A 57671-nucleotide genomic window follows, 5' to 3' on the forward strand; every position below is an offset into this window, starting at 1 on the left:
TGGTGGTAGCAATGGTCTAACCTATAACGGTTCTATCGGGTATTTAAGTAATGAAGGTGTTATGGGAATTGAAAAATTTGAACGTTACAACTTAAGCACTGCTATTACAAAAAAAGTGTCAGATAAGTTTACGGCAGGTTTAAAAGCCTATTTATCATTATCTGAAAGAGAAACCGGAAGTAACGAGCTATTTAGAAGTACACTTCGGTTAGCACCAACGGTTAATCCAAGAGATCCAGATGGAAACTTAATTTTATTTCCAGACGATCAAGATGGTAGGTTTACAAACCCATACTACGAAGCATATGAAGATGCTTGGTTAAATAATACCAGAGCTTTAGATGTTATAGCAAACGTATTTTTAAATTATACCCCTACAAAGTGGTTGAGTTTTAAAACGCAATTTGCACCAAATTTACGAACTACACGTCATGGGCAACAATTTGGTTTATTAACAAAATCTGCAAGAAATGACGAAACCCGAACACGTGCGTATTACGATGCTTTTTTCGATACCTCTTATACATGGGATAATATTGTAGATATGAATTTTGATGTTGCTGAGGGACACAATTTAAAAACCACTTTAATATCCTCTGTTTATTACAGACAGGATGAATACAGTAATATTGAAACCAGGAATTTCGACACCGATATTTATCAATATTACAATACTGCTGCTGGTTTAGATGTTAGAACATACGCAACAGACTACGAAAAAGAAACCTTGTCTTCTTTTGCAGGTAGATTAAACTATAGCTTAAACGATAAATATCTGTTCACTTTTACAGGTAGATACGACGGCTCTTCTAAATTAGCTGTTGGTCACGAATGGGCATTTTTCCCTTCGGCAGCATTTGCTTGGAAAGCCAGTGATGAAACATTTTTAAAAAATGTAGATTGGTTAAGTAACTTAAAATTACGTGTTAGTTATGGTGAGTCTGGTAACGATAATGTTATTGGACCATATCAATCTTTTGCATTTTTAAACGGAGCCGATTATGTTTTTGGAGAAGACCACTTAAATGGGGTGCAAGTAGCAGGATTAGCAAACCAAGAATTAACTTGGGAACGCTCTAAAGAAGTTAACGTAGGTATAGATTTAGCCGTAATTCAAAATAGAGTACGTTTAGGATTAGAAGTTTATAATAAGAAAACAGTCGATGCTATTTTAGGTAAAACGCTATCAGCTATTTCGGGTTATGGAACTGCAATTGGTAACTATGGTTCGGTAAGAAACAAAGGTGTTGAAATTACATTAAACACAACTAACGTTCAAACCGAAAATTTTAAATGGACAACCAGCTTAAACTACGCCCGTAATAAAAACGAAATTATTGAATTGGATGGCGATTTAGATAGTTATCCTTACGGAAATCACGGTGTTCGCGAAATAGGGCAACCAGTAGATGCTATTTATAGTTACCAGTTTGATGGTATATGGCAGCTCGATGAGGCTGCAGAAGCACACACCTATGGAGCCTTCCCAGGACAATGGAAATATGTAGACCAAAATGACGATGGTCTGCTTAATCAAGATGATAATGTTGTAATTGGTTCTATATCTCCCGATTGGATTGGAGGTATGACGAATACCTTCTCCTACAAAAACCTCGATTTAACAGTGCAAATGCATGCAAGATTTGGAGCTTATGGGCATTCGGAGTTCTATAACAACTTTGCGCCTTGGCAAAACGATAGAGCTAAGTTTAATAAAGTAGATTTAGATTATTGGTCGCCTAATAATCAAGGTGCCAAATATCCAGCAGCACAGTATGCATCAACAGGAAACGATTATTACGTAGATGTAGATTTTATTAAAATTGGTAATATAGGGTTAGGGTATAATTTTAATCAACCTATGCTAGATAAACTAAAAATGTCAAGTTTAAGGTTAACCTTAGATCTTCAAAATCCATTTACGTTTACAGATTATGCGGGGCCAGATCCAGAAACTGCACTAGGAAATACCTATAACGCAGGTTATATGATGAAAACGGTTTTATTCGGACTTAAGTTAGCTTACTAATTTTTAATTCTTAAACACATGAAAACAAATAAAAATATAAAATCAATAGTTATCATTCTTGCTGTAGCGTTTTGCTTTATTGCTTGCGACGATTTTATTCAAGAAGATGCATATTCAGATATTACGAGTGAAACTTTTATTAACGAAGATAATGCCGACCAACTTGTAATTGGGGTTTATACGGCTACACGAGCGGTTTACAGAAATCATGGCTATAAATTTGCTGGAACAGATATTTTTACCACAAAAAGCGAATTGTTTGCTTTTAGCAGTGCGAACGATTACAATAATTTTATAGCTCCAGAAACCAACGGCGTTTGGAGTGTAAATTATAACGTAATTGCAAAAGCAAATACAGCTATTAACCGTTACGAAAACCAAGTTAATTGGAGCGATACCAATTTAGAAGCAAAAGCCTATGGTATAGCTCAAGCACGAGCTTTAAGAGCATTGGCGTTTTTTAATTTAGTAGTACAATATGGTGGTGTAGTATTAGATCTGGAAGAACCTTTAAGTATTCGAAATGATTACACGCGTTCTACGGAAGAAGAAACGTTTAGCTTAATTATTAGCGAGTTGGAAGCTGCGATTCCAGATTTGGAGGCCGATCCTGAAATTGGTCGCTTATCAATTCGTGCAGCAAAACACTTACTATCTGAGGTGTATTTAACCAGAGCGTATAAAACTTTTGCCGGAACTAACGATTTTCAAACAGCTGCAGATTTAGCTGTAGAAGCTATTGATGGTTATGATATTAGAAACCAAACATTTGCTGAGGTGTTCGATTATGGTAATCAAATAAACGATGAAATTTTATTCGCAGCCCATTGGGAAAATAATGGTTTTGATGAAGATAGAAACAATAACAAGCATTCCTTATTTATGTATAATTTATTTGATTTGCCAGGTGTTAGCAGGTCAAATCAATACGGCGTACAAGGTGATGGCTTAATGATGACGCCATATTTCTATTCTTTATTTGCAGATAACGATACACGAGAAGATGCAACGATTCATCGCGTAATTTATGCCGACGAAGATTCGGCTTGGGAAGACGATATTATTATTCCTGGTGATACGGTTGTTTATTTCCCGAAAGAACCCATAGATATTGCAGAACTCACCGATAAGTTAGACAGATATTGGGTGTTCCAACCCGATGAATACTTGTGGGGAAAACCAGATGATATTCCAGATGTAAATTATACCTATTCTTCAAATCCGTATTTTATAAATTTTCCAATCATGAAAAAGTTTGATGACGAAATTTATAACGATCAAAATGGAGGTGCGAGAGATACTTTTATTTTTAGAATTGCAGAAACACATTTATTGGCTGCTGAAGCCTATTTAGGAGCAGGTAACACCACACAAGCGTTGTTTCATATAAATAGAGTTCGTGAACGCGCCACAGGCGATGTCGATTTTTATTCAACAATAAATTTAGATGTAATTTTAGAAGAACGCGCGCTAGAATTAGCAGGAGAAACCAATAGGTGGGCTTCGCTAAAGCGAATGGGGAAATTAGAAGAACGCATAGAGTTATACAACCCACATGTGGTAGATCATGGTGCTTTTGATGCTTCAAAGCATTTATTAAGACCAATACCAACAAGAGAAATTGCGTTGTCTCCTAATACTATGGATCAAAATCCTAATTATTAATAAAATAGAATTCAAATTTTGATTTTTGAGTTAGTTTTTTTAGTTTTTACAGGCAGACTTATTTGTCTGCCTGTTTTAAAAAAAATTAAGTTGCAATAAAATCAAGTTTCAATAATAAAAGAGTAATACGTTTATGAAGAACCTGTTTATATTTAAAAAAGTTATTCCTGTAATGTGCTTGATTTTTGCTTGGTTTTTGTCTTGCCAAAATACAAAGACAGAACAGGTTCAAAAAACAATCGAAACCGTAGATTATACGGCAAAAGTTTACCCGTGGTTAGACACCGAAAATTCCCGGTGGTTTTTCTTTTCTTCGGCATCCAGACCCTTTGGTATGGTAAATTTAAGCCCAGACACGCAAATTGGTGGTGCTTGGGGTAGTGGTTATCGATATAAAACTGATACTATAAAAGGCTTTAGCCATATTCATGCGTGGCAAATGGCGGGTGTGTCAGTTATGCCTGTTACAATTTCACAAACAGAAAAAAGTAAAATATATCAGGACTTTTATTCAAAATTTAGCCACGAAACCGAAACTGTAAACCCTGGCTTTCATCAAGTGCAATTAAATCGTTATAATATTTCTGCAAAACTAACCAGTACAACTCGGGTTGGTTTGCATGAATATAGTTTTCCAAATACCCAACAATCGGCGATATTATTCAATTTAAATACAAAACTTGGGCCTTGTAAAAACGAAAATGGTGATTTAAAACAAGATTCTGTTCGTGAGCTTTCGGGAAGTGTTACCATGACAAAAACAGGACGAAGGCCTAAACCTATTACTGTATTTTTTAAGGTTAAATTGAATACCGATATTGATGCTATTGAAAAAGATAAAAAAACGGGAAATTATTTAATTACACTCAACGATGTTAGTAAACCAGTGCTTATGAAGCTTGGTATATCTTACACGTCTACAAAAAATGCCGAATTAAACATAAACGAAGAACTTCCAGATTGGGATTTTAATAAGGTTGTTGAGGCCTCTAAAAAACAATGGAACGATTTATTAGGTAGAATTGAAATTCAAGGCGGAACAGATGAAAGCCAATCCCGATTTTATACCGATTTGTGGCATGCGTTACAAGGGCGTCGCATTATTAGCGATGTAAATGGTGCTTATCCGGATTTAACTGGAGAAGATTTTAAAATAGGACAATTACCATTAAACGCCCATGGAAAACCTAAATTTAATCATTATAATTCCGATTCTTTTTGGGGAGCTCAATGGACTTTAAACACGCTTTGGGGCTTAGTTTATCCAGAAATTATGGAAGAATTTGTGCATTCCTTAATGCAATATTATAACGATGGTGGTTTGGTGCCTCGTGGTCCCTCAGGTGGTAATTATACTAATGTTATGACGGGAGCTTCGTCGACACCATTTATAGTTTCAGCCATCCAGAAAGGCATTATAAAAAACGATTTAGAGTTTATTTATCAGGCTTTAAAAAAGAACCATATGTTAGATGGAATTATGGCAAAATCGGGCTATGAACACCATACTTTTGAGGGTGGCGGATTAAAATATTATATAAATCAAGGTTACGTGCCTTACCCGTTGCCCGATGGTAAATTTGGTATACATGAAGATGGTGCTAGCATGACTTTAGAGTATGCATACCAAGACTATACTTTGGCTCAATTAGCTAAAAAGTTGAATCATGAAAGTGATTATAATTATTTTATAAATCGGTCTAAAAATTATAAAAATGTTTTTGATGTTGAAACCGGTTGGGTACGTCCAAAAAATGTAAAAGGCCAATGGAAAAAACATTTCGATCCGTTTCAAGTAGAACATGGCTTTATAGAGTCTAACGCAGCGCAAGCAAGTTGGTTTGTGCCACACGATATTAATGGTTTGGCAGAATTAATGGGAGGTGTTTTTAATGCTTCAGAGAAACTAAACGAACAATTTAAAACGGCCGAAAAACAAAATTTTGCAGCTGGAAATTCGCATGCTCAAGAGTCGCATCCCGAGTATAGTCGTGTGCCCATAAATTTTGGAAATCAGCCATCAATACAAACATCTTTTATATTTAATAAATTAAATCGTCCAGATTTAACGCAGTTCTGGACACGACAGGTTGCTACTAAAACTTTTGGAGGTTTAAGCCCGAAAGTTGGGTATTTTGGCGACGAAGATCAAGGTTTAATGGGAAGTTTAAGTGTGTTGCTTAAAATGGGACTATTTCAGTTAAATGGTGGCACCGAAGAAAACCCAGAGTATCAAATAGGAAGCCCAGTTTTTAACCAAGTTACTATTCATTTAAATTCAAATTACTATAAAGGTGATAAGTTTGTTATTACAAGTGAAAATAACAGTGAGTCAAATGTATATGTAGCTAAAGTAGCGTTAAATGGCACAGAAATAAAAGATTTTTCAATAAAACATAATGATATTGTTAAAGGCGGAAATCTGCATTTAGAAATGACTAACCAATCTAAAAATTTAAGCGAATGAATCGTTCCGGGAAAATTTCAATTTTACTAATAGTTTTAATTGTGTTTTCATCATTTGCACAGCTAAAAAACAAGCCAGAACTCAATGAGAAGTTTATGGACATGGGCTTTGGTATTTTTATTCATTGGAGTATGGATTCCCAGTTAGGAAGTGTTATTAGTCACTCCATGGTTGGTGCTTCCGAAGATTATGTAAATCGGTATATGAACGAATTACCAAAAACATTCTATCCAAATAAATTCGATCCTGATGAATGGGCGCGACTTTTTAAACTCACAGGTGCCGAATATGTAATGTTTACAACTAAGCATCATAACGGATTTTGCATGTGGGATACCAAAACCACCAGTTTTAATATAATGAATACACCTTACGGGAAAGATATTACTGGTATGTTGGTGAAATCGTTACGCAAATTTGGTTTAAAAGTAGGGTTTTACTTTTCTCCAGAAGATTTTAGTTTTATTCATAAACAAGGGCATTTAATTTCAAGAAAAGGCGAGATGACCCAAACCACAGAAAATGAAGCCTTATTTGAATATGATAAAAAACAACTAGACGAATTATTTACAAAATATGGTAAAATAGATTTAGCATTTTTCGATTCGTTTTCAAAGAAAAATATAGTGCAATATGTTCATGAAAAATATCCTGATATTGTTGTAACTCGTGGCGAAATGCAAACGCCTGAGCAAAAAATACCAGATGGCGCTATGGAAGGGCCCTGGGAAACCTGCATGACAATGGGAACCCAATGGCAGTACAAACCAACAAACGAAACCTATAAATCGGGCACCGAATTAATTGAAAAACTAATTGAAATTAGAGCCAAAGGCGGTAACTTTTTACTAAATATTGGACCGAAGCCAAACGGCGAAATTCCTATTGAACAAGAAGAACGATTACGCGAAGTAGCCTTATGGATGTTTGTTAATAACGAAGGCATAAAAAACATTAGGCCAGCGCCACACAAAATTAAAGACGGCGACCTTTGGTTTACACAAAACGAAAAAGAAAATGCGGTTTATGTTTTTATTACCGACCAAAAAGGCGAATGGTTTAAAGGGTTTAGACGAAATTTTTTAATTAAATACTTAAAGGCAACTCCTAAAACTACAATCTCCGTTTTAGGACAAAACGATAAAGTAGTAGAGTATTGGCCAGAAAACAACCCAGAATCGCGGTTTATTCAGCATAATAAAGGTTTAGAAATTTCTATAAGTAGAGCACATCGGGTGTATAATAATAAAATTTGGCCCAATCCAGTTGTTGTAAAACTTACTAATGTGGAATTTACAGAATAATGAAACTGCAAAGTTTGAAGAATATTAAGATCTTAAATTGTAATTATTGAATAAAGTTCTATTTTTAAGTCCACTATTTTAATATTTCATGAAAATTTTACAAAAATGTACCTTTTGGTTAGCCTTAAGTTTAACCGGAATTTTAGTTGCGCAACAAAATAATAAAACGGTAATCGATTTATGGCCAGAATCTGTGCCAGGACAAATCGAAGCAAAACAGCAGTCTGTTGTAAGTGAAAATACATCTGGTAATGTTATGCGATTGGCTAAAGTAACACAGCCAACTTTAACCGTTTTTAAACCCGAAAAACCAAATCAGTCTGGTGCTGCAGTTATTGTTTGTCCTGGAGGTGGTTATGGTATTTTAGCCATAGATAAAGAAGGTTGCGAAATTGCTGAATGGTTAAATCAATTGGGGTATACGGCCTTTGTTTTGCAATATCGAGTGCCAAAAAATAGAGCAGGTGCTATTCAAGATGTGCAACGGGCAATAAAAGTTGTAAGAAGTAAGGCTGAATTATATAAATTAAATACCAATAAAATTGGAGTCTTAGGGTTTTCGGCCGGAGGGCATTTAGCCGCAAGAGCGTCAATTAATTATAATATTGAAACTTACTCTAAAATAGATGAAGTCGATGATTTTTCGCCACGCCCAAACTTTACTATGCTTATTTATCCAGCGTATTTAGATAGCGGAGAGGACAGAACTATTAGTCCTGAATTTCAATTTAACGACTTTACGCCACCTTGTTTTGTATTTGGTACAGTAGATGATCCTTACGGAAATAGCGCATTAGAAATTACCAAAGCACTTCGAGATAAAAAAGTGCCTGTCGAGCTTCATATGTTGGCTAAAGGCGGTCATGGTTACGGATTACGAAAAGGAAATAATGCAGCAAAAACTTGGCCTAAATTGGCTGAGTCTTGGCTTGATAAGCTGGTTAATTCGATGCAAATTGCAAAATACGAGCGGAAATTAAATTTCCCAAAAACCGAAGTAAAAGCAGCTAATTTACCCGAAAAGAAAGATGTTTGGGTGTTTTTTTTAGCAGGACAATCAAACATGGCGGGGCGTGGTTTTATCGAACCAAACGATACCATCCCTAATTCTAGAATTTTAACCATTAATAAATCAAATACCATTGTTTTGGCTAAAGAACCATTACATTTTTATGAGCCAAAAATGGCTGGGTTAGATTGTGGTGTTTCGTTTGCAAGAACTCTTTTAAAAGAAATTCCGGAGCATGTTTCAATATTACTAATACCAACAGCAGTAGGAGGAAGCAGCATATCAAAATGGATAAATGATGAGGAACATAGAACAGTAAAACTCTTCACTAATTTTAAAGCAAACATGGACTTCGCCAAAACATACGGAACGGTAAAAGGTGTATTATGGCATCAAGGTGAAAGCGATGCTAATAAAAATGGTATTAAAAATTATGATAAAAATTTAAATAGACTTTTTAAATCCTTTCGGAAGGCGGCCGGTAATAAAAACCTACCAATTATTTTGGGAGAATTAGGAGGTTTTAGGACAGATAGTGAAACTTGGAAAGCTATGAATATGATAATTCATAATTATGCCGAAAAGCATAAATATACCGAAGCGGTTTCAACGGAAGACCTTACAGATCGAGGCGATAATTTACATTTTAACTCCATAAGTGAGCGTAAATTAGGAGAACGATTCGCAAAAACATTTTTAAATATGCAGCCTAAATGATTTGAAAATTATTACCAACTATGCTAAACCGTTTTCTATTTTATATTTTTTTACTAATTACTTGTTCAATTAATGCTCAGGATATTAAATTCGAGCATTATAACGATAAAGGTGGGCTGTCTCAAAACTCCGTACGCCACATTGTTCAAGATAAACAAGGGTTTTTGTGGATTGGTACTTTCTCTGGATTAAACAGGTTCGATGGCTACGAATTTAAAACCTATTTAAGTAATTCGGGAGACAAAAATAGCATCAATAATAACGATATTACCGCTTTAAAATATGATGAAAACAATAATTGGTTGTGGATTGGAACAAGAAACGGCTTAACACAACTTAATTTAAATACCTATAAATTTACCACATATTTAAATCAACCTGAAGCAGCAAATAGTTTGCCCGATAATGAAATTAGGTCGGTTTATATCGACCGTTTTAATAGAGTTTGGGTTGGAACAAAAGATCATGGTTTATATTGGTTTTATGTTGAAGAAAACCGATTTGAAAAGGTAAACTTGCCGAATTTTAACTATATAAAAGAAATTTTTGAAGACAACGAAGGTAATATTTGGATTGGTAGTTACGGTACAGCTTCTGTTGCTAAAATAGTATTAAATAACAATGGTGAAATTCAGAAAACAGCAACTTATACCATTCAAAACAAAAACACTTCAGAAAACAACCCATATTTAAATTTTATATATCAAGATGAAGCAGCCAATTTATTTGTAGGCACGCGTAACGGGGTTTATAAATTAAGTAAGTCTGAAAATAAATTTGAACATTTAGAAGTTCGAAATAAAGAATTAAGCGAAGCTCTCGGCTCTTATTTTATATCTGTATCGCAAGCCCCAGATGGCAAATATTGGGTTGGTACAATTGGTGGATTATTGGTTTGTGATAAGTTAGAAGATATTCAAGAAGGCCACTTTAAACACTATTTTGCCGATTTAACTAATTACACATCATTGGTAGATAATTTGGTGACCTCATTGTTTTTTGATGCTTCGGGCGTGCTTTGGATTGGTACAGAAAACGGACTCGATAAATACGATCCATTTCAAAACCAGTTTTATTTAAATAAAGATATTTCAAAATACATTGGCAATCAAGTGCCATGGATTCGTGGTTTTTCAAAAACATATAACAACAACTTAATTGTTGCTACAAGGCATAACGGTTTGTTTGTTTTTAGCGATTTCGGGTTTAAACCTTTATATCATGGTAATTATGATATTGCAAGTATTTACACCATTAATGGAACCGTGTTTTTTTGTGGGTTATGGAATGGTAAACTTTTAGTTTATAATTATTTAAATAGTACGGCAAAAGTAGTTGATGTAGGTTTTAATGACACCCCAATTGTGGCGTTCGAACGTTTAGGAAACAACCAACTTATTGTAGGTTCTTTTGGCGAAGGGGCTATTAAAATAAATACTAACAATTTAAAACCTGTTATTAGCGGAGACCACTTGTTGCAAACGGGAGATATTAACGAAATTCTTCTTGGGAAAAACAATGAAGTTTGGTTTGCTACCGAAGGTGGATTAATAAAGTACAATCTAAAAACAAAAACTCAAGAGCATTTTTTGGCTGCAACAGATCAAAAATCAGGGTTGCCACACGTTAATGTAAGTGATATTATTTTCGATAAAAACGATGTGCTTTGGGTGGCAACTAGGCAAGGACTTTGTTATTTCGATAAAACTAAAAACAAGTTTGTTCAACCAGAAGAACCTGCTGCTTTAACCGAAAATTGGATTACAGATTTATTAGTCGATTCTAATAATAATTTATGGTTAAATGTTAACAATAATAGTGTAGCGCGTTATAATTTTAAAGCAAATAGTTACAATGCATATCGGGTTGATAGTGGTAATCGATTAGATTATTATAGTCCCAAAGGTTTTTTTAGTAAAGGTGCTTCAAATATTTATTTGGGTGGTAAAAACGGCGTTATTCATTTTTCTCCAGAAGCCTTAAATATTAATAAACTGGCACCTAAACCAATAATAACCGAAATAAAAGTACAAAACGAAATTGTAATTCCTGGTAAAGAAATAAACGGTAAAATTCCATTAGAAAAAGATTTTAACGAAACTCAAATTTTGGAGTTAGATTATAATATTCGAAACTTTTCTTTTCAATTTTCTACACCGTCATACACTAACCAATTACTAAATCAATTTCAATACAAATTAAATGGTTTCGATAAAGATTGGGTAACCACAACCAGTAATTCGCGTACTATTCAATACACCAATTTATTTCCTGGTGAGTATCAATTTCAGTTAAAAGCAAGTAATAGCGATGGTGTTTGGAGCGCGATAAAATCATATCAAATAAAAATTAATAAGCCCTTTTGGTTAACATATAAAGCCTTAGTGTTGTTTTTATTATTAATTGGGCTAATTACTTATTTTATTAGGCGCGAGGTTAAAAATAGAATGCGACTAAAACAGGAGTTAGTAACCGAAAAAGTAAATCGGGAGCGCGACGTTAAATTAAACAACGAAAAATTAAGGTTTTTCACTAATATTTCGCACGAGTTACGCACACCATTAACCTTAATTTTAGGGCCGGCTAAACAGCTGTTAGAAGATAAAGAAATTAATAGCACAAGCTACCAAAAAAGTCGTTTCCAACTTATACATCAAAATGCAAGCAGATTGTTAAATTTGGTTAATCAAGTGCTCGATTTTAGAAAAGCACAAACTGGAGAACTAAAATTGAAAGTAACAAAAACCAATGTTATTCAATTTACTCAAAACACCTTCGATTCCTTTAAAGAATTCGCATATAATAAAAATATTCATTTTAATTTTAATACCGAAATTGATGCGATTTCGGGTTGGTTAGATAAAGATAAGTGCGATAAAATTCTATATAATTTATTATCGAATGCCATAAAGTTTACTCAAAAATATGGCCATGTCGATTTGTTTGTAGGTTTTAAAAATAACGATAAAACGCATTTAATTATAGAAGTTTCCGATGATGGTATCGGAATACCCAAAAAAAGCCAAGAAAAAATATTTAATCGTTTTTATCAAGCTACAAATAGTAAAGAAAATAATACAGGTTCAGGTATTGGTTTGTCTCTTGTAAAGGCGCTAGTTGATTTGCATAAAGGAGAAATTTCTGTTAAAAGTAAACCTAAAACAGGTAGTGTTTTTACAGTTTTATTGCCAATAACGCGCGATTTTTATAGTGAAGATGAAGTGTTCGAAATAGAAAAAAATGAAGAAAATTTTGTCCCTTTTAATGATAAAACACCAAAAAATCTATCAACTAATACGGAGATAAAACAAAAGATTTTAGTAATAGAAGATAATTTAGAACTCCGAAATTATTTAATCGATTACCTCTCGGATTACTATCAGGTTTTTGAAGCCGAAAACGGAGAAGAAGGTTTGCAGTTATGCCGAAAAATAAAACCTATTTTATGTGTTGCAGATGTTATGATGCCTGTAAAAGATGGTTTAGAGTTCTGCAAAGAACTAAAAAACGACGAATCTATAAGTCACATTCCAGTAATATTATTAACGGCGCTTTCCGAAAACGAAGATAAAGTGCGTGGTTTCGATTTAGGAGCCGATGGCTATTTGGTAAAACCATTCGATCCAGCCTTATTAAAATCTAGAATTTCAAATATTGTAAAAACAAGGTTCGACTTAAAAGCCAAATTTTCTGGAGATACCGATAGCGAAATTAGTTTACTAGTTAATTCTCCTATCGATGAAGCCTTCATGGAAAAATTGGCAAATATTATAGATAATAATATTGAAAATCCCGATTTAACCACAAGCTATTTATGCGATAAACTTGGGGTAAGTTCATCGAAATTATATCGGAAAATAAAAGCATTAACCGATTTGTCACCAAATGAATTTATTCGAACCGTTCGATTAAAAAAATCGGCTCAATTATTAAAAACAAAAAAATACAACGTATCAGAGGTTACTAACCTAGTTGGGTTTAACGATCCCTTATATTTTAGCAGGCGTTTTAAACAGCAATTTGGTTTTCCACCAAGCCAGTTGTTAAAGTAATTAAAAACTATAAATTTTTTAAAGCTAAAAATCCTTAAACTAATACAAAATCAACGATTAGCCGTGGTTATTAGTGTTGTTCGGTTAAATGAGCAATAGTTTATACGCTATGGTTCATATTTTATATCAATAACATGCCATAGTTTATATCATTGTATCTAAACTAAATCAAGACATATTTTAATGACAAATGTGAAATATTTAATTTTATTTTTCTTCGGAATTTTTGCCTGTAACGCGCAAAATATAATCTATGATAATTTAAATGAAGCACCTGTTGATGGCGGTTTGCAAATGGACGATTATTGGGTTTGGGGAAGCTCGGTTATAAAAGGAGACGATGGTTTATATCACATGTATGCGTCGCGTTGGCCACATTATTTGCCATTTCACCCCGGTTGGATGGTTGCTTCAGAAATTGTTCATGCCACATCAAAAACACCAGAAGGGCCATATAAATTTCAAGATGTTGCTTTAGGTAGTCGTGGTGCTCAATTTTGGGATGGTCGCTCATGCCACAATCCTAAAATTGTAAAACATAACGATACTTATATTTTGTATTACATGGGCTCTACACATCCTTTCGAAGAAGTTAATCACGACAATTTAGAGGAATTCGATTTAAAAAGTAAATGGTGTATTGCTGCACGTTGGGGTAAACGTGTTGGTGTCGCAACATCTAAGAGTCCGTTTGGACCTTGGGAACGACTCGATGCACCTATTCTAGAAGTAGAACCTAATAGTTATTACAGCTTTTTAACCTCAAATCCATCACCATTAATTAAAGATGATGGCTCTGTGGTGCTTTTATTTAAAGGTAGAAGTTATCAAGAGGATGGGATTACACATAGCGACATGAGTATAGGTGTTGCAACAGCGCCTTCGTTTGATGGTGAATATACTGTTGTAGGAACAAAGCCTTTGTTTTCTATGGAACATTTGGGCGAGGTTGAAGATCCGCATTTATGGAGCGATAATAACGGATTTCATTTAGTTGCAAAAGATCAACGCGGATTAATAACAGGAGGTAAAGGCGATGGTTTATTAGCACATTCAAAAGATGGCATTCATTGGGAAGTAGATAAATCGGCAAGAGCCTATACTAAAACCGTAAAATGGAATAACGGAAAAACAATAAAACAAGGTCAATTAGAACGCCCGTTTGTATTTACAGAAAACGGCGTGCCAACGCATATTTTCTTTGCCACTATGGATGGTCCTGGTGGTTTTAGCAACGGTACAAAAACTTGGAATATGGTTATTCCTTTAAAACAGTAATTAAAAATCAACTAAAATATATTATAAATGGATAGAAAAATATTAATCTGGTCAATTACAGCAGCACTTGCTGGTTTTTTATTCGGTTTCGATGTAGTCGTTATTTCGGGAGCCGATAAAAAATTACAAGCCTTATGGGGGTCGTCTGAAGCTTTTCACGGTATTGTAGTTATGGGAATGGCACTTTGGGGAACTGTTATTGGTGCTATTTTTGGCGGTTGGCCAACTAATAAATACGGACGAAAAAACACGCTTATCGTAATTGGTGTGTTGTTTGCAGTTTCGGCAATTGCTTCGGCTTTGGCTAACGATCCGTATGTATTTGCTTTTGCACGTTTTATTGGCGGGTTAGGAGTAGGAGCTTCAACCATTGCGGCGCCTGCTTATATTTCAGAAATTGCACCGGCTAAAGATCGTGGACGCTTGGTAGCTATGTACCAATTCAATATTGTTTTTGGTATCATGATTGCTTATGCTTCAAATTATTTATTAAGTGATATTGGTGAAAACGATTGGCGTTGGATGCTAGGTGTAGAAGCTATTCCTGCGGTATTGTATATTTTATTTGCGTTGCAAGTGCCTAAAAGTCCACGTTGGTTACTTTCAAAAAATAGAGAAGCCGAAGCTAGAGAAGTTTTTGAAATGATAGAACCTTCTGCAAACATCGATGAACTTATTAACGAACATCATGTACATGCAGCAAAAAGCGATAAAACCGAAACTATTTTTATAAAAAAATACAGGTTTCCTTTAATGTTGGCTTTCTTAATTGCGTTTTTTAATCAATTTTCAGGAATAAATGCTGTGTTGTATTATGCGCCACGTATTTTTGAAGCTGCCGGATTGGGCGAAAACTCGGCTTTATTAAATAGTATTGGTTTAGGGGTTACAAATTTATTATTCACGTTGTTAGGTGTGTTTTTAATAGATAAACTAGGCCGTAAAACACTTATGTACATTGGTTCTTTGGCCTATATTGTATCGTTAAGTTTATTATCTGCTGCTTTTTTCCTTGAATGGACAGGAATGGTGGTGCCATTTTTCTTGTTTCTATTTATTGCGGCCCATGCCGTTGGTCAAGGAGCCGTTATTTGGGTGTTTATTTCAGAAATTTTCCCAAATCATTTAAGAGCTTCGGGGCAGGCCTTTGGTAGTTCAACGCATTGGGTGTTGGCTGCATTAATTCCATCGTTATTCCCGTTATTATTAAAAGTTGCTGGTGGTGGCTTGGTGTTTTTAGTTTTTGCAGCTATGATGATTTTACAATTGCTTTTTGTTGCCTTTATGATGCCAGAAACCAAAGGGAAAACCTTAGAGGAATTGGAAGACTTGATGCTAAAAAAATAAGCAATTTTTATGAAGAAGTATTTGCTAATTACAATATTGATTTGTTTTTCGTTTAAGTTATTTGCTTCAAATGTCGATACACTTTCGGTATATAGTAAATCAATGGATAAAACCATAAAAAATGTTGTAATAACGCCAGACGCATATCCAGAAAAAGGGAAGAAATATCCGGTAATTTACTTGCTTCATGGAGCCGGAGGAAATTATAAAGATTGGTTAAAAAAGGCTCCACAAATTAAAAACTATGTAGAAACATATAATGTGTTAATAGTTTGTCCTGATGGAGGGAAAACAAGTTGGTATTTCGATAGCCCTGTAGATGCTGCTATGCGTTACGAAACTTATGTTGCAAAAGAATTAGTTGCTCAAGTAGATGCTAAATACCAAACGGCGGCTAGTCGAGAAAAAAGAGCCATTACCGGTTTAAGTATGGGTGGACACGGCGCGTTGTATTTGGCATTTAAACATCAAGATATTTGGGGTGTTGCGGCGAGTATGAGTGGTGGAGTAGATGTTAGAGGTTTTCCATTAAGATGGCATTTGGCAGAAAGATTAGGAACTTATGCAGAACACCCAGAAAACTGGGAAACCCATATGGTTATTAATTTAACTCATCTGTTAGATGGTGAAAAGTTAAAATTTATGTTCGATTGTGGTACTGACGATTTTTTTTACAATGCCAATGTAAGGCTTCATAAAAAACTTTTAGAGCGTAATATTCCACACGATTATATCGAGCGCCCAGGAGGACATACCGTTGCGTATTGGCGAAATTCCATAAAATATCACATGCTTTATTTCAATGAATTTTTTAATCAATCAAATTAAAATTTATGCCTTTTAAAAAAGTAAACATATTTTCAATTTTCATTATTCTGTTTTGTTTTGTGGCTTGTAAAAACAACGTCGAGTCCAAAACAAAAACGGAGGAAACTAATACGCCTACAAGTAGTTTAATAAATAGCAAACCGAATATTGTAGTGCTTTTATGCGATGATTTAGGCTACGGCGATTTATCGTCTTTCGGGCATCCAATTATTAAAACACCTAATCTTGATAAGTTAGCCGAAACCGGAATAAAGCTCACTAATTTTTATTCTACAGCACCAGTATGTTCGCCATCGCGAGCAGGATTGTTAACTGGAAGAAGTCCAAATAAAGCAGGTATTTACGATTTTATTCCAGGCTTAAAAAAGAGTCCAGACAACCGCGATCTAGTGCATTTACAATCGCACGAAAAAACCATTCCAGCCATGTTAAAATCGGCTGGTTATGCAACCTGTTTAGTGGGGAAATGGCATTGTAGTTCTCGATTTAATTCAAATGAACAACCACAACCCGACGATTTTGGTTTCGATCATTGGATGGCAACGCACAATAACGCCGCACCTAGCCATAAAAACCCTAAAAACTTTATTAGAAATAGAGAAAAGGTAGGCGAAATTGAAGGATTTAGTAGTCAAATTATAATATCTGAAGCAATCGATTGGTTAAATGCTAAAAAAGACGATAAGCCTTTCTTTTTGGAAGTTACATTTCATGAGCCACACGAGCCTATTGCTTCACCTGAAGACTTAGTAGAAAAATATTTACCACAGGCTAAAACCAGAGAAGAAGCAGAGTATTTTGCAAATGTTGAAAATGTAGATATCGCTGTTGGTCGCTTAGTTGAATACTTTAAAGTAAACAATATGGACAACACTTTAATTGTGTTTAGTTCAGATAACGGACCAGAAACCTTAATGCGTTACAGCAGAGCAAAACATTCTTATGGTTCTCCAGGAGCACTAAGAGGAATGAAATTGTGGACTAACGAAGCTGGTTTTCGTGTGCCTGGAATCATCAATTGGTTGGGTAAAGAAACCTTTACTGGAACAACAAATAATGTAGTTTCTGCTTTAGATTATTTTCCAACCTTCGCTGTATTGGCTGGTGCAGAAACACCAAGTAATTTAGATGGAGAATCCTTTACATCACTTTTACAAACAGGTGAATTTAATAGAGAAAAACCACTTATTTGGGCCTTTTACGATGCTATTAACGAGCGTCGTGTTGCGATGCGAAAAGGCAAATACAAAATTATGGCGCGTATTGAAGCTAACGGGGAAACCTTAGGGAAAATCCATAACCTTTACGATGGTAACGAAGCTTTAGTTAAAAACGCAGAGTTAGTCGATTTTGTGATGTTTAATTTAGAACAAGATATTAACGAATCGGAAGATTTAAAAGATACAGAACCAGAGGTTTTCAATACAATGAAAATAGCGTTTCAAAAGGAATACAAAAAACTATTAGACGAAAGCCATATTTGGGTAAGAGCAGAATAATTACATGATTAAAAAAGTTGTCATATTAATTTTCGTATTTACCGTCTTTTTTACTGAAGATGCTACGGCTCAATTTATTTTTCCAGATGAAATTAGCAGAGCGCATCCACGTTTAATTTCATCGGCGGTAGATCGTGAAGCTATTCTAAAAGCGATAGACACTTCGCAGGCAATTAAGGCATCTTTTGAAGCTATTAAAAATGATGTTTCAAAATACGTAAATCAGTTTAAAACAGATAAAGATTGGTTGTCGTCTCGTCTGCAAATGTATTGGGAAAGTCATGCAACAAACGTATTTGTAAAAGGCGCAATATTTCATCATGCTTCGGGAAAAGCTCCGGTGCCAACCGTTCGGTTTACAGGGCAACGCGATTATGTTACAGATTATAAAACACCAAAAATTGAAGATGTAAAACCGTATTTTGAAGATAAACGCGGCCTATTTCTTCAAAATAAAAATACAGATAAATGGGAATGGGTAAGCCCTGAAAAAACAGGACGTGTTATTGAAAATACCAACGAAAATATTATGAAAATTGCCCGAAATGCGGCATTAGTTTATTTTGTTGAAGGCGATGAAGCCTATGCAAAATTAGCACAACATGTTTTCGATGTATACATGCAAGGTTTGTATTATAGAAATGAACCTGTTGATTTAGAACACGGCAATGTGCAAAACGTAATTGGCTTAACTTCTTTTCAAGTGATAAAAGAAAATATTGTTGATGAGTTAGCTGAAACGTATGATTTTATTTATGATTACATACAAGAAAATCATAAAAGTAGAAACGATATTTACACAGCTTCGTTAAAAAAACTTGCCGAAATTATTATTAAAAATGGCGTACCAGATAATAACTGGAATTTACACCAAGCCAATAAAGTGATTGAAATTGCTTTGGTTTTAGATAATAACGAGGCTTATAAAGATGGAAAAGGCTGTCAATATTATTTAAATCGTGTGTTTAACGAATCGGAAGCGCGCCAATGGTCGGTTAACGATGTCTTAAATTATGGCTACGATCAAGACAATGGTGTTTGGAACGAAAGTGCCGGTTATGCCTTAAGCGTTGCCGAAGGATTTACACATTTAGCAGGCGTTATTGAGGAAGCTTTAGGTGTAGATATTATGCCAAATATGCCAGTAATTCCAAAGGCAGTAAAAGTAATGCCACAATATTTATATCCTAATAAAAGTATTGTAGCTTTTGGCGATTCGCATTATGGCGAATTAAAAAGTCAGCCTTTTTTAGATGTGATAAGTAACGCCCAAAAATTCAATAAAAAAACAGAAGAAGCTACTTTTACTAGCATGCTTTTTATGCTGAAGAATAAACAGGAACTACTCACTAAAAAAGCACCAAAAAACGCCTTTAATGCTTTTGTTTACAATACTAACGTAACATTAAATAAAACCATTGAAGCTGCCGAATTAACGGATTATGCAACGGCGTCGTTTTACGCGCCAAATGTAAGTTGGTTGGCTATGCGAAATGGTATGGATAAGCACAACGGATTAATGATTTCGCAAGCGGCATCTTTAGGAAACCATGCGCATTCTAACGGAATTGCCATGGAATTGTATGGTAAAGGCTATATTTTGGCTCCCGAAGGAGGTCGTGGTTCTAGTTATTTTAGAAATGATTATCGTCAATATTATTCGCAATTTCCTGCGCACAATACCGTATCAGTTAACGGGAAATCGCAATACAATAAAATGCGTAGTTATTATGCCTTCGAAGTGAATGCTATGTATCCGGCTTCCGAAAGAAAATCTGGCTACTACCCAAATATTAATTTCTCCGATTTGTACTTTAACGAGCCAAGTACCAATGCCGACCAAAATAGAGTGATGAGTATTGTGCGAACAGGTGAAAATACGGGGTATTACATCGATATTTTTAGGTCGAAAACTAAAGCGGGCACTGCAAAATATCACGATTATTTTTATCATAATTTAGGGCAAGAGTTAGCTTTTTCAACCTTAAATAATCAAACGATTTCGCTTAAATCATCTTCAAAATTAAATTCTAAATCAGGAAATATTAAAGCTTACGATTTTTTATTTGATGAAATGTCAACACGTATAGAAACAGCATTTAAGGCCATTTATGATTTGTCAGTTAATAATGAGCAAGTTCAAATGAATATGTGGATGAATGCTGATGAAAATAGAGAACTTTTTAAAGTAAAGTCGCCACATTCTGAAGCCTTTCGTAAAATACTTCCAAAAGCAATTGAAGAAGCGCCACTGCTTACAACGGTAGTTCGACAATATGGTGAAGCCTGGAATAACCCTTTTGTAGCCGTTTACGAGCCTTCAACCAATAAAGAACCTGCCACAATTAAAACGGTAGAAACCTTTAAAATAGATTCAAAACCTAGTTTTATTGGGGTAAAAATAGCGAGCAAAACAAACCGGGTAGATTATGTGTTTTCTTCCACTAGTCAAGAAGTTTGTCAACATCAATCCATTGATTTTACAGGTACGTTTGGTATGTTAACGCAAGAAGGTAATGTAACGATATTGTTTATTGGCGCTGGTAAAAAAATAAGTTTTAACGGCTATACCGTTGAAATTCTTGGTAAAAAATCGAGTTCGGCCACATTGGTTACGGGCGAGCAGTTTAAATTAACAAACAATGATGCTATTTTACTAACCGTTCCAGACACTTTTAAAAAAGGCGCCATGGTTTTAAACATTGGATTTAAACAATTAAACGGAAGCAGAAAAACAATAGATGGAAAGAAAGTGGTTCAATTTAAAGTGCCACCTACAAATTATCAAAATATATCAATTAAACTAAAAGCATAAACTAATGAACCTAATTATGAAAAAAGTGTTGCTAGTCATTTGTGTATTGTCAATTTTTAGTAGTTGCAAAACACAGGAAACTATAGAATTATTATCACCCGATGCATCAAAAAAAATGGTGTTTTTAAATGGTGAAAATAAAAATGACATTACCTTTTCGGTGTTTTATGGTACCCAACAAGTGGTTGAAACTTCGGTATTGGAGTTAGTTGCAGATGCGCTTGATTTTAAAGGTGAAGTTGTAGTTGAAAACATTGAGAAAACATCAGTTAACACCACTTGGGATTCAAACTTTTCAGAATTAAGCAGTATTCCAGACCATTACAATCAAATAAAAATTTATTTAAAACAAGGCAAAGCAAAATTAAATGTTATTGCCAGAGCTTATAACGAAGGTGTTGCGTTTGCTTACGAAATTCCGAAGCAGAATAATGTAGAAGACATAAAATTAAGCGAAAACATCAATTATAATTTCACTGAAGATTATCCGGTATGGTCAACGCCTAAACGAGAAAAAGGGAAATTGACGGCACAAGGCGAATACAAAAAAATACCGTTAAGCCAATTGAAAGAAGGTTGCGAAAGACCATTGTTAGTTGAAGTTGCCGATAGTATAAAAATAGCCTTAGCCGAAGCTCGATTGGTAGATTATGCACGCTTGAGTTATAACAAAGGCACAGCATCAAAATTTAGTATTCAATCGTCTTTAGATGGAAAAATACAAGACACCAAACAAGACCTTGTAACAGGTGCTATTATTTCAGAACGCAATGATAAGGGCTTCAAAATTCATCAAAAATTACCAATTATGTCGCCATGGCGCGTGGTAATGATGGGGAATAGTTATGCCGATTTATTAGAGAAAAATTACATCATTCAAAATTTAAATCCACCATCAGCCATCGATGATTCTTGGGTAGAACCCGGGAAAGTTTTACGTGAAACAACACTAACAACCAAAGGCGGTTTTGCGGCAATTGATTTTGTGGCAAGCCATAATATGCAATATGTACATTTTGATGCCGGTTGGTATGGCAATGAAATGGATAACAAATCAGATGCTACAACCGTAACGCTCGACCCAAAACGTTCTAAAGGCCCTTTTGATATTGAAGCCATTTGTAAATATGCCAAAGAAAAAGGCGTAAAAGTAATGCTATACATAAACCGTAGAGCTTTAGAAGGAAAGGTTGATGAGGTTTTTCCTGTACTTAAAAAATGGGGCGTTTCTGGTGTAAAATATGGTTTTGTTCGTGTGGGCGATCAAGATGCAACAGCTTGGATGCACGAAGCGGTTAAAAAAGCAGCAAAGTATAAATTGGTTATAGATATTCATGATGAATACAGACCAACAGGGTTTTCAAGAACCTATCCAAATTTATTAACACAAGAAGGTATTCGAGGCGATGAAGAAACCGTACCAAACGAACATACATTAATTACCATGTTTACAAGAATGTTGGCTGGTGCTGCCGATAATACCGTGTGTTACTATAATAAGCGTGTAGATAAAATGGGATCGCATGCCTCACAAATGGCAAAAACAGTATGTGTTTTTAGTCCGTTACAATTTTTATACTGGTACGATAAAGCACCTGCGGCACCTGTAAAAGACGACGGACTTTGGGGCGATACTAAAACCATTGGTAACGAGCCAGAACTAGAGTTTTTTAACAACGTACCAACCACTTGGGACGAAACTAAAGTACTGCAAGCCGAAATTGGCGAAATAGGTGTTATTGCCAGAAGAAAAGGAAACGATTGGTTTGTGGGTTGTATAAACGGAACAAAAGCGCAACAAGTTGTGGTAGACTTTTCATTTTTAGAGGCAAACGAATCTTACAATGCCAAGTTATATACAGATGACGAAACGGTAAATACAAGAACCAAAGTAAAAATTACAGAATCAGAATTAAACAATCAATCAAAATTAAATTTATCGGTTAAAGCCAATAATGGTTTTGTAATGCATATCAAAAAACAATAATCAAACTAAAATACTATGAAACTAATATTAAAATGTGTTACTGTAATGCTCTGTTTTGCGGTAATAGCTTGTAAAAACAAAGAAACCAAACAAGAACCCGTTGTAAAAAAAGAACTTCCGGCTAAGCGACCAAACATCATTTTTATGATGTCTGATGATCATGCGTATCAAGCGATTAGCGCCTACAGCAATCATTTAATCGAAACACCAAATATAGATCGTATTGCAGACGAGGGTATTAAGTTTACTAACGCCTGTGTGTCTAACTCTATTTGTGCACCATCAAGAGCAACTATTTTAACGGGTAAACATTGCCACATTCATGGTAAAGTAGATAATGTTTTTCCTTTTGATGAATCGCAAACTACCTTTCCGCAACTTATGCAACAAGCGGGTTATAAAACCGCTATGTTTGGTAAATTACACTTTGGAAACAACCCTAAAGGCGTTGATGAATTTAAAATTTTACCAGGACAAGGCCGCTATTACAACCCTATTTTTAATACAAATGATGGTCAAATTACAGTTGAAGGTTATGTAACCGATATTATTATGGACATGACCTTGGAGTGGTTAGAAGAAAATAAAGAAGACGACCAACCATTTATGTTATTCTCTATGCAAAAAGCACCGCACAGAGAGTGGTTGCCTGCACCGCGTCATTTTAAAGAATATACCAAGAAAACATTTGTAGAGCCAGAAACGTTGTTCGACGATTATGAAGGTAGAGGAAGTGCTGCTAAGACAGCAGAAATGAATTTACTAAAACATATGAATTGGGCTGGAGATGCTAAAATTTACCCAGAACTTATGAAAGAACTCGGTTTAAAAGATGAGTCTGGTTGGGATTTAGAAGCTTTTGAGCGTGAAGTTGGAGCTATGAACGAAACACAACGTGCCGTTTGGGATTCTACTTACGGACCGGTAATGGCAGATTTTAAAGCAAAATATCCAGAAATGGACGATAAAGCTTTAATGAAATGGCGCTACCAACGTTACATGCAAGATTATTTAGGTTGCATTGCTTCGGTTGATGAAAATGTGGGGCGTTTACTAGATTATTTAGATGAATCTGGTTTGGATGAAAATACCATGATTATTTATACGTCCGATCAAGGATTTTACCTTGGTGAACACGGTTGGTTCGATAAGCGTTTCGTGTACGATGAGTCGTTTAAAACACCATTATTAATTAAATGGCCAAATGTTATCGAACCAGGAATTACAAACACCGAAATGGTGCAGAATTTAGATTTTGCACAAACCATTTTAGAAGCAGCTAAAATTGAAGCGCCTAGCGACATGCAAGGCGAAAGTTTAATACCGTTGCTTTTAGGGAATCAAGAAGAATGGACGCGCGATGCAGTATATTATCATTATTACGAATATCCTGGTATTCATATGGTAAAAAGGCATTACGCCATAATTACACAAGAATATAAATTGGCGCATTTTTATTACGATGTGGATGAGTGGGAACTTTACGACCGTAAAAAAGATCCGCAAGAAATGAAAAACGTTATTAACGATCCGGCCTATGCCGATGTGGTTGTGAAATTAAAAGAACAATTAAAAGAGATGCGTGCGCATTATGGTGATAGCTCGGAGTTAGACCAAGAGATTCTGAGAAAGTATTTAGAAGCTAAAGACAACCCAGATATTGAAACTGTGCCGTTGCACTAAAACGCAATTTTATTTATGAAGTTTAAAAACATTGTAGTTGTTATTTTAACCTGTTGTTTAAATGTGGTTGTTGCCCAAAAAGCAGAACACCCAAGAATTTATACAAAGACAAGTGAGCGCACTAATATTATTAATAAAATTGAAACTGAAGCTTGGGCAAAAACGGCGTGGGAAGCTTTGTTACAAGATATCGATGTGCATGTTAATCGTCACGCTACCAATCCGGAATGGATGGTGTCTCGATTAGCCATGTATTGGAAAGATGGCGAGCGTTACACACAATGTTATATTAAAAACCAAGATTGGAATTATGGCGAGGGTAATGCGCCACTTCCAACGGTTCGCTTACCCGGAATGCGTCGCTGGAACGATTTTGTAAATGTGCCTCTAGAAGACAGAACACCTTACAACGAAACAGGTGACATGCTAGGAATTAGCCGTTCAAGTGCCGATAAAACACCAGTTTTAGTGCCTTATAAGGAAACCGGCCACATGATTCGCCAGAATAATTCTGAAATTTTAAAATTAGCCGAAAAATCAGCTTTTGCCTATTTCATAACTCAAGAAGAAAAATACGCTAAATTTTCGGCTGATATTTTCTGGACGTGGATGCTTGGTACGTATTACATGCAACCACCTTTAGATCCTGAAAAATCTAGTAAAGGCCCTGGCGGTTACGCACCTGGTGGTATTTTAGGCTATTACGATTACGAAGTAATTCACGACGATCGTCAAGATTTTGCAGCGGCCATTTACGATTTTCTGTACAATTACTTAAATGCAAATCCGCATAAACATTTAAAAACCATTGATAAATCGGTTACCGATGTGTCTAGCGAAGTTTTTAAACGCTTCATTGAAATTGGTTTAGTTCGCGGTGGCAAAAAAGGGAATTGGAATGTAAATCGCTACCGCCACATTATGAATAGTATTTTGGTTTTAGAGCCAAATGAATTTTACGACGATAAAAAAGGACGCGACTATTACATTCCGTTTTACACTGAAAAATCGGGCGATCATTACGCTGGTTTACCCGAAATTGTTGCCAATTATAACAAGGTCACTGGTTTATGGCCAGAGTCTCCTGGTTATGCCTCTGGCATGATTCCTTTTGTGTTAGAAATGGGATTAAAACTGTATAATTCTGGCGTAAATACTTTGGCAGGAAACCCCATAATAGAAAAAGCTGCTTTAGCCAATTTAGGTTGGTTAGATGCCCGCGGAAACTTGGTGTTATTTGGCGATATGCGCGGTGGTCCAGCAAATATGTCGGCCTTTGAATCGTTGTTAACTTATGCCATTTGGGAAGGGAATACAGAAACAGCGAAAAGTATGGCAACTGCCATTCGAAAAAATATAGCTTCGGGTCAATATAAACGTGAAAATTCAGGATGGCAAGGCATTATTTTTAATCAACCCTTACCAGAGTCTGGAAGCGAATTGCCGTTTCATAAAGCGGCCTATTCGCCATTTCACAGACATATAATCATGAAAAACGGTAACGATGAAGCCAACGGATTAATGTTTACGCTCTACGGCGGAAGATACCAATCGCACTTAGCCGAAAACGGATTAGCTATGCAGTTTTATAGCAACGGTTGGGTCATGTCTCCAGATGCTTCGGCTTACGAATCGTATTGGTCTAAAGATGCTGGTTATCATCGCGGAATTACAGGCTCAAATACCATCGTTCCAGGCTATAAAAAAGGAGTCATTTCCATTAATGCTATGGAGCCATCGGTAGACACAACAAATAGTTTTTATAATACAGCTTCGGTTTCAGACAATGTATCCTTTGCTGATGTTTCAGCTGAAGAAAAACGCCGATTAGTAGCCATGATTCGTACTTCGGAAACCACAGGGTATTATGTTGATGTTTTTAGATCAAATCAAAACAATAACGATTATATTCATCATAATTTAGGGCATTCAGTGTCATTAAAAAACACATCAAATACAACCTTAAAATTGAATGATGTAAATGATTTAGGAACTCAATACGATAAAAATTATAGCTTCTTCAAAAATCAGAAAAAAATAAAATTTAATGAAGATTTTAATGCGACTTGGGATGTTGAAGATTTAACGGTAAATATGTGGATGATGGGACAAAATAACCGCGAACTTTATACGGTTACAGCGCCGCCAACCACACTTAGAAGCGATATTACACCAAACCAGATTAATAAAAGCCCAGAAACTACGCCAACGTTAATTGTGAGGCAAAACGGTATAAATGGCGCAGAACATCCTTTTGTATCGGTTTTTGAAACTTTTAAAACGGGTGAAAAAGCCATTAAAAATATTTCAAAAATTGAAGCCAACGAAAGTGTTGTAGGTATAAAGGTTGAAGGTGAACATAGTACACAAATTATATTAAGTTCTACAGATCAAAAATTATTTAAACCCTTAAAAGGAATTGCTTTTGAAGGTATTTTTGGAGTTATTTCAGAAAAAAACAACGCGTTTGAATATTTGTATTTAGGAACAGGCAAATCGCTTCAACACGGAAACTTTAAAATTGAAGCTATTAACGAAACGGTTTCGGCCGAATTACGATATAAAGATGGACGTTATTTTTATTCATCAGATAAACCAGTTTCAATTAAATTAAATAAAGGAAAAGCAAAAACCTATCCTGCTGGATACCATATTGAAATTAAATAAAATGAGTAAAACCAAAATACATATTTATTTAAGTTTCGCTTTAATTTTTGGCGTTGGTATGTTGTTTGCGCAACAATTACAACATCCAAGAGTTTTTGTAACCAACAGCGAAAAAGCTGATTTTTTACAAACTTTAAAATCGGTATCTTGGAAAAACGATTTAATTGAAAAAAAGACCAAAAACCTTGAAAAGTACCTAGCGTATTGTGAAAAAGATCCCAAATGGTTGGTGTCTCGTTTACAAATGAACTGGAAAACAAAGCACAATAAGGTGTTTTTAAAAGGAGGTGACTTTTCACATTCTGAAGGAACTGCGCCTGTACCAACAGTGCGTTATTCGGGAACTCGTGATTGGGCTACCGATTACAATAGGCCGAAGCTAGAAGATGTTGAACCTTATTTTGACGACCCTCGCGGACTTTTTCTTGAGCATAAAAAAACAGGAAAAAAAGAATGGATTCATCCATCGGAAGCTGGATTTGCTGTCGAGAAAATTAACGAGCAAATTATGAGTTTAGCTGCCGATGCAGCGCTTTTATATTGGCTAACTAACGATAAAAAATATGCCGAATTTGCGGCGCCTGTTTTTTTAACTTACATCGATGGGATGCACTATCGAGACGCGCCTATAGATTTAAATAAATCGAACCAACAATTTATTTCTGGTTTGGCAACTTTCGAGGTTATTCACGAAGGTATTGTGGTGTCTTTAGTTACGGTTTACGATTTTTTATATAATTATTTTCAATCAGAAAAGGTCGATTTGTCACATTCGGCGGCAGTGTTTCAAAAGTGGGGCGATCAAATCATAAAATATGGTATTCCAGATAATAATTGGAATCTGTTTCAAGCACGTTTTTTAACATACATTGCTTTAGTTTTAGAGCCAAATGCGGCTTATAAAAATGGAAAAGGGCGCGAGTATTACTTAGATTATACGTTTAATATTTCAACCGACAGACAAATTGCCGTAAGCGAATCGCTAAACGTGTACGATCAAGAAACTGGAATATGGCCAGAAAGTCCTAATTATTCGGTGCATGTTATTACAACGCTGTTAAAAATATTTACGCTACTCGACCATAATACCAATGCTAACGAAATAGCTAAATACCCTATTTTAGAAAAGGCGGTTTTAGCGTCATTTCAATATTTATTTCCGTCGGGTTATATGGTTGGTTTTGGCGATGGCGGCCATAAAATTTTGCCTCCAGAGAATTTCGAACTTTTAATTTCAAATTACAGAAAGTACGAACAGAAAGATAAAGAAGCTTTAATTTCCGGATTCTTATCGGAGTTTATTTCTAATAATTTATATAAAAGGCAGGCAAAAGATTTATTTAATTTATTCTTTTATGTTGATGATATTGTTGACAGTAAAGCCAATTTAAAAGCACTAACCACGCCAACATTTTATGCGCCAAATGTAAGCATGTTTAATCAGCGATTAGGAGTAGGAGATGATGCTGTTATGTTATCGACTGTGGCGTCGTTTGGTAATCATGCACACGCCAATGGTATTTCTTTAGAGTTGTTTGCTAACAATTATGTATTGGCCCCAGATTCAGGTAAAGGTCCGAGTTACTGGCATCCAACCTTTAGAAATTATTATGCGCGAATGCCAGCACATAATACGGTTATTGTCGACGGAAAATCGAATTATAATAACATGCGAACTTATCATCCGTTTAAGTTAAATTATTGTTTTCCAGCATCGGCACAAACTACAAGTTTCAACGAGCTAACCTTTTCGCAAGTGTCTTTTTTAGAGCCCGAAACCGTATCTAACCAACAGCGTTTTTCGGCTATAATAAATACGCCAACCAAAAAACCGTATGTAATTGATGTGTTTCGCTCCAAAAAACAAAAAGAGGATAAACAAAAGCACGAATATATTTACCGAAATTTAGGACAAGAATTGGCGTTTTTCGATGAAAACTCTAAGCCTTTAAAGTTTGAAAAAACCGAAGATTTAAGTTCGAAAAACGGACAATTAAAAGCCTACGATTTCTTTTCAAGCAAACAAAAAACAACAACGTCAAATCCAGTAAATGCTTTATTCACATTGAATGAAATAGGGAAACCGAGTAACTTGATGAAACTTTGGATAAAGCCTAACGAAAACCAAACCATTTATAAGTTTAAATCGCCAAACTCAAACGCTTTAAGTGAAGGTACAGCGCCAAAAGCTATTCTTAAAGATTCTTTGCATACATTAATTTTAAAGCGGGAAGAAGCCGCATGGAATAATCCTTTTGCTGTGGTTTTTAATCCGTATAATCAAGGTGAAGAAAATCCAATTAACAATGTTAAATTTTCTACTCTCCAAGATTACCCAAGCACTCAAATTATTGATGTGAGTTTGAATGATAACGTAAACGAAGACAGAATTGTTTTAAACGAAAGTGCAACGGGCATCGCTAAAACTAAAAATTTATATCAAAAGGGTTTGTTGTCTGTAATTCGAACTTCAAAAAATAAAGAAGCTTTCGATTTTATGTTTCTATCGGCTGTAAGTCGAGTAGATTATAATAATTGGACTATTATAGCTTCAACCGAACCTTTAACTTTATCAGTAAAGAAAACTGAAACAGGTTTTGTATTAGAAAACGATAAGCCATTTACAATTAATTTACCATATAAAACTGGAAATAAACGTGCCGAATTAACTGTTTTTGAAAACGGAAAAGCTATGTTTAGTAGAACTGCAGTTTTAAATAGAAATAACCCAAGCCAACAATATTTTAAACTAGAAAAATCATATAAAAAAGCAACCATAACTTTAAACTAAACTAATAATGAGGAAACAAATATCAAGTTTATTATTTCTTTTTGTTCTTGTTTTGTCCTGCCATATTAAAGCAGAAACTATTCAGCTTTATGTGTCTCCAACAGGTGATGAAGCTAATTCAGGAAGTCAGTCTGAACCTTTTTCAACTTTAGGACAAGCCATAGCTAAAGCCACAGCAATTAAAGTAAATCAAGCCAATGCCGAAATTGTTATTAATGTATTGCCAGGAGATTATTACTTGTCTGAAGCTATTAAAATTCCAGCAACTTTAAGCGGAATAACCATTACAGGAACAAGTGCCGATGAGGTAGCCATAAAAGGTTCGAAATTATTAGCTCCAAAATGGGAAAAATATAACGACAATATTTATGTAACTACGGTTGATGCTGGTTTAAACTTCGATCAGCTCGTTGTAAATGGTGAAGCCCAAATTTTAGCACGCTATCCCAATTACGATGAAAACGGACATTATTGGCAAGGTTATGCTGCCGATGCTATTTCGAAGGAACGTGTAGCAACATGGAACAATCCTGAAGGTGCCTTTTTTCATGCCTTACACAAAGGGCGTTGGGGCGGATTTCATTATGTAATTACCGGAGTAGATACTGACGGAAATGCCATTTTAGAAGGCGGGCACCAAAATAATCGAGGTAGTCGATACCATGAAGAATATCAAATGGTTGAAAATGTGTTTGAAGAACTAGATAGCCCAGGCGAATGGTTTTTTAACAAAGCAACAAACCAATTGTATTACTGGCCTGCAAATAATGTAAATTTAAACAATGATGCTTTTGAAGTAGCTGTTTTAAAAGATTTAATTCAAGTTGAAGGCACATTAGAAAATCCAGTTGAAAACGTAACAATTAGCAACATTACTTTCGAAAATACCACAAGAACGTTCATGGAAGAGTTCGAACCCTTACTACGAAGCGATTGGACCATTTACCGTGGTGCAGTGCTGTTTTTTGAAGGGACAGAAGGTTGTAAATTGGAAAATAGTGTATTTACCAATTTAGGGGGCAATGTTATTATGGCGAGTAAATACAATAAAAATTTGGTGGTTGAAGGTAATCATATAGTAAATTGTGGTGGTAGCGCGGTGTCGTTTATTGGCGATCCTTCGGCGGTACGTTCGCCATCGTTTAATTATGGGAAATACGTCGATTTAAAAGACATGGACACCGTTCATGGGCCAAAAAATAAATTGTATCCGCAAGCATGTTTGGTAGTTAATAATTTAATTCACCGCATTGGTAGAATTGAAAAACAAACGGCTGGAGTACAAATTTCTATGGCTATGGATATTACGGTGCGACACAATAGTATTTACGATGTGCCAAGAGCCGGAATTAATATTGGCGATGGGACTTGGGGTGGCCACATTCTGGAGTTTAACGATGTGTTTAATACGGTTTTAGAAACCAGCGATCATGGCTCGTTTAATTCTTGGGGTCGCGATCGTTTTTGGCATCCTAACCGAAGTAAAATGAATGAAATAACAACCGAAATGCCAGATATGTATTTGTGGGATGCGGTTAAAACTACAATAATTAGAAATAACCGTTTTCGTTGCGACCACGGTTGGGATATCGATTTAGACGATGGTTCATCAAACTACCATATATACAATAATTTGATGTTGAATAGCGGCCTTAAATTACGTGAAGGTTTTAATCGTGTGGCAGAAAATAACATAATGGTTAATAATTCGTTGCATCCACATGTGTGGTTTGCTAATAGCGAAGATGTTTTTAAATACAATATTGTTGGCGATACCTACCAAGATGTTGGTTTGTTAGGTTGGGGGAAAGAATTAGATTATAATTTATTTCCAACCGAAGCCGCCATGTTAAAACCTCAAATTTACGATCGCGACAAACACAGTGCTTTTGGAAATCCAAAGTTTAAAGATCCAGCAAATTTAGATTTTACAGTTGCTGAAGATTCACCAGCTTTAAAGTTAGGTTTTAAAAACTTTCCAATGGATAAATTTGGTGTACAAAAACCAGAGTTAAAACAGTTAGCAAAAACACCAGAAGTTCCAGAAATAAAAGACCCAAGTAAAAGTAAAACAAGTCCGGTGGTAGCATGGTTACGTAACCAATTAAAAAATGTAGAATCGGAGCAAGAACAATCGGCTTACGGGCTAAATACTGCCGAAGGTGTTATTGTGCTTCGTATCTGGAAACCAAGTCCTGCTGTACAAAATAATGGTATTAAAAAAGGCGATGTTATTCTTGAAGCCGATGGGGAACCTGTTAAAACCATCACCGATTTCTTCAAAATATCATCAGAAAACAAAACAGATAAAATGAATTTGGTTATTATGCGTAACCAAACCGAACAAAAATTAACTATAAACACTAAATAATTTTATATGAAAACAATAAAAAATATAGCAATAATTGCTCTGGTAGCTGTAATGAGTGCCAACTTGGGGTTCGCACAAAGCTCGAGTACTAAAAAATTATCAGACGACGAGCGTATGCAATGGTGGCGCGACTCTAAATTCGGAATGTTTATTCACTGGGGAGCTTACTCTATTATAGGTGGTGAACGTGGCTCTAAAATTGCTGGTGGTGGCGCAGAATGGGCCATGGATAAGTTAGATTATACCGTTGAAGAGTACGAAAAATTCCCAGCAATGTTTAACCCGGTAATGTTCGATGCCGATGCATGGGTTAAAATGGCTAAAGATGCCGGAATGAAATATATTGTAATTACAAGTAAACACCACGAGGGTTTTGGTTTGTGGGATTCTAAAGTGTCCGATTACGATATTATGGATGTTTCACCATTTAAACGCGATATTATTAAGGAATTAGCCGAAGCTTGTAAAAAACAAGGTATTAAATTTTGTTTTTATTACTCTATTGTCGATTGGCATCATCCGCATGCACAAGGTAATTTATATCCAAATTATAACATTGCGCAACACGACGACCCATCGGTGGTTAATCCAAAATTTCCAAAGTATTTTAAAAATTATATGAAGCCACAGGTTAAAGAATTATTAACTAATTATGGCGATGTTGGTGTGGTTTGGTTTGATGGCGATTGGATTTCTGATTATACCACAGAAATGGGTAAAGAGCTTTACGATTTTATTCGCGATATTCAACCAAATACCATTGTAAATAATCGTGTAGATAAAGGAAGAACGGGAATGGATGGTATGAACAATAAACCTGGTGAATTTGCAGGAGATTTTGGTACGCCTGAACAAGAAATTCCAGATACAGGAATCGATTCCGACTGGGAAGCATGTATGACCATGAACGGCACTTGGGGTTATAAACCAGATGACACAAAATGGAAAAGCAGTGAAGATTTAATTCAGAAATTAGTCGATATCGTATCAAAGGGCGGAAACTTTTTATTAAATATTGGTCCTGATGGTTACGGTAGATTTCCTGCACAAAGTATTCGTCGTTTAAGTGCTATGGGGCAATGGACAAAAGCTAACGGAGAAGCTATTTATGGCGCATCGGCAAGTCCTTTTGAAAAACCAAAATGGGGACGTTATACAACAAAAGATGGCGTTTTATATGCACATGTATTTAACTGGCCAAAAGATGGTGTTTTAAAATTACATAAGGATGTTAAGGTTAAAAAAGCAACGCTTTTAACCAATCCAGATGTGGAATTAACGGCTTTAGCAACATCAAAAGAAGTTTTAGTAGATGTACCTATGTTGGCTCCAGATAGTATAGTTTCTGTAGTTAAAATAGAGTTAGCAAATTAATTGCTTGTTTTTTTAAAATTTTAGACAAGCACCTACTTGGTGTTTGTCTTTTTTTTATATTATTTGAATGTATAAACAACTTTATAAAATGAAAAAATATAAAAAGGTAAGTGTATTTGTTACAGCGATATTGTTTGTAAGTTTAGTGTTTGCACAAGATGATGCCTATTTTGATCCCCAATGGGGGAAATACACTTCAGAAAATGGGTTTTTATACGCTCACGTATCGAAATGGCCAGCAAGTAATAAGTTGGTTATAGATAGAAGAATTAAGCCTAGAAAAGCATCATTTCTGTCTGATCCTTCAACTAAAATTAAAATAAAGCTTGTTAATGATGAATTAACCCTTTTTCTTCCAGAGAAAAAAACCGATTCTATTATAAAAATTCAACTCATGCCAAATGAAGATTGGGCCAATTTAAAAAAATATAGGAATGCCAATAAAGTCTTATTAGAAGCCTCGAAAAAAGAAAATATGGTGGTTTTTATGGGTAATTCTATAACCGAAAAATGGGTGCAGTTTCACCCAGAATTTTTTCAGGAAAATAATTTTATTGGTCGTGGCATAAGTGGGCAAACTACATCGCAAATGCTATTAAGGTTTAAACAAGATGTTATTAATTTAAAACCAAAGATTGTTGTAATACATGCAGGAACCAACGATATTGCTGGTAATAAAGGCCCTATAAGTATTGAGCAAATTGCCGATAATATTTTTTCTATGGCAGAATTGGCTAAAGTTTATAACATAAAAGTTGTGTTAGCATCAGTTTTACCAGTAAGCAGTTATTCGTGGAGTCCGTCTATTAAACCTGTAGAAAAAATAAATAATTTAAACCGTTTAATTCAAACTTATGCCAAAGCGAATAATTTGGTGTATTTAGATTATTATACTAAAATGGTAAATAATGAAAATGGTTTAATTGAAGTCTATGGAAGAGACACGGTACATCCTAATGTAAAGGGGTATGCTGTTATGGAAACATTGGTTTTACAGGCATTAAATAATATAAATTAAAACGTTAATCAGGGAGTAAAGTGAGACTTAAATTATTACTATTAATAATTCTATTATCTTCATGTAAGCAGCAGTTTGAAAGCGATAAAAATCAAGCTTCAAAAAATGTGCTCCTTATTTGTATTGACGATTTACGACCAGAGTTAAACTGCTTTGGGGCATCATATATAAAATCGCCAAATATTGACGCTTTAGCTTCAAAAGGCGTCGCTTTTACCAATCATTTTGTTAATGCTCCAAGTTGTGGTCCTTCTAGATATTCGTTACTTACTGGACAATTTGGGCTTCAGTACAGAAAAAATAATAATCAAGCATTGTTTCTTAGAGCAAAAGCTTACGCCGAAAATCCGCTTAGTTTACCGCCTACAATGCCAGAATATTTTAAAACCAATGGGTATACAACGGTTTCTGTGGGGAAAATTTCACATCATCCAGGAGGAAGAGGTGGTGCTAATTGGGATAACGATTCCATTATAGAAATTCCAAATGCATGGACAAAATATATAATGCCGGTTGGCGATTGGCAAACACCTAGAGGCGCTATGCATGGTTTGGCAAACGGACAAGCAAGAACGCCTGATCATCGCGAGGTTATGGAAGCTTTTAATGGTGTAGATTCGAGTTATCCCGATGGTTTAATTGTAGAAGAAGGCTTAAAGCAATTAGAAAAATTAGCAAAAAATGAAGCGCCTTTTTTCCTAGCCATTGGCTTAATAAAACCACATTTGCCTTTTGGAATGCCAAAAAAATATCTCGATTTATACGAAGGTGTTTCCATACCAAAAATTAATCATCCTGAAAAGCCAAAGGGAAAAACTACATGGCATAAATCGGGAGAATTCATGGCTTATAACCATCACGGAAAAGACCCAAGGACAGATTTTGATTATGCTATGAAACTTAAAAAATACTACGCCGCTTGTGTAAGTTATGCAGATAAGCATGTGGGCGATATTTTAAATAAACTAAAAGAAACCGGTGCCGATAAAAACACCATTGTTGTGCTTTGGGGCGATCATGGTTGGCATTTAGGCGAACATGGTATTTGGGGTAAACATAGCTTGTTCGAAGAATCTTTAAAATCGCCATTAATAATTTATGATCCTTCATTAAAAACAAGTATTACTAAAGCTAATACTATTGTTGAAACGGTAGACATTTTTCCAACACTTACTGAATTATGCACATTGCCAAACCCAGAGCTCTCTAACGGTGAATCGTTAGTGCTATTAATAAATGCTAAAACCCGACAAAAAAAAGCTGCCGTAGCTTATAACGGGAATGCAATTACATTAAGAACAAAAGACTACAGGTTTGTAGAACATACAGATGGGGAGGTAGAGCTGTACAATCATTCCATTGATGCTAGTGAAACTTTAAATGTGGCACGTAATAACCCAGAAAAAGTAGTTGAACTTAAAAGTCTGCTTCAAGAACTTATAGAAGAATAAAATAAAGTTTTATTATAAGGGTAAAATGAGCGATAGTTTTTAAGGATTGGGCTATAATTATTAGAGTTTTAGTTTCATTTTGGCGTTATTTATTTCATAAAAATTAAAAATGAAATATTTAATTAACCATTTCTCACTTTTACTATTCTTATTTAGTACGACTTTATTTAGTCAAATTAAATCCCAAATTAACTGGCCGGAATTTATGGGGCAGCACGATTTGGTTTGGGAAGATATTCCACAACAATGGGCAGAAGGTGCCTTTATTGGTAATGGTCAATTAGGAATGATGCTTTATGCAAAATTAGACGAAAATCGTTTTAATTTTCATGTGGGAAGACAAGACGTAACCGATCATAGAAAAGCCCCAAGTAAAAAAACATCGCGAGGCGTAGATGGGGCAAACTTATTAGATTTTTCGCGATTAGATATCGGTAAAATGGTATTAAGACCTGTTGGAAAAATTAAAATAGCAAAACTACGTCAAGATTTATGGAATGCCGAAATTCGAGGTACCATAATTACAGATTTGGGAGAAATTACTTTTAGAGCTTTTACACCATATAATGATAATGTTCAAGTTATCGAAACGGTTTCAACCGAATTAAAAAATGGTGAAAATGTTAATTTTGTTTGGGAATGGATGCCCGGTAACGCCTCATGCCCAAGAGTCCTTCAAATGTTCGAAAGGTATAAAGATGAATATAAAATGAATCCTTTCGAACCCGAAATTAAAACAGAAAATGGGTATCAGTATTGTATTCAAAAATTAGAAGCAGGAGGCGATTATGCCACTGTTTGGACTAATCAAATTTCAAAAAAAGGCAGAAAAAACACACTTTACATTTCCACAGAAAATAAAATTCCTACCGAAAATGCTTCAGCAGAAACTGCTCTAAACCATGTTAAGAAGGCCCAAAATTTAGGAATTAAAAATTTAGAAAAATCGCATAGAAATTGGTGGCATAATTATTTTCAAAAATCATTTTTAAGTTTTCCAGATACACGTATGGAATCGTTTTACTGGATTCAGTTGTATAAAATGGCAGCATGCTCTCGCGCCGATGGTCCTGCGCTAGATTTAATGGGGCCATTCTTTAAAAATACCTCATGGCCAGGGTTATGGTGGAATTTAAATGTACAGCTTACATATTGGCCGTTTAATACTAGTAACCATCAAGATATTGCTATTAATTACATTAAACTAATTGATGATAATTTTGAATGGATTATGCGAAATAAAACAGGTAAAAGTCTTGGCGATTATGGTTGGGCATTGCATAATTATTGGTTGTATTTCGATTATCAGGGCGATCAAGCATCAATAGTTAAAAAATGGATACCCAAAGCTATAAGGATTGCCGAAGCTTACGAAAAGAAATTAGAGCGTAATGCCGAAGGGAAATTAGAGCTAAAACCAATGGGGTCGCCAGAATACAAAGGCTTTAAAAGTTTTAAAAACACCAATTACAATTTAGCTATTTTACGTTGGTTACTTAACGCATTGGTGGATTCAAGTAAAAAAAGTAATCAGAATCAAGATAAAATACAACATTGGCAACAAATATTAAACGATTTAATACCATACCCAGTTGATGAAAACGGATTAATGATTGGTAGCGACCAACCTGTCGATTTATCGCACAGGCATTATTCGCATTTATTGGCATTATATCCGTTATTTCAATTAGATCCCGACAATCCAAAAGACAAAGAATTGGTCGTAAAATCTGTATTACATTGGCATAATATAGAAAATGGTAAAGCTTTAGCTGGGTATTCTTTTACAGGTGCATCCTCGTTGTATGCTGCTATGGGCATGGGAAATGAGGCGGTAAATGTTATGCAAGATTTTTTATCGGCCAATATTGGTCGTGCTCATTTTTTAACCAATACGTTTTATATGGAAGGCTCTAACCCTGTAATAGAAACTCCATTAAGTGGAGCCGCAGCTATTATGGAGTATAGCTTACAAAGTTGGGGCGATAAGATTAGAATTTTTCCAGCCATTCCTAACCAATGGAAAGAGGTGGCTTTTAACGATTTATTAGCACAAGGAGGGTTTGAGGTGAGCGCCTCAATGACAGCCGGAAATGTAGATTGGGTGAAAATAAAAAGTTTGGCAGGAAAACCTTGTGTAGTAAAAGTACCCAACTGGGAACATGCGTTTTCTAAAAATAATATTTCGGTTAAAAAAATTGCAAATGGCGAGTTTAAAGTTGATTTAAAACAAGGAGAAACAATAATACTTACACCTTCAAAAAACAATAAGAAATTTGTGTTGAATTCGGTTGAACACCCAAAAAACGAAGTTAATTATTTTGGAGTGAAATTAGGAAAACCTCGTAAACCATTATTAGAAGCACCTATTTTAGAATATGCTAAAACAGAAAAACAAAATGAATAAATTGTATAGCTGTCTGTTTTTTATAACTGTTTTGCTTTTATCTTTTAAAACTCAATCGCAAGAATCCTTACAGTTAAATTATAATAAACCAGCTGGTATCTGGACCGAGGCTTTACCTGTTGGTAACGGGCGATTAGGAGCTATGGTGTATGGCAACCCCTTGAAGGAACATTTACAGCTAAATGAAAATACCTTGTATTCGGGCGAACCAACATCTACTTATAAAGGTGTCGATATTAAACCAACCTACAAAAAAGTAAAACAGCTTATAAATGACGGAAAATATGCCGAAGCCGAAAAAATAATGACAAAAAATTGGTTGGGAAGATTGCACCAAAGTTATCAGCCTTTTGGTGATTTACGTTTACAGTTTCAAGCCGACACAATTTTAAATTATAAAAGAAGCTTAGATATTAAAAATGCATTATTAACAGTAAATTACGAAACTTCTAAAGCTGTTTTTAAGCGGGAAATTTTGGCTAGTTATCTAGATGATGTTATTGCTATTCGCATCACTTCAAATAAAAAAGAAGCTATTTCATTTACAGCTTTTTTAGAGTCTGTTCACCCTGTAGAAATCAATACGGTGTCAGGTGATCTTGTAATGAAAGGGCAAGCTCCTGGATTTGTATTACGCAGAACTTTAGAAAATGTTGAACGCAATGGCGATCAATATAAATACCCCGAAATTTTTAATGAAGATGGAAGTAGAAAACCCTTTGCTAAACAAATTTTATATGGTGATGAAGTAGATGGTAAAGGTATGTTTTTTGAAGGCCGATTGAAAGTTAAGACTATAAATGGGAAAGTTTCAGTTTCAAAAAAAGGAATTACAATCACAAACGCCAACGAAGTCGTATTGCTGTTATCTCTGGCAACCAGTTTTAATGGCTTTGATAAAAGCCCTAGCAAAGAAGGGAAAAACCCTGCCAAAATAAATGAGGCGATTGTTTCTAAGCTTAAAAATAAAAGTTTCGAAGCCATTAAAACAGCCCATCAAAACGATTACCAGTCGTTATTTAACCGTGTTCAATTCAACTTAAAAAACAAAAAAGGAGAGCATATTAAAACCTTGTATACTAACCAGCGTTTAAAACAATACCATACCAATACCGATGTAGATTTAAACGCCTTGTTGTTTCAATACGGTAGGTATTTAATGATTTCGGGGTCTCGCAAAGGTGGTCAACCTTTAAATTTACAAGGAATTTGGAATTACCAACGTATTCCATCGTGGAACTCGGCCTATACCATGAATATTAACGCGCAAATGAATTATTGGCCTGCAGAAGTTACCAACCTACCAGAATGTCACGAGCCCTTTTTTAGATTGGTAAAAGAATTAGCAATTACAGGTAAAGAAACGGCTAAAAACATGTATGGTAAGTTGGGTTGGGTAGTACACCATAATACCGATATTTGGCGACCTAGCTATCCTACAGATAATGCTGTAATGTACTCGTATTGGCCTGTTGGAGCAGGTTGGTTAACAGATCATTTATGGGAGCATTATTTGTTTACCCAAGATCAAGATTTTTTAAAGCATGAAGCATATCTAGTTTTAAAAGGTGCTGCGCAGTTTTTTGTAGATTGGTTAGTTAAAAACAAGGATGGTTATTGGGTTACTCCGGTAGGAACATCTCCAGAAAATAGTTTTAAATATAATACCAATAAAACAACGGTAATAAGCGAGGGGCCAACGATGGATATGGCTATTATTAAAGAGTGTTTTAATAATGTGATTCAGGCTTCGAAAATTTTAAACTTAGATGCCGATTTTAGAAAAATAATAGAAGACATATACGCTAATTTATTGCCCTATAAAATAGGAAGTCGAGGTAAACTTCAAGAATGGCAACAAGATTATAATGAAGTAGATGTAAACCATAGGCATTTATCGCATTTGTATGGCTTTCATCCGGGAAATCAAATTACCGATAAGGATAAAGACTTGTTTAATGCCGTAAATAAAACCTTGAATTTGAGAGGCGATTTAGCCACAGGTTGGAGTATGGGCTGGAAAATTAATTTTTGGGCTAGAATGCAAGATGGTAATCATGCCTATAAAATAATTAATAACCTATTTACTTTTGTTAGTGAAAACGACAAACATGGTGGTTTATATGCCAATTTATTCGATGCACATCCGCCATTTCAAATCGATGGTAATTTTGGTTATACAGCTGGAGTTGCAGAAATGTTATTACAAAGTCAAAATAACGAAATTCACTTATTACCTGCCTTACCCGATGCTTGGGAATCGGGAAACATTAATGGAATAAAAGCGAGAGGGAATGTTACTGTCGAAATTATTTGGGAAAATAATAAGCTAGTTAAGGCGAGTTTAATTTCAAAAAACACTCAAAATGTAATTATAAGATATAATGACTCTAGGATAAAGTTGAGTTTAAAAGCAAACAAAACATTTTACTTAAATGAAGCCTTTTTTAATCTAAATTAATTAATTAATCAATGTATAAAATAATTTATTGCATCATATTTTTTTGCCTTGCGGTTACAGTAGAAGCAAAAAACATGAAGCCGCAGGACACCATCTATATTAATTCAATTGAAAAACTTGCCAAATTCGCCATGAAAAGTAATGTGTTGGTGAAAATGAAACCTGGCGAATACATAATTAATTCTATTAAAATAGGGCAATTAAGTGTCTTTAAATATGGTGAAAATAGCAAAAAGAAAGACGAATTTAAAATAGGTTCACTTATTCATTTTTCAGGAAATAATAGTAAGTACTTTTTAACGGGCGTTACTATAAATATTGATGGGAAATTACATGAAAACTATGGTAAAAGTGAGTTTAGCGAGTTTTTAGTTAGCGGAAATAATAATTACATTGAAGGATTAAAAGGAAAAGATTTCGACGATGTTGTACCTGCAAATCGCGTGCAAATGTTACGCATAATGGGCGACGATAATGTTATAAAAAATGCCGATTTGTTTGTGCGAGGTTCTTATCCTTATGGTTATGGGCATTTATTGGGTAAAGGCGGAACGGCTTTAGTTAAAACCCAAAAACATTCGGTGTTATTAGTGGAAGGTATAAATACAAAGTTGTTAGGGTGTAAAGTAGTTTCACATGCTTTTGGACATGGTATTTTTATGCAAGGCGCTGTAAATACGCTGTTGAAAGATTGTTATGTGGAAGGTAAAATGCGACCAACAAACGAAATGTTAGCCGAAACCTCTGGTCCAGCATTTAATGTAGGGTTTAAAAGCGATTATCCACCAGGAAAAATTTTGCCTAACGAAATTAAATCATTGTCCGAGGATGGCATAAGAACTTATCCTTATGGAGGTTTAAATCATAGGAGAACACAAGGCGTTACAGTAATTAATTGCACCGTTAAAAATATGCGTTCTGGCTTCGATTTAAGTGCCAATTTACCACCAACTAAAGTTATTGGTTCCACTGCTATTGGATGTCAGGAAAAAGGGTTTTCTGTGGGCACAAATGGCGTTATAAAAAATTCAAAAGGAGATGCTTTGTATGGGCCACTAATTACTTTTGTTGGTAATAATGTGCAAAATTGTGAAGTTGATTTAGAATTAATGGATACTGTAAGTAATTATAAAGTACATCGATTGGCAGAAATTAATGGCTCGGGACATCAAATCACCATTCGTAATTATCAAAACAAAAAACGAAGTATTAAATCACCAATTGTTTTTGGTGAGTCGTTTTGGGACGATGTTCACAAATGGCGAAAACCAGAAGCGCCACAAGGAGCTTTTGCAGGCGCAAAAAATATTACATTATTTAATTATACGGGAATGCCAGTAAAAATGAACGATTTAACTCTTAATTGTACGGTTACCAATTCCGAAGCACAAAGTAGCGTAATAAATGCAGGGGTTGGCGGTAATAATACAATCGATTTATTAAACCGAATTGATAATGATGTTTTAGCAAACAAACCAGATTTAGTGCTTTTAATGGTTGGCACAAACGATATGTTAAACTCTAAAAAAATGGTAGATTATAAAGTCTATCAAAATAATTTAAATACGATAATCGAAAAAATAAAATCCACTGGAAGTCAAATAGTTCTTATAAACCCAATACCAGCAGATAACGACTATCTTTTTATGCGTCATGAAAAAAGTTTGTTTAGTGAGAAGCCTAATACTAAATTAAATAAAGCAGGAGAAATTGTGAAAAACTTAGCAAAAAAGCATCAGGTGTTTTTTTACGATTTAAATGCTGAATTTAAGGCATTAAACTTACCAAAACATAATCAAGATGTTTTTATAAAAAACGAGAAAAATAGTGGTAAAAAAGATGGCGTCCATCCAACCGCTTTTGGGTATCAATTTATAGCGCAAAACGTGTTTCAGTTTTTAAGTGAGCATAACTTAATAGATGGCAATAATAAAATAATTTGTTTTGGAGATTCTATCACCAGAGGCAATGCTAAGGGAAAAAATTATCCGAGCTTTTTAAATAAGCTTCTAAAAGAATAATTAGAAGATATCTTTTATAATCAAGTTGTTCTGGTTTCGAACATGATTTATATTTAATGAGTTATAGTTTATAATGTTTTTTAAAAAATAGCTTTACTATTGGGGTAATAAGAATTTATTTTATCAAAACTATGTCTACCACCTTAAAACACATCAGTAAAATTGTTTTTTTTCAATTATTAATTTTAGTAACAGGATGCCAAAATACAGAACCAGAGTATGATGCTGACGTGGTGATTTATGGCGGTACTTCGGCTGCTATAACTACAGCAGTTCAGCTAAAACGCATGAATAAGTCGGTTATAATTGTTTGTCCAGAAACACATATTGGTGGGTTGTCGTCCAGTGGATTAGGGTTTACCGATTTAGGAAATAAAGAAGTAATTGGTGGCATTTCAAAAGAATTTTATCAAGCTGTTTATAAGCATTATCAAAACAATGAAGCTTGGAATTGGCAACCTAGAGCAGAGTATGGTAACGAAGGGCAAGGAACAACAGCGATAGATGATAAACTAAAAACCATGTGGACTTTTGAGCCTCATGTAGCCGAAGAAATCTTCGAAAGCATGGTAAAAGATAACCAAATTAAAGTAATTCGCGATAAATGGCTCGATAGAGAAAATGGTGTACAAGTAGTAAATGGAAGCATAGTTTCTATTACTATGTTAAGTCGCGAAACATATAAAGCTAAAATTTTTGTCGATGGCACTTACGAAGGTGATTTAATGGCTGCAGCAGGTGTAAATTATCATGTTGGTCGAGAAGCAAATAGTGTTTATGGCGAACAATGGAATGGGGTACAAAAAGGAATATTTCACCACAGTCATAATTTTGGAGAGTTAAATATTAGTCCGTATATCATTCCGGGTGACTCCACAAGTGGTGTGCTTCCAAGAATTTCTACAAAACCACCTGGAGCGCAAGGCGCAGGCGATAAAGGAGTACAGGCTTATAATTACCGATTATGCACTACTAATGCCGAAGGTAATGTGGTGCCTTTCGAAAAACCTAAAAACTACGATCCTGCCCAATACGAATTGTTAAGACGTGTATTTAAAGCAGGAAGACATGCTATGTTTGGTGGTGGTAAAATACCAAACAAAAAAAGAGATGTAAACAATGTGGGGCCGTTTAGCTCGGATAATATTGGAATGAATTACGACTACTCAGAAGCTTCGTACGAAAAACGTAAACAAATTTTAGAAGAACATATTAACTACCATAAAGGACTTTTATGGTTTTGGGGTAACGACGAAAGTGTGCCAGAACATTTAAGAAAAAAGATTAAAAAATGGGGATTGGCGAAAGATGAGTTTGTAGATAATAACCATTGGCCATATCAAATTTATGTACGCGAAGCCAGACGCATGTTGGGCGAATATGTTATGACAGATAACGAAATTCTTGGCCGTAAAAAAGTAGATAAACCCATAGGAATGGGATCTTACGCAATGGATTCCCATAACGTTCAGCGTTATATTACTAAAGAAGGGTTTGTACAAAACGAAGGCGATTTAGGAATAGAGCCAGAGCATCCATATCAAATTCATTTAGGAACTATTTTACCAAAAAAGGAAGAATGTAAAAATCTTATTGTGCCGTTGGCCGTGTCGAGTTCTCACATCGCTTTTGGCTCTATTAGAATGGAACCGGTATTTATGATTTTAGGGCAAAGCACAGGTACATTAGCTGCTTTAGCGCTTAACAAAAACGTTAATATTCATGATGTCGATTACCAAGTTTTAAAAGAACAGTTATTAAAAGATGATCAAGTTTTATCCTATTAATAAAAGGGAATAGTTGTAATAATAATTATATTGCAAACAACTTAATTTGATTAATTATGAAATTAAAAAAAGGCTTCTTTTTAATGTTAGGATGTGTTTTGATGTTTGCTAAAATGCAATCGCAAGAGTATCAGCCAACAAAAAAAATATTATATAAGGTTGTAAATAACGATAGTCTTTATTTACATGTTTTTGAGTCGAAAATCACAAAAACGCCAACCGCAGCCATTGTGTTTTTCTTTGGTGGAGGTTGGGCAGGCGGAAATCCGAAGCAGTTTTATCAACAAAGTGACTATTTAGCCTCAAGAGGTATGTTAGCTATTTCGGCCGAGTATCGAGTAAAAAATGTACACGGCACCACACCATTTGATGCGGTTGAAGATGCAAAATCTGCCATTCGTAAAGTGCGCGAGTTTGCACCTATTTTAGAAATTGATCCCAATAAAGTTGTAGCGGCAGGTGGTTCTGCAGGAGGGCATTTGGCTATTTGTACTGCGTTAATTGAGGGACTCGATAATCCAGATGAAAATCTTAACATTAGTTCTATCCCAAATGCGGTAATTGGTTATAATCCGGTCTTCGATACTACCGAAAATGGCTACGGAGCTAAAAAAGTAGCGGGCAGAGAAACCGAAATTTCACCTTGCCATCAAGTTAAAAAAAACGCGCCTCCCATGTTGTTGTTTCATGGTAAAGAAGATAAAACAGTGCCCTTTGAAAATGCAAAACGTTTTAATAAGTTAATGAAAAAGGCTAAAAACGATTCAAAATTACTCGCTTATAAAAATCAAGGCCACGGCTTTTTTAATGGTAGTTTCTTTAGAAAAAATAGCAACGATACTTTTTTTAACGAAACCATGTATCAAACCGATTTATTTTTAATTAGACTTGGCTATATAAGCGGACAACCTCTGCTAAATAAATAAGTTTATAATATTTTATTCGTGGCCTTACAGATTCGTTTTTGTGAGGCTTTTTTTTGTTTTTTAACTAGATGTAATCATGCATATCCAGACAAAAGAGCTATAATTTATAAATGAAGGTTAATGATTTATTATTGAAAACTACAAATTGCTTTAATATTGTTCCAATAGTAATTCCAGTAATATATGTTAAAACAAATTAAATTTACAACGTATAAACAGGCGTTTTTAGCCATATTTTGCATGCTTGTTGTAGGTTCGATAGGTTTTGCTCAATCTATTCCTTATTCTAATGGTAGAATTGTTATTAGTTCAGATGGGAACGAACACGATCACGACGATTGGGCTGCAACACCGTTATCTTTAGCGTTACTGGCCGCAAAAAACTTACAAGAAAACCTAACGGTTTATACTTTTAGCGATCATATTTGGGGCAGTAATCATGACAAAAGTGATGGGGCAAAGCAAATGCGAATTAGTGCTTTAAAGGGAAAAAAAATCTATAAATTTAAATCTACAAAGTTTATCGAGGCCGTTAAAAAACCCGAAGAGGCAGTGCAGGCTATTAGTCAGCAAATAAACATCTCTCATAAAGGGAATCCGTTAACAATAATCGCAGCTGGTCCAATGGAAGTTGTAGGTAGAGCAATTAATGCATCAAATCCTGAAGCCTTAAAATTTGTTAGAATAATATCGCATTCTAATTGGAATAATCAACATTCCGATAAACCGTATAATTGGGAAGAACATTCGGGTTGGACATGGAATAAAATACGAACAAAATTTGAGCCTTATGGGTTAATTTGCGATAGAATCCTAGATCAAAATGGAGGAAAGGATTATGAAGGTTTAAAAGCAGCAAAAGAAAAATACGATTGGATTAAAACCTCTACTCTAAATAAAAAATCGAAACAGCATAAAAAACAATTAAATTGGTTGTACCAACGTCAATTAACCTGTGTAAAAAAAGGCGAATTCGATCCATCTGATGCAGGTATGATAGTGTATTTACTTACCGGAAAACAAAAAACTGCTCCAACAGATGTGAGAAATATTATAGAAAATCAATAAACTAAATAAAAGGTTTAATTGTTCAGCAATTTTAACCTAATACCAACTAATTATGAAAAAAAACTACACCACAACTAAAATAGTTTTTATAGCTATTTTAACCATGTTTATAACAAAAATACAAGCACAGACAGTAACAGTAAGTTCTCTAGAAGATTTATTGCCATATTTAAATCAAGATAATGTTGATGTTAAGTTAGCTCCTGGAACTTATAATATTGAAACTTCCGATGTGACTGCAGGAACTTTTTCCAATCCACTATTTCTCTTTGAAGGTTCTAATAATGTTTTCGATTTTACAGATGTTACTATTAACATAAATACGGATGTTTTAACAGCATTTGGAAAAGTAGATGTAAACGAAATACAAATTTTAGGAAATAATAATACACTAAAAAATCTTACGCTCGAAGATATAGGTACTACCGCTCCATCAAGTAGAGCGCAATCTATCGTTATGGATGGACGTGATAATAAAATTGAAGGATTTAATTTAACTATTCGAGGTTCTTACCCTTACGGTTATGGTGATGCTTTTGGTAAAGGCGGCGGTTCGGTAATAGGGCATCGTAAACATTCAGGTGTTTTAATTCGAGGATTAAGAAATCATTTAAAAGATTGTAATATTATTTCCCGATCGTATGGGCATATTGTATTTATGCAAGCCGCAAGTTATCCTACTATTGAAGGCTGCTATATAGAAGGAGAAATGCGAAGTACAGACGATATGTTGTTAGAAGAAGGTACGGGTTCACCTGCCGATAATGTAGATTTTCAAACGGTTTGGGGTTACAGGCTTCCTGCTGGATATATGATGAGCCTGCAAGAAGGAGGAATAAGAGCCTATAATGCAGGAACAACCTATATTGACGGCGTAGAAATTGAGCGCGGCACAGATAATCCAACAATTTTAAATTGTACAGTTAAAAATGCAAGAACAGGAGTAACCCTCGCACACGCTACAGGAACTAAAAGGGTAGATGGTGTAACGCTCTTAGGGTGCGAACAAGGGTTTTCAATAGGAAGTGGAACCATTTCTAATAGTAGTGGCGATGCTCAATATGGGCCACTTTTAACTTTTGCATATTCTAGCGATTCTAATACAACAGCGCATATTACCGTTTTGCCAACAACCAATCATTATAATGGTAGCGGAACTTTAGCCTATATAGGAGGCAGCGGGCATAATATAACGCTTGAAGGCGGAGATCCAGATTCTAATTTAAGAATTCAAGTTGGTGGTGAAAAAAATAATGTGCGTTTATTAGGCGTTACATCGAGTCAAAACCCGTTAACGGCATCTAATTTAACCTTTAATAATTTAACAGATATCCCCGTAAGTTTAAGTGATATGAGTACTCATGTGTCGGGAGAATCTTGTGGTGAAATTACAGATGATGGCTCTGGTAATACTATGGTAAACTGTGGTGAGGCTGTACCATTTCCAAACCCAAGTGCCATTTATTTAATTAATAACCCACGATGGAATGCACGATTAGGAGCAAATGGCGGTCACGAACTTATAATGTTAGCCGAAACAGAAACAAACGTAACTGCACAATGGAAATTTACTCCTGTTCAAGGTGAATCTGGTTATTATTATATCGATTGTATAGGAGGCGACACTAAGCCCAGAATTTCTGCAGATAATACTGCGGTTACAATTATGCAACCTGATACTTATACCGACGATTCGGCAAAATGGCGTTTAGATTTATATGAAGGTGTGCTATTTCATATTACAAATAAAAACAATAGGCGTTTAAGAGGCTTTGATACCCTTGTCGATGTGGTGTCTACCAGTAGTTCTGGTTCTTATACTAGGTTTTCTTTTACCGAAACCACTTTAAGTTCTAAAACTATTTTATTTAATAATTTCATTTCGCTTTATCCTAATCCAGCAAAAGATGTTGTAAACATAAAAACAAGCCATAAAACGCTTACAGAAGTTTCTGTTTATAATATGCAGGGGCAACAAATTATTAATCAACGTTTTTATAATAATTTTAAAATTAACTTAAGTGAATTTACCTCTGGTATTTATGTTGTAAAACTAAAATCGGGTAATAACGAGTTTGTTCAAAAAATAATTAAACAGTAATTTTTAATCCCTTTATTACTTTTAAGACTTCAGTTTTTAAATAAAACTGAAGTTTTTTTATGAAATAACCTAGCCGTATAAATGGGTTATAATTTATAAGGCGCGACACATGGTTTATATAAAACTAATTTCATAATTTCTAATATTGTTTCAATTATAATATCCTAACCTAACACAATGAATTATAAAAATAAGGTGAAATATTTTACACCAATAGGAGCCATTTTATTATTAGTAATTTCCTGTAAAGATTCAAAAAATCAAACCACAAAAGTTGTTACTGAATCTATAAAACCTAACATCATTTTAATTATGGCCGACGATTTGGGTTACGGCGAATTATCCTGCTACGGTAGCCCAAAGGTTAAAACACCTAATCTAGATAAATTAGCATCACAAGGTGTTAAGTTTTTAGATTTTCATGCTAACGGACCCGTTTGTAGCCCAACAAGAGCTGCGTTAATGACAGGCAAATACCAGCAACGAACCGGTGTTGAAGGCGTTATTACAGCGGCCGATCATCGCGAAGTTGGCTTGAGTTTAAACGAGCTTACCATGGCAGAAGCTTTAAAAAACCAAGGATACACCACGGCCATGTATGGAAAATGGCATTTAGGTTATGCCGAACCTTATAATCCTATTTATCAAGGTTTCGATGATTTTCGAGGATTTGTTAGCGGAAACATCGATTACCATTCGCATATCGATCAAGCGGGTTATCTCGATTGGTGGGTTAACAATAAAGTTGAAGACGAGCCAGGTTACACCACAGATTTAATTACAAAATATGCTTCAAAATTTATAAAAGAAAATAACTCTAAAAAAACAGGAAAACCTTTCTTTTTATACTTAGCACAAGAAGCGCCACATTATCCTATTCAAGGTAGAAATGATAAGCCATTACGAAAAGAAGGCAGTGGTAAATTTATTAGAAAAGTACCTAAAGATAGCGTGCCAATTATTTATACTGAAATGATTGAACTTATGGACGAAGGTATTGGCAATATAATGAAAACCCTTGATGCCGAAGGATTAAACGAAAACACAATTGTCGTTTTTTGTTCAGATAATGGTCCTGCTGGAAAACGTGGTGATAGCGGTGGCTTAAGAGCTGCAAAAACATCCATTTACGAAGGTGGACATCGTGTGCCCGCAATTGTTCGCTATCCTAAAAAAATAAAAGCCGGTTCTGTAAGTAATGAAACTGTTTTAACTATGGATTTACTTCCAACTTTTGTCGATTTCTCAGAGGCATCAACTACTATCGGAAATTTAGACGGTATAAGTATTAAAAATCATTTATTAAAAGCTGAAAGTTTGCCAAATCGCGATGTGTTTTGGAGTTTTAAAGGACGCTCTACAATTAGAAACGGCGCTTGGAAACTTCTTGAAATTCCGAATGATGATGGCATAGTTTATGAACTATATAATCTTGAAACAGATTTATCTGAAACCAAAAATGTCGCCTCCGAAAATCCAGATAAAGTGGAAGCTTTAAAGCAAAGATTAAGTGATTGGAAAACCAATGTAAGGCAAGGTGTAACTTCTGTTGCGCTGTAAATTTTAATTCAATAAAACATGTTAAGTAAACTAAATTTTGGTATCCTATTTATAACTTTTACTTGTCTTTTGTCAAATTCAATTTGGGCTCAAGACAAAGCACAAAAAAGACCACCAAACATCGTATTTGTTATTACCGACGATCAAGGTAAAGGCGATTTAGGCTGTGAAGGAAATCCATTTATAAAAACACCTAATATCGATAAGTTTTATTCGGATGCAGTTCGATTTAATAATTATCATGTATCCACTACCTGTGCGCCTACGCGAGGTTCCATAATGACAGGTCGGCACACCAACAGAGTTAACGTGTTTCATACCATAACTGGGCGTTCCCTATTATTTGAAGATGAGGTTATATTACCACAAATATTGGCTCAAAACGGTTATGTTAACGGGATGTTTGGGAAGTGGCATTTAGGCGATAATTATCCGTACAGGCCAGAAGATCGCGGGTTTTCCGAAGTTGTTCGTCATGGTGGAGGTGGTATTACTCAAGGGCCAGATTATTGGGGTAACGACTATTTTGATGATACTTATTGGCACAACGGTAAAACCGAAAAATATAAAGGCTATTGCACAGATGTGTTTTTTAATGAAGCTATAAAATTTATCGGAACTAATAAGGATAGACCATTTTTCTGCTATATATCAACCAATGCGCCGCATGCACCTTATAATGTCGATGAAAAATATATAGATCTGTATAAAAAAAATAAAAACATACCCGAACGTACCAAGCGTTTTTATGGCATGATAACCAATATTGATGAAAATTTTAAAGCTTTAGAAAACAAGTTGAAAGAATTAAATATTGATGATAATACCATTGTAATTTTTACAACCGATAATGGAACTGCTGCAGGTAGAAAAGTATATAATGCAGGATTAAAAGGGGGTAAAGGTAGTGTTTACGATGGTGGTCATCGTGTGCCACTTTATGTGCGTTGGCCAAATGGAAAGCTTACTGGCGGTAAGGATATTGATAATTTGGTAGCGCATTACGATTTGCTTCCAACCTTTGTAGATTTACTCGATTTAAATTTCAATCCGGTAAAACCACTAGACGGGAAAAGCTTAAAGCCGCTTTTATATAACGAAAATCAAGATTGGGAGAATCGTATTTTATATATGGACACCCAAAGAAAGCAAAATCTAATAAAATATAAAGCCTACACCGTAATGGATAATAACTGGCGATTAGTTAACGGTACAGAGTTGTATGATATCAATACCGATTTGGGTCAAGAACATAACGTTATAAATAAACATCCCGAAGTAACAATGCGCTTAAAAGAAGGCTACGAAAAATGGTGGCAATCTATCATGTCTGAAAATCCAAATGAAAGATACGCTTATATAAAAGTTGGATCGCCTAAAGAAAACCCAAGTCGTATTTCTTCTCACGATATGCTAACTGGTAAATTTGGCCACATGTGGCATCAATATGGCGCAGTTACAGCAGCCCAAGCAACCGGACGCTGGAAAATAGAATTTGTTGAAGATGGCGAATATAAAATAGCATTAAGACGTTTTCCTAGAGAAAGCAAATTACCAATTAATGCAGTATTTCCAGCGGTTGAGAAAAGCATTGAGTTTGATAGAACCATGCCTGCGAGCAAGAAAAATGATTTTACCGAAGCCTTTTTATATGTCGCGAACATACAAGGTGAACATAAAATTGAAAAAAATCAAGAAGAGGTTACTTTTACTGGTTATGTTCCTGCAGGAAAATACGATATGGAAGCACAACTTATCGATGCACAAAATCGTGTGCATCCAGCCTATTACATTTATGTCGAAAAAATTTAACCAACATTTATAAATAAACTACTAATGATTAAACGAATTGTAATAATATTGGTTGTTGCTACAGCTCATGTTTTAGGAGCGCAGCAAAAAACTATTCCATTACCTACAGATTTAGAACCAGGTTACCCAAGAATGTATATCTCGCAATCGGAAAAAGAGGGATTACAAAAAACCATAAAAAAAGAAGCATGGGCAAGCGATGTGCTCAAAGGCATTCATAATAAAATTGATGCTTATGTAAAACGTCATGAAACCGATCCAGAATGGATGCCATCTAGGTTAATGATGTACTGGAAAACTAAAGCAACCAATGTGTACGTTAACGGTATTTATTATTCGCATGCCGATGGTGAAGCTCCGGTGCCTACCGTTAGGTTTACAGGCTCGCGAGATTATACCACAAATCACGCCATGCCAAGTTTAGAAGATATTATGCCGTATATGGACGACGATCGCGGGCTATATTTACGCAATAAAACCAAGCCTGGTAAGCCTTTAGAATGGGTAGAGCAATCTAAAACTGGAGGAATTATTCACAGGCATAACCAAAAACTTATGGGGTATGCGCGCGATGCTGCTTTTTTATCGTGGTTAGAAAACGATGAGAAATTTGCAAAATTCGCTTTCGATATTTTCGATACTTATATGTTGGGAATGTATTATCGAAATGCACCTAAAGATTTGCTAAACGGCCATATTCAAACCTTGGTTGGTATGGAGTGTTTTCAAGTAATACATGAAAGTACTTTAATTTCTGCTTCAGAAGTTTACGATTTTTTGCATCAATACATTGAAAAAAATCATCCTGAAAAAATTGAAATTTATGATGCTACCATAAAAAAATGGAACGATCAAATTATAAAAAACGGCGTACCTCAAAATAACTGGAATTTGCATCAGGCTAAAATCATTTTAAAAGCCGCTATGGTTTTACAGGATAATAATAATTACGAAGATAAAAAAGGACGTGAATATTACATCAACTATATCTTGAACGAAACTTCGGCACGACAATGGTCGTTAACCAAGTTTATGGATTATGGTTACGATTATAACAACGGCGTATGGGCCGAATGTCCAGGCTATTCCTTTGGTGTTACTAAAGATTTAACGCATTTTATAAACGATTTCGATAACACGTTTAATCATAATTTATTACCATACATGCCGGTTATGGAAAAAGCGGTTAAAGTTTTACCACAATATGTATTTCCAAATGGGCAAACCATTGCTTTTGGCGATAGTAATTATACCGATTTAAAAACGGAAGCTATAAGCGATATGATTCGTACAGCGCAAAAAAACGGAGATAAAGATTTAGAAAAAGAATTCACCGAAATGTATCTTTTGTTCGCGAAACACAATGAGGTTAAAAAAGCATCAAAACCCAAATCAGACATCAGTTCGTTTTTTGCTAGTAAACCAGTGGTTTTAAATCCTAAATTTAAAACAGGAAATGTGTCTGATTATATGACGCAAACCTTTTACGCGCCAAATGTGAGTTGGCATGTACAACGAAATGGTACGGGTAAACATGGCATGATGGTTTCGCTCAATGCTTCGTTAGGAAATCACATGCACGCCAATGGTATTAATATGGAATTATACGGAAAAGGTTTCGTGCAAGGTGCCGATCCTGGTAAAGGTGCAGGTTATTTACAACCCATTTATTTAGAATATTATTCGCAGTTTCCGGCACATAATACGGTTATGGTCGATGGCGTTTCATCGTACACCGAAATGTTAAGTTATCATGCTTTCGATTTAATGGGTGAATATCCAAAATCTGAGCAGAAAGCAGGCTATTTTGGAGATATTTCGTATTCCAATGTTTATTTTTTAGAGCCTGAAACGCGAAGCGATCAAACCCGATTAGTTAGTATTGTAAAAACTGGTGAAGAAACTGGTTATTATATCGATGTTTTTAGGTCGAAAAAACAGCGGGAAGGCGATAAGTTTCACGATTACTACTATCATAATTTAGGGCAAACCATGCAAGTAATGAATGCTAAAGGCGATAATTTGAAGCTTGAACCAACAGACGAAATGGGGTTCGCTGGAGGCCATTTATATGCCTTAGATTATATGTGGGACAAAAAATCTGCAAAAGTTAACGAGGATTACCAAGCACAATGGCAAATAGATATGCCAGAAGGCGAAGACGATGTATTTATGAATTTATGGATGAAAGGTTACGAAGGTCGTGAGGTGTTTTCAATAAAGTCGCCGCCAAATAAGGCCTTTAAAGGAAATCATGGTTTGCCATACGATGTTAGCAATCAGCCTTATTTAACATTTACCGCCAGACAACACGGTGCTGCATGGGAAGCGCCATTTGTGTCGGTTTTCGAGCCATTTACAGCATCGAAAGGAAAAAGCATAAAAGCTATTTCTAGTTTTAATGATGAGCATGGAAATACCGAGTTTGTAGGTTTAAATATTAGTCATAAATCGGGTCGCGAAGATTTGGTTTTTTCTTCTGCAAATCATAAAAAAAATAAATATAAATCTATTGAAACCGATGCAACCTATACTTTAGTTGCTAACGAAACAAATGGCGATTGGGTAGTTTTTGTTGGCAATGGTAAAGCAGTTAAAGCTAAAGATTATTCAATTTTTGCACAAAAAACAGGAAATGTTGTTTTAAAATTTACTGAAGGTAAGCTGTGGTTACATAACGAAATCCCGGTTAAAATTAAATTCAATAATAAGACTGTAAATTTTGAAGCAGGAGATTTAAGATATATTCAAATTCAATAAAAAGCATCATGAAGTTTAATATCATTTTAATTATAATATTTAGTTTTTCGTTGGTAACTAACGCGCAAAAACCAGACGAGCAGGACCTTTTAAATACATTTCCAAACAAAGAGGTTGTAACCTATAAAACCGTTGATGGAAAAACGTTAAAAATGACCATTTTTTACCCAGAAAACGATAAGTTACAAAAGAAAAACCCTTGGATGCTGCATGTTCACGGTGGTGGTTGGGCAGGAGGAAGCCAATACAATATATTAAAAAAGGCCTTTTTAGGAACACTTCGTGGTTTGCTAGATAATGGCGTTGTTTGTGCAACCATAGAATACCGATTAGCAAAAGGAAAAACTACTGCTTACGATGCGGTTGTCGACGCCAAAGATGCCGCCCGTTTTTTAATAAAACATGCAAAGCAATATAAATTAAGCAAAAAACATTATGGTGTTTGGGGCGGTTCTGCTGGTGGGCATTTAAGTTTGCTAACAGCTTTAGGACATGATTCCGATTTTTTAGGCGATACAGAATTGCAAGGAATTAAACCGAAATTTAAGTGTATTGCGTCTTATTTTCCGTTTACCTCTTGCGTAAATCCAGATATTAGACCGGGTTCTATTTTCGAAGATGGTAAATTATTTGTTCGCCTTTTAGGTGCACCAATTGAAGAAAAACCAGAGTTAGCGAAATTGTTAAGTCCAACAGAGTATTTAAGTAAAAAAACACCACCAATTTTACTATTACATGGCGACCAAGACGATGTGTTGCCAATAAAAAACTCAACCTACATGCTTGAAGTTGCTAAGCAAAAACAAGCCAATGTAGAGCTGCTTACCATAAAAGGAGCAGCGCATAGTTTTCATGGTAAAAACCTTTCGCCATCTATTGATGAATTAAACAATTACGCTACAGATTTTATCTTGTCTCATTTATAATTTGCTCGTTAGTCGGTATTTATAAAATTGATTAATGAAATATTTTGAACCTGTTTTCCATAATTTAAAAATATATTGGGATTTAATTCGAAGGTTTAATGGGTTTTCTTGCTGCCCAAAAACAAGTAAGATATAATTTAACTAAACTTAATAGAGCATGCAAAGCGCTTTTAAAATACTGATTGTTTTTTCGGTAATGATTACAACAACCAGTTATTCACAATCTAAAAATTTAAAACTTTGGTACGATGCTCCAGCCGCCAACTGGAACGAAGCCTTACCTATAGGAAACGGCCGTTTAGGAGCCATGGTTTTTGGTAATCCGGTAAACGAAAATATTCAGTTAAACGAGTTAACGCTTTGGGCTGGAGGACCGCATAGAAACGATAATCCAGATGCAAAAGATGCGTTAAAAGACGTTCAAAGCTTGCTCTTTCAAGAAAAGTACGACGAGGCACATCGATTAGCAAACGACAAATTCTTATCGAAAACCTCTCACGGTATGCCTTACGAAACGGTAGGGAATTTACGCCTTAACTTTAAAAATCAAGACAATTACACTAACTATTACCGCGAATTAAATATAGAAAACGCCGTTAATAAAACCACTTATACGGCTAATGGTGTCGATTATTCGAGAGAAATTTTCACCTCGTTTACCGATAATGTTATCGTTATTAAACTAACAGCAAACAAAAAGAAAAGTATCAGTTTTACAGCTTCAATGGATAGACCTGAACCTGCGAAAGTTGAACATTTTACAGAAAACAACAATGTTTTGGTAATGACCGGTTTTGGAAGCAATAATAAAAACAAACGTTTACCAAAAGAAACAGAAGCTATAAAAGGCGAAGTAGAATTCGATTCTCGCATTAAAATAGTAACTAAAGGCGGGCGTGTCGAGGCTAAAAACAACACGCTTGAAGTTTCAAAAGCTAATAGCGTACTTATTTATTTGTCTATTGCAACCAATTTTATAAACTATCAAGACGTAAGCGGCGATGCACATAAAAAGGCTTCAGATTATATCGCTTTTGCGGAAAAGAAATCGTACGAAAACCTGCTAGAATCACACACAAATTTCTATCAAGAATACTTCAATCGTGTGTCTTTAAATTTAGGTACTTCTGAAGCTGCTAAACTTCCAACCGATGTTAGGATAAAAGAATTTAAAGACGGATTCGATCCAGAATTGGCAGCCTTATATTTTCAATATGGAAGATACTTATTAATTTCTTCGTCGCAACCAGGAGGGCAGCCTGCAAACCTTCAAGGGTTATGGAATAAAGATTTAACACCACCTTGGAAAAGTGCCTACACGGTAAATATTAATACCGAAATGAATTATTGGCCAGCCGAAGTCACCAATTTAACCGAAATGCATGAGCCATTAATTGAAATGGTAAAAGATTTATCGGTAGCCGGACAAGAAACGGCAAAAGTAATGTACGGCGCCGAAGGTTGGGTTACACACCACAACACCGATTTAT

31 protein-coding genes (2 of these 31 only partly in view) are annotated in these 57671 nt (G+C 35.1%); all 31 read left to right on the plus strand.

What is annotated here, in order from left to right:
• A protein-coding gene (locus PW52_RS02090) for a SusC/RagA family TonB-linked outer membrane protein (protein WP_082050805.1) crosses the window boundary here: on the plus strand, positions 1 to 2029 show its 3' portion. It extends 1040 nt beyond the left edge of the window; only the last 2029 of its 3069 coding nucleotides appear in the window; the start codon falls outside the window, past its left edge; the stop codon is at positions 2027 to 2029.
• A gap of 18 nt (positions 2030 to 2047) precedes the next feature.
• Positions 2048 to 3694: a RagB/SusD family nutrient uptake outer membrane protein gene (locus tag PW52_RS02095; RefSeq protein ID WP_044631236.1), complete on the plus strand. Its 1647-nt coding sequence runs from the start codon at positions 2048 to 2050 to the stop codon at positions 3692 to 3694.
• A 133-nt stretch (positions 3695 to 3827) separates the two neighbouring features.
• Positions 3828 to 6161 carry a GH92 family glycosyl hydrolase gene (locus tag PW52_RS02100; protein ID WP_044631237.1) on the plus strand — a complete coding sequence of 778 codons (2334 nt, stop codon included), beginning with the start codon at positions 3828 to 3830 and terminating at the stop codon, positions 6159 to 6161.
• On the plus strand, positions 6158 to 7465 hold the full coding sequence (locus PW52_RS02105) for an alpha-L-fucosidase (RefSeq protein WP_044631238.1): 1308 nt from the start codon (positions 6158 to 6160) through the stop codon (positions 7463 to 7465). The genes PW52_RS02100 and PW52_RS02105 overlap by 4 nt, the downstream gene beginning before the upstream one ends.
• An 88-nt stretch (positions 7466 to 7553) precedes the next feature.
• Positions 7554 to 9191, plus strand: a complete 1638-nt coding sequence (locus PW52_RS17495) for a sialate O-acetylesterase (protein ID WP_165586743.1) — start codon at positions 7554 to 7556, stop codon at positions 9189 to 9191.
• 20 nt (positions 9192 to 9211) lie between these two features.
• Positions 9212 to 13243, plus strand: coding sequence for a hybrid sensor histidine kinase/response regulator transcription factor (locus tag PW52_RS02120; protein WP_044631239.1), 4032 nt, complete (start codon positions 9212 to 9214; stop codon positions 13241 to 13243).
• A gap of 183 nt (positions 13244 to 13426) precedes the next feature.
• Positions 13427 to 14521, plus strand: coding sequence for a glycoside hydrolase family protein (locus tag PW52_RS02125; protein ID WP_044631240.1), 1095 nt, complete (start codon positions 13427 to 13429; stop codon positions 14519 to 14521).
• 27 nt (positions 14522 to 14548) lie between these two features.
• Positions 14549 to 15868, plus strand: a complete 1320-nt coding sequence (locus PW52_RS02130; protein ID WP_044631241.1) for a sugar porter family MFS transporter — start codon at positions 14549 to 14551, stop codon at positions 15866 to 15868.
• A 9-nt stretch (positions 15869 to 15877) separates the two neighbouring features.
• On the plus strand, positions 15878 to 16696 hold the full coding sequence (locus PW52_RS02135; RefSeq protein ID WP_044631242.1) for an alpha/beta hydrolase: 819 nt from the start codon (positions 15878 to 15880) through the stop codon (positions 16694 to 16696).
• Positions 16697 to 16701: 5 nt separating this feature from the next.
• The gene (locus PW52_RS02140; RefSeq protein ID WP_082050806.1) at positions 16702 to 18195 is read left to right on the plus strand and encodes a sulfatase-like hydrolase/transferase; all 1494 of its coding nucleotides are present in this window, start codon (positions 16702 to 16704) and stop codon (positions 18193 to 18195) included.
• 4 nt (positions 18196 to 18199) lie between these two features.
• Entirely contained in the window at positions 18200 to 21010 is a 2811-nt protein-coding gene (locus PW52_RS02145; RefSeq protein WP_052823332.1) for a heparinase II/III domain-containing protein, read from the plus strand.
• A gap of 16 nt (positions 21011 to 21026) precedes the next feature.
• A complete protein-coding gene (locus tag PW52_RS02150) occupies positions 21027 to 22997 on the plus strand; it encodes a glycoside hydrolase family 97 protein (RefSeq protein ID WP_044631314.1) in 1971 nt (656 codons plus the stop codon).
• Between the two features lie 15 nt (positions 22998 to 23012).
• On the plus strand, positions 23013 to 24680 hold the full coding sequence (locus PW52_RS02155) for a sulfatase family protein (protein ID WP_082050808.1): 1668 nt from the start codon (positions 23013 to 23015) through the stop codon (positions 24678 to 24680).
• A gap of 15 nt (positions 24681 to 24695) precedes the next feature.
• On the plus strand, positions 24696 to 27347 hold the full coding sequence (locus tag PW52_RS02160; RefSeq protein ID WP_044631243.1) for a hypothetical protein: 2652 nt from the start codon (positions 24696 to 24698) through the stop codon (positions 27345 to 27347).
• Between the two features lies 1 nt (position 27348).
• Positions 27349 to 30138: a heparinase II/III domain-containing protein gene (locus tag PW52_RS02165; protein WP_044631244.1), complete on the plus strand. Its 2790-nt coding sequence runs from the start codon at positions 27349 to 27351 to the stop codon at positions 30136 to 30138.
• A 7-nt stretch (positions 30139 to 30145) separates the two neighbouring features.
• Positions 30146 to 32509: a PDZ domain-containing protein gene (locus PW52_RS02170; RefSeq protein WP_044631245.1), complete on the plus strand. Its 2364-nt coding sequence runs from the start codon at positions 30146 to 30148 to the stop codon at positions 32507 to 32509.
• Positions 32510 to 32515: 6 nt separating this feature from the next.
• Complete coding sequence (locus PW52_RS02175; RefSeq protein ID WP_052823334.1) at positions 32516 to 33883, plus strand: alpha-L-fucosidase; 1368 nt, start codon at positions 32516 to 32518, stop codon at positions 33881 to 33883.
• Between the two features lie 88 nt (positions 33884 to 33971).
• Complete coding sequence (locus PW52_RS02180) at positions 33972 to 34901, plus strand: GDSL-type esterase/lipase family protein (protein ID WP_240475135.1); 930 nt, start codon at positions 33972 to 33974, stop codon at positions 34899 to 34901.
• Between the two features lie 20 nt (positions 34902 to 34921).
• Complete coding sequence (locus tag PW52_RS02185; protein ID WP_044631246.1) at positions 34922 to 36352, plus strand: sulfatase; 1431 nt, start codon at positions 34922 to 34924, stop codon at positions 36350 to 36352.
• Between the two features lie 109 nt (positions 36353 to 36461).
• Complete coding sequence (locus PW52_RS02190; protein WP_131453963.1) at positions 36462 to 38759, plus strand: glycosyl hydrolase family 95 catalytic domain-containing protein; 2298 nt, start codon at positions 36462 to 36464, stop codon at positions 38757 to 38759.
• The gene (locus PW52_RS02195) at positions 38752 to 41220 is read left to right on the plus strand and encodes a glycoside hydrolase family 95 protein (RefSeq protein ID WP_082050820.1); all 2469 of its coding nucleotides are present in this window, start codon (positions 38752 to 38754) and stop codon (positions 41218 to 41220) included. The genes PW52_RS02190 and PW52_RS02195 overlap by 8 nt, the downstream gene beginning before the upstream one ends.
• Before the next feature lie 74 nt (positions 41221 to 41294).
• Entirely contained in the window at positions 41295 to 43241 is a 1947-nt protein-coding gene (locus PW52_RS17000) for an SGNH/GDSL hydrolase family protein (RefSeq protein ID WP_052823336.1), read from the plus strand.
• Positions 43242 to 43372: 131 nt separating this feature from the next.
• The gene (locus tag PW52_RS02205; RefSeq protein WP_044631248.1) at positions 43373 to 45028 is read left to right on the plus strand and encodes an FAD-dependent oxidoreductase; all 1656 of its coding nucleotides are present in this window, start codon (positions 43373 to 43375) and stop codon (positions 45026 to 45028) included.
• 56 nt (positions 45029 to 45084) lie between these two features.
• On the plus strand, positions 45085 to 45954 hold the full coding sequence (locus PW52_RS02210) for an alpha/beta hydrolase (RefSeq protein ID WP_205618113.1): 870 nt from the start codon (positions 45085 to 45087) through the stop codon (positions 45952 to 45954).
• Between the two features lie 183 nt (positions 45955 to 46137).
• Positions 46138 to 47022, plus strand: coding sequence for a hypothetical protein (locus PW52_RS02215; RefSeq protein WP_044631249.1), 885 nt, complete (start codon positions 46138 to 46140; stop codon positions 47020 to 47022).
• A 52-nt stretch (positions 47023 to 47074) separates the two neighbouring features.
• Complete coding sequence (locus tag PW52_RS02220; protein WP_044631250.1) at positions 47075 to 49123, plus strand: T9SS type A sorting domain-containing protein; 2049 nt, start codon at positions 47075 to 47077, stop codon at positions 49121 to 49123.
• Positions 49124 to 49300: 177 nt separating this feature from the next.
• A complete protein-coding gene (locus PW52_RS02225) occupies positions 49301 to 50683 on the plus strand; it encodes a sulfatase-like hydrolase/transferase (RefSeq protein ID WP_052823337.1) in 1383 nt (460 codons plus the stop codon).
• Between the two features lie 69 nt (positions 50684 to 50752).
• Positions 50753 to 52495: an arylsulfatase gene (locus tag PW52_RS02230; RefSeq protein WP_044631322.1), complete on the plus strand. Its 1743-nt coding sequence runs from the start codon at positions 50753 to 50755 to the stop codon at positions 52493 to 52495.
• Between the two features lie 24 nt (positions 52496 to 52519).
• Entirely contained in the window at positions 52520 to 55255 is a 2736-nt protein-coding gene (locus PW52_RS02235; RefSeq protein WP_052823339.1) for a hypothetical protein, read from the plus strand.
• Positions 55256 to 55263: 8 nt separating this feature from the next.
• Positions 55264 to 56181: a prolyl oligopeptidase family serine peptidase gene (locus PW52_RS02240; protein ID WP_117584348.1), complete on the plus strand. Its 918-nt coding sequence runs from the start codon at positions 55264 to 55266 to the stop codon at positions 56179 to 56181.
• Positions 56182 to 56338: 157 nt separating this feature from the next.
• Positions 56339 to 57671 carry the 5' portion of a glycoside hydrolase family 95 protein gene (locus PW52_RS02245; protein WP_044631252.1) on the plus strand. It continues 1169 nt past the right edge of the window, so 1333 of the gene's 2502 nt are visible here — the first part of the coding sequence; the start codon lies at positions 56339 to 56341; the stop codon falls past the right edge of the window.

This window comes from Neotamlana sedimentorum (assembly GCF_000943565.1).
In the GTDB taxonomy this organism is placed as follows: domain Bacteria; phylum Bacteroidota; class Bacteroidia; order Flavobacteriales; family Flavobacteriaceae; genus Neotamlana; species Neotamlana sedimentorum.

Coding starts and splice junctions, on each gene's coding strand:
- PW52_RS02205 (WP_044631248.1), top strand. CDS start 43,373: ATGTCTACCACCTTAAAACACATCAGTAAAATTGTTTTTTTTCAATTA.
- PW52_RS02180 (WP_240475135.1), top strand. CDS start 33,972: ATGAAAAAATATAAAAAGGTAAGTGTATTTGTTACAGCGATATTGTTT.
- PW52_RS02160 (WP_044631243.1), top strand. CDS start 24,696: ATGAAGTTTAAAAACATTGTAGTTGTTATTTTAACCTGTTGTTTAAAT.
- PW52_RS02220 (WP_044631250.1), top strand. CDS start 47,075: ATGAAAAAAAACTACACCACAACTAAAATAGTTTTTATAGCTATTTTA.
- PW52_RS02100 (WP_044631237.1), top strand. CDS start 3,828: ATGAAGAACCTGTTTATATTTAAAAAAGTTATTCCTGTAATGTGCTTG.
- PW52_RS02225 (WP_052823337.1), top strand. CDS start 49,301: ATGAATTATAAAAATAAGGTGAAATATTTTACACCAATAGGAGCCATT.
- PW52_RS02130 (WP_044631241.1), top strand. CDS start 14,549: ATGGATAGAAAAATATTAATCTGGTCAATTACAGCAGCACTTGCTGGT.
- PW52_RS02095 (WP_044631236.1), top strand. CDS start 2,048: ATGAAAACAAATAAAAATATAAAATCAATAGTTATCATTCTTGCTGTA.
- PW52_RS02210 (WP_205618113.1), top strand. CDS start 45,085: ATGAAATTAAAAAAAGGCTTCTTTTTAATGTTAGGATGTGTTTTGATG.
- PW52_RS17000 (WP_052823336.1), top strand. CDS start 41,295: ATGAAGCCGCAGGACACCATCTATATTAATTCAATTGAAAAACTTGCC.
- PW52_RS02190 (WP_131453963.1), top strand. CDS start 36,462: ATGAAATATTTAATTAACCATTTCTCACTTTTACTATTCTTATTTAGT.
- PW52_RS02135 (WP_044631242.1), top strand. CDS start 15,878: ATGAAGAAGTATTTGCTAATTACAATATTGATTTGTTTTTCGTTTAAG.
- PW52_RS02170 (WP_044631245.1), top strand. CDS start 30,146: ATGAGGAAACAAATATCAAGTTTATTATTTCTTTTTGTTCTTGTTTTG.
- PW52_RS02240 (WP_117584348.1), top strand. CDS start 55,264: ATGAAGTTTAATATCATTTTAATTATAATATTTAGTTTTTCGTTGGTA.
- PW52_RS02195 (WP_082050820.1), top strand. CDS start 38,752: ATGAATAAATTGTATAGCTGTCTGTTTTTTATAACTGTTTTGCTTTTA.
- PW52_RS17495 (WP_165586743.1), top strand. CDS start 7,554: ATGAAAATTTTACAAAAATGTACCTTTTGGTTAGCCTTAAGTTTAACC.
- PW52_RS02165 (WP_044631244.1), top strand. CDS start 27,349: ATGAGTAAAACCAAAATACATATTTATTTAAGTTTCGCTTTAATTTTT.
- PW52_RS02175 (WP_052823334.1), top strand. CDS start 32,516: ATGAAAACAATAAAAAATATAGCAATAATTGCTCTGGTAGCTGTAATG.
- PW52_RS02145 (WP_052823332.1), top strand. CDS start 18,200: ATGATTAAAAAAGTTGTCATATTAATTTTCGTATTTACCGTCTTTTTT.
- PW52_RS02125 (WP_044631240.1), top strand. CDS start 13,427: ATGACAAATGTGAAATATTTAATTTTATTTTTCTTCGGAATTTTTGCC.
- PW52_RS02235 (WP_052823339.1), top strand. CDS start 52,520: ATGATTAAACGAATTGTAATAATATTGGTTGTTGCTACAGCTCATGTT.
- PW52_RS02150 (WP_044631314.1), top strand. CDS start 21,027: ATGAAAAAAGTGTTGCTAGTCATTTGTGTATTGTCAATTTTTAGTAGT.
- PW52_RS02140 (WP_082050806.1), top strand. CDS start 16,702: ATGCCTTTTAAAAAAGTAAACATATTTTCAATTTTCATTATTCTGTTT.
- PW52_RS02120 (WP_044631239.1), top strand. CDS start 9,212: ATGCTAAACCGTTTTCTATTTTATATTTTTTTACTAATTACTTGTTCA.
- PW52_RS02215 (WP_044631249.1), top strand. CDS start 46,138: ATGTTAAAACAAATTAAATTTACAACGTATAAACAGGCGTTTTTAGCC.
- PW52_RS02155 (WP_082050808.1), top strand. CDS start 23,013: ATGAAACTAATATTAAAATGTGTTACTGTAATGCTCTGTTTTGCGGTA.
- PW52_RS02105 (WP_044631238.1), top strand. CDS start 6,158: ATGAATCGTTCCGGGAAAATTTCAATTTTACTAATAGTTTTAATTGTG.